This is a genomic window from Runella zeae DSM 19591 (assembly GCF_000423565.1).
Classification (GTDB): Bacteria; Bacteroidota; Bacteroidia; order Cytophagales; family Spirosomataceae; genus Runella; species Runella zeae.
The window spans coordinates 1-57671 of sequence record NZ_AUIF01000038.1 but is presented as its reverse complement, the minus strand read 5'-3'; the positions used below and the strand labels follow the sequence as shown (position 1 = coordinate 57671).

Here is a 57671-nt window from a genome sequence, read left to right as displayed (position 1 = left end):
AACCGAAAAAGAAATCTCACCCTAAAAATGATTAAAAATCTATATCACGGGCTGGGAATTCCTGCAAATGTTTTACTTTCTGTTTAATATTCATTCTGGCAGCCACTGATTGGCTGCCATTTTTTCTACGTAGGCATCAATCTGAGCCTTAAGCTTACTGGATGCTTTAGAAAAATCAGGCATACCATCCGTGAGCTTAGGCAGCATTTGAATTTTTTTCTTTAAGGTCTCACCCTGACGTAATAGTTTTTTTCGGGTCAATGGTTTGAGGGTTGATTTTGGCTGCATAACGTGTATTTTTCTTCTTCAATGTTAGACAAACAAACCGATAGAGCCATTTCGATGCTATCATAACTCCCGTAAATTGTATTAATAGACCTATTTTGATACCATCCAGTGCATTTTCTTTTGTAAGAAAATTTCCTTCTAAATGAACTGTCACTATCGTTACAATACAGCCTATGCCCACAAAAAGGAAAGAATACTTCATCTTTTTCTGACTCCCATACAATAGACGATAGAAGAAATAAAGAGTCACAAAAAGCCATAAGAAAAAGACTTTCTTCAAAAGCCCTTTCGTTACTTTTTAGTTGTTTAACCGCTTAATAGCTTGATAAAGCCACCCCCACCAACGACTTTCTCCATTTTGATGCTTAAATCTGGTGAGGTGAATCCTTTTTTCTGCTAGTTTTAGGGGAGATTCTGATACACCTAAACCGTCGTCCATGTCATCTTCCAACAAAATCACTTCATCATCACAGCAAAATACCATTTGGGGAGCGGCTTTTTTGATGGCTACTTCTGCCGTAGGTCCTGGATTTTTGACTCAAACTACGGTTTTTACCCAACAACTCGCGGCTAACTTTGGATTTGTAATTTTACTTTCTATTCTTCTTGACTTAGGTGCGCAGCTCAATATCTGGCGCATCATTGCGATTACCGAAAAACGCGCCCAAGACATCGCCAACGACCTGCTTTTTGGACTTGGGTATTTCTTATCGTTTCTAATCGTGATTGGGGGATTTGCCTTCAACATCGGCAACGTGGCAGGTGCAGGACTAGGGATTGAGGTGATGAGTGGACTCGGTGTGAAAACAGGCGCTATATTGAGTGCATTACTGGCCGTATTTATTTTTTTGCTACCTCAAGCCGGCCACATCATGGATAGCGTTGCCAAATGGCTTGGGCTATTGATGCTCGGTATGATTGCCTACGTAGTATTGTCGGCTCATCCTCCGGTAAGTGAAGCAATCACAAGAACGCTTTTGCCCCAACAATTTGACCCTATTGCTACTATCACCCTCGTAGGTGGGACGGTGGGCGGATATATCACTTTTGCCGGAGGGCATCGTTTGCTAGAAGCAGGTGTCAAGGGAGCAAATGCGCTACCTCAAGTCAATCGCAGTGCCACTACGGGTATATTGGTAACTTCTATAATCCGCTATTTTTTATTTTTAGCCACTTTGGGAGTCATTGCGATGGGGTTGAGTTTAAGTAAAGAAAATCCGCCCGCCTCCGTATTTGAACTTGCTGCTGGGCCTATTGGGTATCGTCTTTTTGGGGTACTGATGTGGAGTGCCGCCATTACTTCTGTGATTGGTTCGGCTTATACTTCTGTGTCTTTTTTACGTACGTTTCACCCCATTTTAGAAAAAAATCATCGTTATCTAACGGTCATTTTTATTAGCATCTCCACCATTTTATTTATTTGGATTGGGAAGCCTGTCCAAGTATTGGTATTTGTTGGTACCATCAATGGGTTTATTCTCCCCATAGCCCTAGCAGTGATGCTCGTGGCTGTCCGTCAAAAAAGACTGGTCGGTAATTATCAACACCCCTTTTGGCTCCAAGCAGCGGGCTGGCTAGTGGTTTTTATCATGACAGCTATGGCAATACGCAGTTTAATAGCATAGTTTTTAACAAAAGCGTTTTCTTTATATGACTCATATTGGCCTTTTATCTGATACCCATTATTATTTGGACGAAGCTATTTTTGATTACTTCAAAAACTGCGATGAAATCTGGCATGCTGGTGACGTAGGTAATGTAGAGATTTTAGAAAAACTTGCAAAATTCAAGCCTTTACGAGCGGTTTATGGCAATATCGACGCCAAAGAAGTACGTTGGCAAGCACCTGAACACCAGCGATTTGAGCTTGAAGGTTTTCGTATCTGGATGACTCACATCGGCGGAGCACCTCCCAAATACAATCCGCAAGTAAGACCCGAACTCAAAAGCCAAACTCCTGATATATTTGTATGCGGGCATTCGCACATCTTGCGGGTAATGCGCGACCCACAGCTTCAGAATATGCTCTATCTCAACCCTGGTGCAGCCGGCAAAGAAGGTTTTCATAAAATACGCACAGTGCTGAGATTTAGCCTCGATCAGCGCAAAATCTCCAATCTTGAAGTAATTGAACTAGGGAAAAGAGGGGCTTTGTCGTAATTTGTTTATACTCAATGCTAAAAAATGATTCAAGAAATCAAAAAAGAACTGCTTCGCCTCGAACAACAGCACGACATCAAGATTCTGTACGCAGTAGAAAGTGGAAGCCGTGCTTGGGGATTTGCCTCTATCAATAGTGATTGGGATGTGAGATACATTTACATTCATCGCCTCGAATGGTATCTAAAAATAGACTTACCTAAAGATCATCAAGAAGAAATCTTAGCGAATGACATCGATTTGGCAGGTTGGGAATTAAAAAAAGCATTGCGACTTTTTAGAAAATCCAACCCTCCCCTCATGGAGTGGTTAAGAAGCCCGATTGTTTATGCAGAGCCGTTTTCTACTGCTCAAAAGCTCCGTGATTTGGGCAACGAATACTTCAATCCGCGCTCGTGTTTGCATCACTATTTACACATGGCAGAAGGCAACTACCGTGATTATTTGCAGAAAGAGGTCGTTAAAGTAAAAAAATACTTTTATGTGCTGCGACCTATCTTGGCTTGTGATTGGATTAGGCAACACAACACTATGCCTCCGATTGTGTTTCAGCAGTTACTTGATAGCCAATTAACCGATGCAGGTTTGCAAGCCATAATTCAAGCATTATTAGATAGAAAAACCAAGGGAGAAGAATTTAACGAATCCCCTAAAATCCAAGCACTTAATAACTTTTTAGAAGATAAAATTTCTTTTTATAATCATTACCTCAAAACTTCGACCAACATTCATCCGCCTGAGTACTCTAAACTCGACGCTCTTTTTAAACAAACGTTGGAAGAAGCATGGAACAACTAACGACATAACCACTAATACAAGAAGCCCGCTGAGTGAGCGGGCTTCTTGTATTAGTGAAGGATGATAAACGCCTATTCTTTCTCTCCATTCAAATCATCCGTAATCATCTTTCTAATCATCTGATGAGGACGCAATCCGTTGGAACGGCGGGCGTTTCCGTAGTTGATACTACGGTCAGAAGATGATGAAGCTTTTACGGCCAAATTGTGCGTATTGAGCATGGAGTTTCTGAATTGAGTAAACTCTTCTTCGTTCATCATCTCGCGTGCAATTTCCCCTTTGGCATAACCATCATTGAAAGAAGCAATGCGGCTATCCGTTTGGGCCAAACGCGTATCTTCGATAAGTTGATCTAACTCGTCTCGCTTCTTAGTACGGTCTGCTCTTAACTCATCCAGATTGGGCAAAATGGCTATTTCATTCTCCAAAATATCACGCTGTGTGGTATCTTCGGCCAATTCTTTTTCTATACCTTCTATTTGTTTGACGACTTTTTTGCGACGGCGGCTTAATCGCCACAAACGAGGGTCAATCTGTAGCCAACGATACCAGAAATTTTGCAACACGGGCAAAGCCATTCCCAACGATACAGCCCCCGCTAAGGCAAACAAAATACCGCTCAATACAAACGAAGCTAAAGCCCACGGACTATTGACAAGCCCTAAATTCAACTCATCTGAACGCAATAGTTGCTGTTCGATTTTTTGCAACAAAGCTTGCTGTTCCTGAGGAGAGATAGTGCTTGTAGGGTCGAGAGGAGTAGCCCCAAGTTGTAAGTTTTTGACCGACTTGTTAATGGCTTCTTTGAGTTTATCGGTACGATATGCCTCATAACGAAACCACCCCAAAATCCCCAAAGTCACAATGGCAAAACCGGCCAAACCTACTTTAAACCAAGCATAGCGTGTACGCGATTGCTGGGTATGCTGATCTACGTAAGGCTTTTCGATAAGACGATCGTAGGCAGGTTTTAACAAAATCGAAATCATCGCCAAGCCGACCGCAAAAGCCCAAGCTTCGTTTGAATTGCGGATGTTGAGGGCATAAGCCACGATTTCGTGGGAGATAATGAGGTCACCAAATACAAACGCTAAACCCGCCGCAAAAAAGAACAAACCCGCCAAAAGCGAATATTCAGATTGGGTCTGTTTGCGGCGTGAGCGTAGATTGTCAGTTTCGGCATCGATGGCATCTCGTTGCTGAGTAAGTTCGGTGAGTCTTTTGGTGGTTTTAGCTACTTTTTGTACAAACTCTTGTAATCGGTCAAATGCCGTTTTTCGTTTTACCACCGTCTCATCTATCTCACGCTCAATGCGCTGAATTTCATTGCGACGATCGATAATACGTTGCGATAGCCAATTATAGTGAATTTGGCTTGACAAATAGCTCTCGTAGGGATTTCGGTTTTCCGACCCCTCGATACCACTATGATAGCCATGATCATAGTCTTGTTGGTTGGTATGCTGATTTTCTTCTTGCATGTTTTCAATGACTAAATTATGATATTAAAAAGCATCCTTTATTGTCCTTGATTGAGGGACGAATGTATATCTTTCATTTGACGGTCAGTCAAACGTCCACGAAATTGACGGGCAAGATTAAATTCACTTTCAAACATTTTGATAAGAGCATCTCTGCGTGCATTGACCCGTGCTAGCTCTGCTTCAGCGCGATTGAGGTGAGGTAAAATCTGCCATTTTTGTATTCTTACCTCATCAATTTCGGTAGTAAGGCGCGCTATTTCTGTGTCCCAATTTTCTGTTTTGCTTATTTTTTCTTTTTTCAAGCTAGAACCAGTCAACCAAATCCGTAAATCATTGCGCAGTACGGTCATGTTGCTTAAAAGGAGTTTTCCAGCAAACAAAAACAAGAAAAACACAAAAACAAACAAAGCACTAGCCCGCACTAAGTTTTGGTTTTGGAGTGCCTGTACAAACACAAATAAAGCTGCCGCGAAAGGCATTCCAACTTCCTCAAGCCCCCGACGCCACGAAACTGGGCTGTCAGTATCATGAAAGAACGACACCCTGCCAAACAAATTGAACATTCCGGCCAAAAACACCCCAATCGCAATCCATTGACTATTTGGATACAATGGGCGTAGGGTGTCATCAATCAGGAAATAATTGCCGACACACATTGCGACCGAAAAAATCGTACCAACGACCGTACGAAGCAAATAATGTTCCTCTTCTGGCCTACGATTTTCGAGCTGATACGTTTTTTCTTTTAATTCATTAATGCGATTTTCTTTTTGTTCAATAAACAAATTCAATTCCTGAATCTTTTCGCCATGACGCTCTACTTCTCGTTCTAAACCAGCGGTTTGATGCACAAAATAGCTTTTGATAATGGCAACTTTTTCCTCTGGTTTGGACTCCGACAGTCCAAATATCACCCCTTCATCGCGCAAAAGCGTCTCATCTTCAAGCCATGCGGGCCACTCTACAGGTGTGGCAGGTGGCGTAAAAACCCACGATTTGGTTTCGGCGGGAGTTTCGTCTAAATATTCGCTACGCTCAGGAGGCATAGAAGAAATGGGCGAAGGAGTCACGGTAGAATCCATAGGCGTAGCAACAACCGTAGGAGGGGAAAAAGACGCCACAGGTTTTACCTCCGATGCCCTCACGGGCGACTGAGACGGCTCCAAATCAGAAAATGACACCAATTCGGGGTCAGATTTGAAGTTTTCACGACTGAAATAGTTTTTGATACGATCAATGAGGTTCATAGACTATAAATGAGGGGCTGTTAGGTTATCCGCGAAGACGGTTATTTGTTTTTCGTAAACTGCCATAAGATTGGTTACTAAATGATTGGTGACCCAATTATTTTCTTGCAACAACTTCCAAACAATTGCTACTAAAACTGGAAGTTGGTTAAAATTATTGTACATACGATTGAAAATGGGACGAAAGGTGCAATTTAGGATGTAGAATTAAAAAAAACGATTTATAACTTAAAACTATATCAGAAGTGAGGCGTTTTTTCCACAAACACTACCATTTATCAGTCATCTTTCCGTTTTGATACTGAATGTATCCCATTAAAAAGCAAAAACTCCCCATCAAAATGAGGAGTTTTTTTAAATGATTATAAAATTACGATTGCATTTTAAGCTTTTGTCGCAATCTTGAGTTCGTCCAATTGTTTTTGGTCAATCTGCGATGGAGAATCAATCATTACATCCCGTCCTGAGTTGTTTTTAGGGAAAGCAATAAAATCACGAATCGAATCGGCTCCGCCAAATATTGAACACAAACGGTCGAATCCAAAAGCAATACCTGCGTGCGGCGGTGCACCAAACTCAAAAGCTTCCATCAAGAATCCAAACTGTGCCTTGGCTTCTTCGGGACTAAAGCCCAACAGTTCGAACATTTGCATTTGCAAAGGACGCTGGAATATCCGTACCGACCCCCCTCCTACTTCGGTACCATTGATGACCATATCGTAGGCGTTGGCACGTACTTGACCAGGGTTGGTAGTGAGTAGTTCGATGTCTTCGGGTTTGGGGCTTGTGAAGGGGTGGTGCATCGCAAACCAGCGGTTTTCTTCTTCGCCATATTCTAACAACGGAAAATCCAACACCCACAAGACTTTATACTCATCGGGATTACGAAGTCCCAAACGGCTTCCCATTTCGAGACGAAGTTCGTTGAGTTGTTTACGAGTTTTGTTGGCTTCTCCGGCCAAAATCAACATCAAATCCCCCGGCTGCGCGCCAAAGGCTTCGGCCCATTTTTTCAAATCTTCTTCGCTATAAAATTTATCTACGGACGATTTGATGGTACCATCAGCGTTATAACGAGCATATACCAAACCTTTGGCACCGATTTGAGGGCGTTTTACCCATTCTGTCAGCTCATCTATTTGTTTGCGTGTATATTCGGCACAGCCTTTGGCACAGATACCCACCACTAGTTCGGCAGCATCAAATACCCCAAAGTTTTTACCAGATATGAGGTCAATATCACCTTTCAATTCTACAAACTCCATTCCAAAACGCACATCAGGCTTATCAGAGCCGTATTTTTTCATGGCCGTGGCATAAGTCATGCGCGGAACTTCGGGAAGGTCAACATTTTTGACAGTCTTAAACAAATGACGAATCAACCCTTCAAACATTTGCAGGACGTCTTCTTGGGTGACAAACGACATTTCACAGTCGATCTGGGTAAACTCAGGTTGACGGTCGGCGCGAAGGTCTTCATCACGAAAACACTTTACAATCTGAAAATAACGATCAAAACCCGATACCATCAACAATTGTTTGAAAGTTTGGGGTGACTGCGGCAAGGCATAAAACTCCCCCGGATTCATACGGCTAGGCACCACAAAATCGCGCGCTCCTTCGGGCGTTGACTTAATCAACACGGGAGTTTCGACCTCAATAAAATTTTGGGCATCCATATAAATACGCGTCTGCTGCGCTACACGGTGGCGTAGTTCGAGGTTTTTGCGAACCGTATTCCGACGCAAATCCAAATAACGATATTTCATACGGAGGTCGTCGCCGCCGTCGGTTTCGTCTTCTATCAAGAAAGGAGGAAGCTTGGCGGGGTTCAACACCGTTAAGCCCGTCAATTTGATTTCAATATCTCCCGTTGCGATTTTATCATTTTTGGCAATACGCTCCGCTACCACACCCGTAGCTTGTACCACAAACTCCCTTCCTAAGCTTCTGGCTTGGGCGAGGATATCGGCACTGGTTTTTCCTTCTTCTAGCATCAACTGCGTAATTCCGTAGCGGTCGCGCAAGTCAATCCATATCATCCCTCCTTTGTCACGAATCCGCTGTACCCATCCACTGAGGGTTACTTCTTTGTTAACATCTGAAATTCGGAGTTCTCCGCAAGTGTGCGTTCTGAGCATTTTTAAATCGTTTTTTGGATTCTCGTTAGGTTTTAGTAAATCAAGCATCGCTTCAGGAAAGCCCTCTCTCCCTACGCTCCTTTATTTTATTTTGATTCCTCTTTGAAAAGTGCCGCAAAAGTAAGGAATAAATAGCAGTTAGTCATTCTTTTCGCGGCCTTACTTACAGAAAATTCGCTTTGCATACTATCGTTTTGCCTAGTGCGGTTCGGGATGTTCGATACTCAAAGGAGCAATCTCGGCGCTTTGTCTTAGGTTTTTGGCTTGGAGGGCTTTGGTATAAGCATTATATACAAAGGTCAAAATGCTACCGCTATTGAAAGGAAATCCCAAAGTACCATTCTGATACCTTAAGGCATTGACAAACAATACACAGGTGATATTTTGAGGAAACTTCATCCAAATAGTACGCAATCCTCGCCCATTTTGACCAAGATACTCATACCACCAGCCATCATGATAATAATAAGTACCAGCACTAGAGGTAGCCTTATAGCATCCCAGATTTTTGATCAAAAGAGAATCTGCCAAGGCTGGACTCAAAACTGTATTATCGGCCGATGACAAAGCCGACGCATATACACTTCCTGCTTCAGTGGCGGTCAGATACCATCCATAGCCTCCCATAGTAGCGCTAAAATTACCTGGATTCCAGCCCGATTGAGACGCCGTGATGGGGTAATTGTAGGTGTACGTTATCTCTCCTGTTGGAAAAGGAGAAACGTTTTGAACGTTTATTTTCTCAAACAATTCTTTTTGTAAAAAACTTAGATAAAGTTTCTGGGTTTCGGTATCATCGACGTTGTCATTGCCCGTAAATTGATAACCCATTATGCTCGGAATCAATACTCTAAACAGGCCGAAGTTCGCATTTTGGTAGCAATAGCTACCTCTGCTAGCTCCTTTTCCAATCAATTGTTTAAGACCCGAATAGACATTTTCGCTAAAAGCTCCATTTTGACAATTACTCCCCAAACCCCGTATTCCACTTTGGTGCGTCAACAAATCTCCAAAAGTAATTTGGTCAATTCCCGCCCCTTTGGGCCAATTTGCTGGCAAATAAGGGGTTATTTTGTTTGTAGTACGTAGTCCTTTCTGCTGAGCAGCTTTCAAAAAAGCCATTGCCGTCAAGGTTTTGCTCATACTTGCTATATGGAGTTTGGTATCGACCGTAAATGCTTTTTGCCCACCCGCATCATTGACAGTGGACTTCAAACCCCCGCTACCTTGCGCCATGATTTTAGTACCTTCATATATGGTAAAAGCATAGCCAATTCCGCTGTTTTTGAGGGTATCTTCTAGTTGTTTAGCCATCAAGGCGGGCAGCGTTTGTTTTGGTTCTGTCACAGCGTTTTCTTCTCCACATCCCCAAAAAATCATGGCTGCACACAGCCCGCCGATGATTGATTTGATAGCCCATTGATGTTTCTTCATAATCATATCGTTTATTTTAAATGTTTTCATCACTGTACTACTCCACTTTTCTTTGTCAAATCATCAAAAAGGCTCTTTGTTGGAAAGCCTCTCCCACAAAATTTTCACCTCTTCTACCAATTCATCAATAGGCCGCAGTGCATCTAACCAATGAATCGCTAATCCGTCACGTTCCATTTTTCTAAAAAAAGTCATTTGACGCTTTGCAAACTGATGAATAGCCACATTGAGTCGCTCAACCATCGTGCCATAGTCGAGATTACCGAGGAGGTGTTCGGTGATAAATTTGTATTCTAATCCATAGTAAATCAATTTTTCGGCCGGAATGCCTTTATTGAGCAACCCTGCTACCTCTTCTACCATCCCTTCTTCCAAACGTTGGTGCAAACGCTGCGTGATTCTCTCCCGACGTTGTTCTACCGGAATATCTAGCCCTATGATTTGGTAGTTCCATTGTTTTGGGGGCGAGGCAGGCAAAGGATTTGCCTGTAAAAAAGTGGCAATTTCAATTGCACGAATCAAGCGCTTACGCGTGGATGTATCGGCAAAAGGCGCATAAGCCGAAGGCAAAGACGCAAATCTATGTTGCAATTCGTCGTCAGTCAGGGCAAAGAGTTGTTGTCTCAAATGCTCGTCAATAGGTACACTTGTAAATTGATGTTGGTTCAATACCGCATCGATGTACAGGCCCGTTCCGCCACACAAAATAGGAACCTTATGCCGCGCCAGAATGTCGGTAATCGCAGCCTCACAGTCTTGTTGGAAACGATGTACATGATAGGCGTCGCCGGCCTCTACAATATCAATGAGATGATACCGAATCGGCTGCCCTTGTACTTCATACTCAGCCAAGTCTTTGCCGGTACCGATGTTCATATCACGATATACTTGCCTCGAATCAGCACTGATGATTTCGCCGCCCAAAGCATAAGCCACGTGCGTCGCCAAGCGAGTTTTGCCGCAAGCCGTCGGGCCAAGTATCACTAGCAAGTTATTTTCTGTTTTTTTTGACATCCAACAAATACTTCAAATTCCCTGAGTTATATACCTTTATATCATTCTCTTTCTTATCATAATGCCGCTCGAAAGTGAGTGAATCAACCCAAAAGTCTTGGGGAGGCGTAGCATTTTGAAACAAAAACCCAAGACGTTCATAGCTTTCTCCGTTTGACCAATCGCGGTCGGCATACGTCATAATATCGTCAGGATTCATTTCTTTGATAAAAGCTTTCAGCAATTTGTCCACTCCACCCACAACGGTATAATTGAGCAAATTGACAAATCGTATCAATTCAAAAGAACGATAAACTTCATGGTTTCTGGTGATTTTTTTTGCCCCGCTAAACGACGCCACCGCCACCAATAGCTCTTCATCTGTACGAATCTTATCTTGGGCGGCTAGTACTCTATAGTAACGATTCGGTAAAAACAACCCATATTTGAATTTCCCAAAAGTAGGTACTTGTAAGTGATTTGCTTCTAAAAAAGCCGTAAGTGTCGGTTGGTCAATACGCCGAACTTGGGTCAAGCGTGCAGGAATGCGGTGCGTTTTCCCGAGTAAGGCACGCAAACGAGATTTGACAATATCGGTTTTGGTACGCCACACATCTTCCCACACAAAAACGTGCTTCATACCTGAGGGATTGGTTAATATTTCTGTTTGAAAAGGCAAAAAGATATTTTCCAACCAATCAGAAGAAAGCCCGCTTAAAGATACGCTATGGATGAGAAGCGAATGAGAAGCCAACTTCCAAGTCTTTATCATAAGCAGCGAAGCAATCTCTGTAAATCCTTCATTTAGCTCCCATAAAAAATGCTCTAAGTCGCGCTCCCAATCTATCATTGATGTATATTATTAGAAAATATTCTTAAGAACTAGTCTCCCGCACCAAAACAATTAAACCATTTATTATCAACGCATTAAACACAATGCAAGTTTATTAAAATCTCTTCCCTCCTTACCACAAAATCATTTTAACCCAAATCTTCTGTACGATATTTAATAATTTAGGTTAGAAAAAATGATTTTCAACTTTTTATAATAAGTTTAAAAAACTCTCCATTTTTTTACCAAAAATAGTGATGAATCCTGACAAATGGCTCGACAACAAAACAATTGTAATCATGGGTGGAACCACGGGGTTGGGATTGTCGGCGGCCAAAGCTTTTGTAGCGCAAGGCGCTAAAGTAGTGGCAGTAGGTCGAAATGCCGAAAGCTGTCTACAAGCGCAAAGCTCATTGGGCAATGCCGCATACGTATTGGAAGGAGACGCCACCGAAAGCCACACAGCCGACAAAGCCATCCAAATAGCCCTCGAAAAATTTGGGAGCTTTGAGGGGCTTTATCACGTAGCGGGTGGAAGTGGTCGTAAATACGGCGACGGGCCCTTGCACGAATTGAGTTTAGAAGGCTGGAACAAAACTTTTGAGCTTAATCTTAGCTCGCTGATGCTCTCCAATCAAGCAGCAGTCAAGCAGTTTTTAGCCCAAAATACGTCGGGGACGATTCTCAACATGAGCTCGGTTTTGGGATATTCGCCTTCGCCTCGCTATTTTGTGACGCACGCCTACGCCGCCGCCAAATCAGCCATAGTAGGATTTAGCAAATCAATTGCGGCCTATTATGCTTCTCACAATATCCGCATCAACGTGCTTGCTCCCGCTCTCGTCGAAACTCCGATGAGTCAGCGGGCCTCCCAAGACGAAGTCATCATGAAATTTGTAAAAACCAAACAACCGCTCGACGGCGGACGCAACGGACAAGCAAGTGATTTGGACGGCGCAGCAGTGTATTTTATGTCAGATTATTCCAAATTTACCACTGGGCAAGTGCTTTCGATAGATGGTGGTTGGGAGCTTTCAGAAGGTCAGTATGAAATTTAAATTAACCTGTGCTTTAGCACTTAAATGTAAAGTGTCAAACCTATGAAAATCGCAATGGGCATCGACCTAGGAGGAACCAACGTAAAGGGCATCTTGGTCAATGACGAAGGAGAAATCTTAAAACAACACTACATCGCGACACAAGATGACTCCGAAGGCAAATGGCGCGCCAATGTGCTCGAAATGGTCAATTATTTGAGAAACTACTGGCAGCAACCTATCCATGGTATCGGTCTTTCATCGCCTGGTCTTCCCGACGCTCACAATAGATGTATTTCATTTTTACCCAATCGCCTTGCTGGCCTTGAAAATTTTGATTGGGGCGAATATTTTCAGCAAACCACCCACGTTATCAACGATGCTCACTCGGCGCTTATGGCCGAAGCTACTTTTGGCGTCGCCAAAGGCTACCGTCATGTGGTGCTACTTACATTGGGGACAGGCGTCGGTGGTGGGTTATTGATAAACGGTCAACTCTACCAAGGACTTAGCCAAATGGCAGGGCATTTGGGTCATCTATCGCTCCATGCCACCGACGATGAAGTCAGTATTGTGGGCACACCGGGTAGTCTGGAATATGCAATTGGGAACTACTCGGTAGCCAAACGCTCCAAAAATCGTTTTCGATCTACTTGGGAATTGGTAGAAGCCTATCGCCAAGGAGACGCTTGGGCTACGCTAGTATGGCTCACTTCTATCCAAAAACTTGCGGTAGCGCTTTCATCGATCACCAATGCTCTTTCGCCTGAGTTAATTGTATTGGCGGGTGGTATTACCTTGGCCGACGATGCTCTTTTTGGCCCTTTAAAACAATATCTGAACCTTTATGAGTGGCGTCCTGGCGGTAAGCAAACGCCTATCGTTCAAGCTCATTTTGGTGACATGGCTGGGGCAATTGGCGCGGCAGGTTTTGCTCTTACTCGTACGTTATAAATCCTCTTTATTTAATCAAAATAGCTTTCAAAACTACCTATTTCATCACCTCTATTCGTTATTATGAGTGTTATTCAGGAGTATCTCGAAAAATGTAAGTCCATCTTAGAAACCGTCCAAGCCCAAGAATCACAGATAGCCATCGCCGCTAGTTGGTTTGCTCAAAGTATTTTGGCCGGACGCATGGTGCACGTGTTTGGAAGCGGTCATAGCCGTATTATGGTCGAAGAAATGTGGCCTCGATACGGGTCTTTTGCGGGTTTCAATCCTATTGTGGAGCTTTCGTTGACTTTTCATAACCTTGTCGTAGGAGCCAACGGTCAGCGGCAAGCGATGTTTTTGGAAAATGTACCCGGTTTTGCCGATAGAATTTTACGAAACTTCGATCTTTCGGCGCAAGACACCGCCTTGGTAATTTCGTCTTCGGGTACCAACATTGTTCCCGTAGAAATGGCCGAAATTTTTCAGAAAAAAGGCATCAAAGTAGTAGCACTCGTTACCAGTTTGCACTCAGAAGCAAGTACCTCAAAACGAGCCGATGGCAAAAAATTGACCGATTTTGCTGATCTCATTTTGGATACAGGGGCGCCTGTGGGCGATGCAATGGTACACATTCCGGCGCTTGATACACCCGTAGCACCGGGTTCGACGGTAGGCGGTGCTACCGTCATCAATTGCCTTAAAGCCGAAACCGCTCGCTTGCTTACCGAAGCAGGACAGCCACCGAAGGTATTGAGTGCTACCGCCGTGGTAGGTCCCCAACGTGCCGTAGAGCTATTTGAGGGTGCCTACGACGAACACGCTCATCGTATCGCCAAAATGTACCAAAAAGTGGGAATTCCGAGCTATGTAAGTGACTACGCAGAATAGACTTTCTAAGTTTATGAATACAAACAACTCATAGTCAACTCATCAAAAACTTAGAAAGTCTTAAAAGCTATATAAGTGACTACACAAAAGAGACTTTCTAAGTTTATGGATACAAACAACTCATAGTCAGCTCATTAAAAACTTAGAAAGTCTGTATAACTGATTCTTTAAAACAACCCCATATGGATTTACAAATTCGTTTGGCCAATCACTCCGACAGTGATTTTCTTTGGGAAATCATTCAACCCGTCATCCACTCTGGCGACACTTACGTATTTGCGCCTGATTCCTCACAACAGCAGATGCTGAACATCTGGCTTGCGCCCGAAAAATATACCTATATAGCTGAAATAGAAGGAAAAATGGTGGGTACATTTTTCTTAAAAGCCAATCAGCCCGACTTGGGCAATCATGTTGTCAATGCAGGTTATATGGTACATCCAGCGTATCGGGGAAAAGGCATTGCCGAAAAACTGTGTCGATTTTCAATGGAAGAAGCCCAAAGACTTGGTTTCAAAGCGATGCAGTTTAATTGTGTCGTTTCGACCAACGAAGTTGCCGTCCGACTTTGGCAAAAATGCGGTTTCCAAATCGTCGGTGCGCTACCCAAAGCCTTCCGTCATCAGCAGCTAGGGCTGGTAGACGCTTATGTGATGTATCAATGGCTCGGCTAATTTTCTCCTCACAATATACCTATTCATCAATGAAATTTAATTTATTTTTCTTCATCAACCTTGTTTTCGCAACCACTCTTTTCGGCCAAAATATAGACTTCGAAAAGCACTTCAAAGCCTGTAATCAAACTGGGAGCTTTGTGCTTTATGATTACCAAAAAAAGAGTTATGTCTATCATAACAAAGCCGATTTTATGCACCAAACCACCCCTGCTAGTACTTTCAAAATCCCCAATTCTTTGATAGCATTGGAACTAGGTGTGGTAAAAGATGAAAATGAAGTCCTCAAATGGGACGGCAAAAAAAGAAGCATTGACAATTGGAATGCCAACCACGACCTAAAAACTGCTTTTAAAAACTCAACGGTGTGGTTTTATCAAGAAATGGCACGTCGTATTGGAAAAGACAACTATAAAAAATACCTCTCCCAAATCAACTACGGCAACCAAGACATAAGCGCCCGTGTAGATGATTTTTGGCTAGGTCAAAGCATCAAAATAAGCCCTAAACAACAAATCGAACTGCTGGTAAAACTCTACGAAAACAAACTCCCTTTTTCACCCAGCACCCTTCAAAAAGTGAAAGAAATCATGGTTCGTGAAAAAGGAGAAAACTACGTAATCAGGGCTAAAACGGGTTGGGCCAACGAAATCAACCCTCAATGGAACACTGATTTGCGCCATGTAGGCTGGTACGTAGGATACGTAGAAAAAGGCAAAAATGTGTATTTTTTTGCAACGAGGCTCTACAGCGAAGATTCTAACAACAACAAAACTTTTGGACCTTGCCGTATTCAAATCACCCATGATATTTTGAAAGCAATGGGTATTATTTAAAAAAAATCAGAAACCTTCCAAAACACTACTTTGCTATGCAACCTGTCCCTATTAAAACCACCGTTGTGGGTTCGATGCCTTTTCCGGGATGGCTCGAATTTGCGAGCATGAATCTCGACCAATTTGGCCCTGCCGATATTTCCGAAATGATTGATGACGCCGTCGTCGCTGCCATCCACGACCAAGTGAGTGCAGGGCTAGATGTCATCACCGACGGCGAACAAACCCGCCTTGATTTCAATTTATCTTTTTATGGGTTTATCAAAGGGATTGTCAATGATGGTACCGAAACCCGCAAATACGGCCCACCCGCCCACGACCAACGCGGCAAAAACAGCATTGTAGAACCTCTCACCGCCCCCAAAGGGCTGGGTGTGGTCGAAGAATACAAACGTCTGAAACGGCTTGCTCCCGCTGGTCAAATGATTAAAATGTCGATTCCGGGGCCTTATACGCTCTCAGGACGGCTCAATCCTGGCGGGCATTACAAAGACCGTTGGGAAGTAACCGAAGCACTACTTCCCCTTGTTCGGAAAGAAATCGAAGATTTGGTCGCTCTTGGTGTACCTGAGATTTGTGTGGATGAGCCTTCGATGAGTTGCTATGCCTATCGGGAAGATACCAAACGTTTTGTGGATATATTCAATCGCACCGTAGCGCCGGGTGTGGGCAAAACGCGCCTGTCGATGCACCTTTGCTTTGGCAACTACAAAGGTCGGTCGGTAGGCAAAAAGACCATTGCCCCTATGCTTCCTGATTTTTTGGACATGACAGTCGACGAAATTCATTCTGAAATGACCGTCCTCAATTTTACGGATGTGCATTTGTTGGAGCGTTTTGCCGAAAAAGTGGACGTAGCTGTGGGAGTGATTGATGTCAAGAGTTATTATATCGAAACTCCCGAAGATGTAGCCGAGCGCATTCGCAAAATTTTGCCTTATGTACCCGCCGAAAAACTGGCCGTTGCGCCCGACTGTGGTATGAGCCAAACGGCTCGCTGGGCCACCAAACAAAAACTCAAAGCCATGTGCGAGGGAGCTAAGTTGGTGAGAAAGGAATTGTAGAAAATTAGGACATATACCACTTGATAACTTTTTTATCCCTAATTGTTCCCTCATGAAACAGTTCATCACCCCTTTAGCATTGTGTTTAAGTTTTGGACATTACCCATACTCATCTCAATCAGAGCAAATTAGAATGCATAACAAATCTGAGAATAGTATCCTCAACAAAACACAAGACCGCGATTCTTCTTCTTACAACTTATTAAATTTTCGCATTGCCCGACCCAAAGATTTTCCTACGCCGACAGCAGAGGAACACAAAAACGAAACCATTCAAATATTAATGGCTCCTGAATTTGTTAAAATTAGAAACGAGGCAGGTGAAAAAAAATGGCAAGAATTAGACAAGGAAATTAGAGAATTATTGACCCAATATGAAAATAGCAAATATAGTTGGGCTATCATTCAAAGAGCGAGTCATTTTATGCTTTGCGAAGAAGAGCTTCTTAAAATCAATTCTCAGGAAGCTCAAGAAAGTATCAGCTACTACACTACTCAACTCCTCAAAACAGAAAACTGTGATATTGGAATTTATTATCATTGTTTAGCCCGCTTACAGGGATATTGGAGCGTCGACAAATTGGCTGACGCAGGCATGCTTATTCTCCAAAAAGCAGAAGCTCGTTATCTGAAGGATAAAGAAACTATTGAGCAAGAAAATTTACAAATTATCAAAGATAACACCCCCCACAAAGCCAAACTTCTTGAATTAAATGAACGCTTCTGGAAAGGTTTGAGCGCCGAATATGAGCTTTATCATCCTAAATTACGCCGTTTATGCAATGAGTTAAACCGCCAACGCTCTTAATTTCTATATCAAGGTCACGGGATTCAAATCGTGACCTTGATGTGACATTTACTTCTTCCCTGCTCTTTTGAGCAGCTCATCCCTTTTGAGAATGATCATCCTACCGATAGGCTTACCTTCGCGGTACGTAATCACACGCAAAGTGACAGGGCCTTCGGGAATTTCGATAGGATTGGCATAGGTTGGCGAATAACGCCCCGGTACGGAGTCATCTATCGAATAAAAAATATCCAAATAAGGAACCTCTGTTTCGAGAGCTACCGTTAGCTTGCCGTCTTTCAGCTGCGGTTTGATGACAGCATCATAAGCACCACGGGCATAATTTATCCCTGCCAAATCGGCACGTTCCATTTGGGTTTCCATTCGGCGGACAAAATTCTCCCAATTTTTGCTGCCTTTGGGCGACCAATACACCTCCGACAACGCCCAACTCCGTGGGTACAGCATATACTCCGCATGACTCAGGGTATTGACACCCTCGGTCCAGAGGTTGCCTTGGCCGCCCAAAATAAACTTAGTATCTACGCCATCGGGCACGGGTTCAAAATCATAGCAGGTTTTGAGGCGCAGCGTGCTGTATACATAAGGCTCAAGGGTAGCGTCGCTTTGCATATAGTCGAGGTAGCAATACTGCACGGGCGTCATGATGACATTGTGCCCCATGTGAGCCGCTTCGATACCTCCTTTTAGGCTCCGCCAACTCATCACGGTGGCATCTGGAGCAATTCCCCCTTCCAAAATTTCATCCCAACCCAAGAGCTTTTTCCCTTTCGATTTCAAGATTTTGTCAACACGTTTCATGAAATACGCCTGCAACTCCTCCACGTGCTTCATGTTCATTTGTTTCATCAACGCTTGGCAGCCCGCGTCTTTTTCCCAATAGCCTTTATAGCATTCGTCGCCCCCCACGTGGATGTAAGGACTCGGAAATAAAGGCGCGACTTCGGCAAATACTTTGTCCAAAAACTCATACACTTTTTCATCCGAAGGATTGAGGGTATTATCGACCAGCATCTTAAACGTACCATCGCTGTACCATTCCGAAAACTTACTACCAGGATTTACTTTGGTGTTGGGGTCTTTGGTACAAGAAAGCTCAGGATAAGCCGCCAAAGCCGCCATGCTATGGCCGGGCACGTCTATTTCGGGCACGATTGTTACGTTTCTTTCTTGAGCATAGCGCACGAGTTCCCTAATATCGTCTTGGGTATAAAAACCACCCTCCGTAGCTGCTTCTCCGTCTTTGGGGGGAGCCAACTCGCCAAAATCGCCGATACGAGGTACACGCCATGCACCCACAGAGGTAAGTTTGGGCAAAGATTTGATTTCGATACGCCAGCCTTCATCGTCGGTCAAGTGCCAATGCAATACATTAAATTTCATGCGAGCCATGTAGTCGATATGGCGCTTCAGGTCTTCTTTTTTGAAAAAATGACGACTTACATCAAGCATCAATCCACGCCACGCAAAACGCGGATAGTCAAGCACGCGAACGCTCGGAATCGGCCAACGACGCTGTACTACGTTCTGACTTTCGATGTCGGTCGGTAGCAGTTGCAACAAAGATTGCACGCCATAATACAAGCCTGCGGGCTGATTAGCCGCTATTTTTACACTTTTGCCTAACACCTCCAACTCATAGCCTTCACTACCCAAAGTGGCTTTGGGAGTGGCATTTAGGTGCAAAGTGATGGCGTTGGAAAGTGTCGATTTGGAATTGACAACTTTCAACGAAAAACCAGTAGCCACGGCTAGTTTTTGAGCCAATTGATGGGCTATATCTTTGGCGTCCTGTTGTCCATACACAATCGTCGAAGCAGCAGTAAGCAGATATTCGCCGTTGAGTTGGTTCAATTCTACGGGTTGGGGAATAAGGTGAATCGCCTTTTTTTGGGCGTAAGTGGCAAGGCAACACCACAAAATACAAAAAGCCAAGGTGTACTTCATAAAAAGGATTTTAGTTCAAAGTAATGAATGTCCACAAAAATACGCGGAGTTTTTACATTTTTTTAAAATATAAAACTCCGCGTTAAAATAGAAGAATAGAGCGTAAAGAAGTGTATTTTTAGGTACTTTTCCCAACAAAAAAGCCCCAAATCAGCGAAATTTGGGGCTTTTTGTAGGATGTAAGGGACTAAAACAAACACCATACCACATTGATTATCAACTATTTAAAACACTTAATACCCAATATTTTGACTTAAATTTCTTCTTTTGTAGATACACTTAATTAGATATAATGCTGTATATCAATCTATTACAAGATAGGATAGATAAAAAAATATATATAGATTCTATTGTAATGTATGTGATTATTGAAACATTGGGCGTACCCAAAATGGTCAAACAATTGTTGGTTAGATAGTTGGTTGAGTGTTATTGAGTGTCCCTTTGCTTATCTTGAATATACTTTATTAGGTCTTCTCCCCATTCTTGCCAAATAGCAATAGCAGTTTGGCAATATTCTTCTGCTATAGGTACTTTTGTAGAATAAGGTAAGGCGTTTATATAACTTTCATGAGAAAAGGATAAGGATTTAGATTTATCGGGTGATGAATATAGATGCAAAATAGCTATGTTAATTAAAGTTTCGGCAAGAGAAGTTTGAAAAACGTCTGGATTTACCTCCGTTAATACTCTTCGAATAGTTAATGCTTCATTAAACTGCTTTTGAGCAGAATCCAATTGATTGAGTTTTCGATTCACATTGGCTAGATTATTGAGTGTCATTGCCACATCTGGCCTGAATATTTGTGGGTTATCCTCGGCCAAGGCTCGGTAAATGTCTAATGCCTGTTCAAACTCCTTTTCAGCGGTTTCAAACTGATTGAGGGCACTATGCAAATTCGCCAGATTATTCAGGGTGGTGGCCACATTGGGCCTGAATATTTGTGGATTGACTTCGGTCAATGCTCTATAAATTTCTAAAGCCTTCTCATACTGATTTTGAGCAGTATCAAATTGCTCCAAACTTCTATTGAAATTGGCTAGATTATTGAGCGTCATAGCCAAATCGGGCATAAATTTTTTTGGATTGACTTCAGTCAATGTTCTGTAAATTGCTAATGCTTCCTTGTACTGATTTTGAGCAGTATCAAATTGATTCAGTATACTATTTAAACTGGCCAGATTATTAAGCGTCATAGCCAAATTGGGCATGAATGTTTGTGGGTTGCTTTCGGTCAATGCTCTGTAAATTTCTAAAGCTTCCTCATACGGCTTTTGAGCGGTATGAAGTTGATTACGTTTTTTATTCAAATTTGCTAGATTATTCAGTGTCATAGCCATATCTGGCATGAATGTTTGTGGGTTGCTTTCGGTCAATACTCTGTAAATTTCTAAAGCTTCCTCGTACTGCTTTTGAGCGGTATGAATTTGGTTGTATTTTTGATTCAGACTGGCTAGATTGTTAAGCGTCATAGCTACATCGGACATGAGTTTTTGTGGGTTGTCTATAACCAATGCTCTGTAAATTTTTAAAGCTTCCTCGTACTGATTTTGAGCAGTATCAAATTGATTTAGGATACTATTAACATTGGCTAGATTGTTAAGCGTCATAGCCACATCAGACATGAATGTTTGTGGGTTGCTTTCGGTCAATGCTCTGTAAATTTCTAAAGCTCCATAGTACTGATTTTGAGCAGCATCAAATTGATTTAAAATACTATTAACATTGGCTAGATTATTGAGCGTCATTGCCACATCTGGCATGTAGGTTTGGGGATTGACCTCGGCCAAGGCTCGGTAAATGTCTAATGCCTTTGCATAGAAAGAAACTGCATGCTCATGACAATTATGTTCTTGTAAAAAATAGGCAAATGAGAAAAAGGTATCTTGATTTCCATCTATTTCTACCGCCGTTTCAAAATAAGAATAGGCATCATTAAACCAATGTTTATTCGTCTTATCAGTTTGAACTAATTGGGCTTTGGTAATGTATTCCTGAGCCAAAACCTCACGTTTTTGAGCTAATGATTTGCTATCTCTTTCTATTTCTTCCCTATCCTTTTGTAAATCTTTAGGGTCTAATATTGCATTTGCACCTTCCAAATCTCCTTGTTCAAACAATGTTCTTGCCTGTTTCAGTCGAGAACTATCCACATGTTCTGATTTATTAAGTGTCTCAGCCAGTCGTTTTACATTCTCCTCAAAGAGCGTTAATTCCTGCTTTTTTTGGTTTATTTGATTACTTAGGTCTAATTGTTTAATTGATAAATTTTGGACGTGTTCATCTAATGTATCACGAATATCTTCATCATCAGTTCGCTGAATTTGTTGCTCAATGCGACTTTTTTTATTGGTTACTTGCTCAAGTTCATGTTCATTGATATGTATCTGTTCGGTCAGATTTCGATGGGTGGAGAATAAATCATAGCTAGGAACTATGTTATCTTTGCTTTCATGTAGTGCTTGTACATTTTTGTCTATCTTTTCTAGCAATAATAAATCAGTTATTTTAAATAATCGGTTATAAATACCGTATTCTTTTAATAAGCTGATAATTTCATTACCATTCTTTAAGGAAATAAATCCCTCAGTTTTATGAAGTTCATCCAACTGCTTTTTTTTCCATGAAGCCCACCATATATTTTGGTCGATATCTAAGACCAAAGGAACACAAAGAATCCACTTTTCTAGTTCAAATTCTTGGGAGTTTACGGCGGTTTTAAAAGAGTCTCTTATTTGAGATTGTTGCGAAGAGCCAAATTTATCTAAAAAGAACTTGCATTGAATAACTATTATAGGACTAATGCCAATCTCTCCAACATAGATGTCAATTCCTCCATCCCCTTGCCGTACTTTAACTCTTTGCACAGTTGAATCTTTATGAATTTCTCGAAATAATTCTTCACAAGCATCTTCAAAAGCTGCTCTTGCACCCTCTAAACTTCCATACAAAGCTTTAAAGTCACGCCAATCTCTGTCCATTAATCAAAACTATGAGTTGTTAGGAGACTATTTTTATTGTCATAAAAACATACTGAAGGCTAAATTCATAATTCGTGTAACAAAAACCCCTCAAATTTTACGTTTTGAGGGGTTTTTGTCTTTTGGTTACTTTACTAGGCTTCGATTTCTTTACTCTAAACAATTGGCTTAGGTATAAGGAAAAAATCTACCTAAGCTAGATGAAGCATAACTCATTAATTTTTAGCGAGTTAAGATATAATGTAGGACGTAGGGGATTCGAACCCATGACCTCCGCCCTGTCAAGGCGGCGCTCTAAACCAACTGAGCTAACATCCTAGGTCTGCCGTCTGAAAAGTGTTTTTGAGGTCATTTCTCAAACGGGAGCGCAAATATACAAACTTTACGAAGTCCGCAAAGGCGTACGATAAATTTTTTGTGAAGGAATACGGCGCAAAATCAACAATCCAATCACAAAGATTACTGCCAAAAACAAAATACTATTGCGCATCCCGGATAGCTGCGTAATTACCCCAAAAATGGTAGTCCCCAAAAACGTAGAAAACTTATCGCAAACATCATAAAAGCTGAAATAAGAAGCTGTATCGGGGGTATTTTCGGGTAAAAACTTGGCGTAAGTAGAACGAGAAAGCGATTGTACGCCCCCCATTACAAAACCGATTCCGGCAGCCAATCCGTAAAATTGCACCTCGGTATATACAAAATACGCACTGACACATACCCCAATCCAAATCACCAAAATAGCGCATAAAGTGGCGGTATTGCCCCACTTGCCCGATAATAAAGCGGCACAATACGCCCCCACTATTGCTAAGATTTGAAGCAGTAAAATAGTCACAATCAGGGCATTGTCGGGGAGTTTTAGCTCATTGCTACCAAAAAGCGTCCCGATGTACATAACAGTCTGAACACCCATATTGTAAAAGAAAAAAGCAACTAAAAAACGCTTGGTCAAGGGAAGATGATTTAGCTCACCCAGCACCTTTTTGAGTTCGCGAAAACCATTCCAAATCCATCCACCTTCGCGTTTTTTGGTCGAAGGTTTGCCATTGGGTAGATAATAAAAAGGAATTTGGGCAAACCCTACCCACCAAATCGCCACCGTCACAAACGAAATACGGCAAGCAGTGCCTGAGTCGATGTTGCCGTACCATTCGGGTTTGATAAGCATCGTAAGGTTAAAAATCAACAACAATACACTTCCGATGTAACCCATCGTAAAACCACGCGCCGATAGTTTATCAAAACGGTCTTCAGTAGCGATTTCGGGCAAATAGGCGTTGTAAAATACGATACTCCCCGACCATCCAATCAACGAAAGCGTAAAAGCAATCACGCCCAAAACAAGATTTTCGCGGTTGAAAAAGTACAGCAACAAACAAGTAGCCGCCCCGAGATAGACAAAAAACTGCATGAATCTCTTTTTCCGCCCACTAAAGTCAGCAATCGCCCCCAAAATAGGATTGACAATCGCGATAAACAAAAACGCAAAAGAAACAGCAAAAGAAAAGAGAGCCGAATTGTTGACGGTGATTCCCAAAAACTCAACATCGGGTCCGCCTTGTGCATTGACGGCGGTATTGCTAAAGTAAATCGGAAAAATTGCCGATACGATTACCAGTGAATGCACCGAATTGGCCCAGTCGTACATACACCAAGCATTCAGGATTGAGGGTTTGTTCTTTTCCATATATAGAATTTTTGCGAGAATAGCGGAGGGTTAGGTACTTAGTCACGTTGCCTAAATTAGGCTGATTTACGTTTTGTAAAATAATACACGGGTACACCTAGCGCTACAATCAAAAGTCCCATTCCCGTATCAAAACGCGTGTTGGCATCGCTCAACAAAATCAAACAAATGCCCAACGTAACTATAATGTAAAATAAAGGTACAAAGGGATAGCCTACGGCTTTGTAAGGGCGGTCGGCATTAGGCTCACGACGACGTAACACAAAAATACCCGCAATCGTCACCATATAAAAGAGCAATGAGCCGAAGGTACAATAATTCAACAATTGATTATAACTTCCTGACAAACAAAGCAATGAAGCCCATACACACTGTACCCAAAGGGCTTTGGCCGGTACCGCTTTGGTATTGAGCGTAGAGGCTTGCTTCAAAAACAGCCCATCTTGTGCCATAGCATAGTAGAGCCTAGCCCCCGCCAATATCAACCCATTGATACATCCAAAAGTAGAAATCATGATGAGTACCGCCATGATACCCGCCGATGAACCCCCAAAAATCACCGACATAGCTGCCGTAGCTACGCGGTCGGTGGGATATTCGGCAAATTGAATCCCCTGCGCCATCACGTCGGTACCGCTAGCTGTACCTTTCAAAGGCAAAATACAGAGATAGGCGATGTTGGCCAATACGTACAAAACCGTTACGATGAGAGTTCCTAAAAACAAACTTCTCGGAATATTTTTCTTCGGGTCTTTGATTTCGGAAGCGATAAAAGTGACATTGTTCCAAGCATCGGACGAAAACAACGAACCAATCATCGCCACGCCCAAAGCCGTAAGCAATGCCATCCCCGAAATCATTGTCACGGTACCTGTTTCTTTGCTTGTTCGGCTCGCTTCCCAAGCATTGTCTAGGTTTTGTTGCAATACCCCGCTTTGTAGTCCATATCCTATTCCAATCAAAATCAGACCAAACAAAGCGATGAGCTTGGTAGAAGTAAAGATATTTTGAATCAATTTACCCGCATTGACCCCACGGGTATTGACATAAGTAAGCAAGATGATACAGGCAATAGCGTAGAGCGTACCCCAATAAACGTTGACCGGCCCGAGACTCACCAATACGTTGTTGGCATCTTGAAGATTGAGTTTTGGCAAAAATACGGCCGAATATTTGGTAAATGCCACCGCTACTGCGGCGATAGTGCCCGTTTGAATCACCGTAAATACAGTCCAACCATAAACAAAACTGGTGAGTGGCCCAAAAGACCTTTGGATATAGATGTACTGTCCGCCTGCTTTGGGCATCATACCTGCTAGTTCGCCGTAGCTAAGAGCAGCTGCCACCGTGACTACGCCCGTAAGCAGCCATGCCACTAATAGCCAACCCGTCGAACCAAGCATACGGGCCATGTCGGCGCTTACAATAAAAATGCCCGAGCCAATCATCGCTCCCGAAACGAGCATAGTGGCATCGAGCAAACCAAGTGATTGTTTGAATTGCGTAGATGAAGTGTCAGACATAAGTCGAATAAAAAGTTAAGTTAGGTTTAAGAACAAAGATATTAGAATCAATCGAAAAAACTTGGCAAGTTTAAGATACGTCAAAACATTATTCTGCAAAAGCAACAATTTGCTTTATAAGTGCTTCATTGATTTTGTAATAGCTCTCTTGGGTCCAGCCTGCTACGTGAGGTGTCAATATGACCCGCGGCGAATTGCGTAAATAATCAAACGCCTCTTGCTGCGAAGGTGTAAGTTTAGCCAATTTTTCATTTTCTAAAACATCTAAACAAGCTCCTCTTATCTTCCCACTTTCTAGTGCTTCTACCACCGCGGCCAAACTCACGATTTCACCACGGGCGATATTGATCAAGAAAAAGGGCTTGGCTACTTCTTGGATAAATGTCTCATCAAGCATCAGGCGTGTATCTTCTGTCAGCGGGATGTGCAAGCTAATCACGTCTGCTTGAGCTTTGATTTGCTCCAAAGTCGCCTCTTGGGCATATTCATTGCCGTAGTTTTTTAGGTACTTATCGTAGGCCAACACTTTGCAGCCAAACCCACTGAGACGTTTTGCAGTAGCACTTCCATTGAACCCAAACCCGATGATTCCCACGGTTTTACCCATTAGCTCTATCCCACGGTTTCCTTCACGGTCCCAGATGCCCTGACGTACTTCCTTATCGGCTTTCACAATGTTGGTCAACAATCCTAGCAGCATTCCCACCACGTGTTCGGCCACCGCGTCGCTATTACCTTCATTGGCGGCAAAAACTTGAATATTTCGTTTTTGGGTTTCGTCCAAATCAATCAAATCTAAACCTGCCCCCGCCCTCGCCACAAACTTCAAGCGAGTGGCACAGTTGAGTAGTTCTACGTCAACGGGCGTTTTACTTCGGATGATAAGCCCTTCAAAATCAACAATATATTCTAAAATCTGAGCCCTTTTAAACAAAGGCTCATAGCGATACGCCAATCCTGCTTGGTCGAGCATTTCGAAAAGCGAAGGATGTACTTCATCTACGATTAAAATATTCACAATTGTGTCAAGTTATTAAGAGGCACAAAAATAGTACGGTTTATTTGTAAATTGCACCCTCAATTATGAAACGATTTTATTGATTTTGGAGATTGAAAAGGTAATTCCATTTGGAAAGCAAAGCCTCTAATTTATAAAATCGGCTTACATTTTAATTTTTTTATTTATCATGAGTGAACCAGTTCATCATAAACCCATTATAGGAATTACCTTGGGCGATTATAACGGCATCGGGCCAGAAGTAATCCTTAAAGCACTGTACAACAACCAATTGAACCGTATCTGCACCCCTGTCATCTATGGTTCTATGCGTATTTTGAATCGTTATCGTAACCAACTAGAGATGAAAGATTGGAACTTGTTTGGCGCTCCTAAAATCGACCAAATCAATCCTAAGCTTACCAATGTGATCACGTGTTGGCAAGACCCTCAAGAAGAAATACAACCTGGAAAAATTACTCCAGAAGCAGGGAAAGGGGCTTTTGAAAGCCTCAAAAGAGCTCTTGAAGATTTAAAAGCGGGGAGATTAGACGGCTTAGTAACTGCCCCTATCAACAAAAGCAACATTCAAAACGACGAATTTAAGTTTCCGGGTCATACTGAATACCTCGCCGAAGCTTTTGAAGTAAGCGAACCTCTTATGTTTATGGTCAGCGATACGCTACGTGTAGGAGTCGTATCGGGTCATATGTCGCTACGCGAAGTAGCTGATTATATTACAAAAGACAAGATTGTGGTCAAATTGCAAGCCATGCTCAAGTCACTTCGGGAAGACTTTGGTACTCAAAAACCCAAAATAGCTGTGTTGGGATTGAATCCCCACGCTGGCGAAAATGGTTTGTTGGGTAAAGAAGAAGAAGAAATTATTTCGCCTGCTATTCAGGAGCTTAAAAGCAAAGGGCAGCTAATATATGGCCCATTTCCGGCTGACGGCTTCTTTGCGGCACAATCCTATCGCAAATACGATGCCGTATTGGCGATGTACCATGATCAAGGGCTCACACCTTTCAAAACGATTGCCTTCAACGACGGCGTAAATTTCACGGCAGGGCTTCCTATCGTACGTACTTCGCCCGACCACGGCACCGCCTACGATATCGCTGGCAAAAACTTAGCCGACGAAACTTCCATGCGGCAAGCTATTTATACCGCTTGTGATGTGATAAAAAATAGATACGAACAAGCTGAATTGGTTAAAAATGCGCTTAAAAAGAACCCTGTAGTAGAAAAAATGACCGCCCAAGAGGAAAAATAAGATGTTGAAATCAATGACCGGCTTCGGAAAAGCCACTATCGAATCCGCAACACTCTCGGTAACTGCCGAAGTAAAATCTCTCAATTCAAAGTTTTTGGATATTTTTTGCCGGATTCCGCGCAATTACTCCGAGCGTGAAATTGAAATTCGAAACCTTATCACTCAAAATCTCGAACGCGGCAAAGTAGAGTTTACCCTCACGGTCACTCCTTTGGGCGACGGCAGCGCGGGGACTGTCGTAAATCGGGCGCTGGTAAAAGCCTATTTTAAAGACTTACACCAAACTGCCGAAGAGCTTAGTTTTTCGCCCAACCCAACAGATGTATTGCGAATGGCCTTACAAATGCCTAACGCTTACTTGGCCGATGCCCCTACCGAAGAGCAACAGTTGGCCGAAATAGCCCAAATTCACCAAACTGTATTAGAAGCTCTCAAAAAATGTACTGAGTTTAGAATACAAGAAGGCCGCGCGCTGGACAGAGCTTTTAAAGAAGCGATCAAAAAAATCGGGGCACTATTGGCGGAGATTGAAGTTCTTGACCAAAATCGCATTCCTGCTGTACGCGAACGCCTGCGCAAAAATGCAAGGGATTTGTTACAAGACGAATCTTTTGACCAAAATCGTTTCGAACAAGAGTTGGTATATTATGTCGAAAAATTCGATATTTCAGAAGAAAAGGTAAGGCTCAAAAACCACCTTGTTTATTTTCTGGAAACCATAAAAAGCAAAGATAGCAACGGCAAAAAACTTAATTTTATCGCTCAGGAAATTGGACGTGAGATCAACACCATCGGTTCCAAAGCCAACGACGCGCCTATTCAGCACTTGGTGGTTCAGATGAAAGATGAATTGGAAAAAATCAAAGAGCAGACGGCTAATATTATTTAGGTACTGATGCGAAAACAGACTTTCCAAGTTTACAATCCACTTGATTATCAAAATGTTAAAAATAAAGCTTGGAAAGTCTAATTTTGCCTAAATACTTAGCTAATTTGAAAATGTATCGATTTAAACTTGCCAAAGCTTGTATCTCATTTTCAAATTGAGAAATTATTTCATTCCTATCACCGCGAGCATCCGTCCCGTTTTTCCTTTTTCTAAGCGATAAGAAAAATAATCTTCGTTGTGAGTGACCGTCGAATAGGGCGAAACTTCAATTTGGGCTAGAGGAACTCCACAAGATACTAGTTGAGCCGCATTTGCTTTTTTTAAATCTACCAAAAACTTTCCCGAAGACGAATCAAAACGTTTGAAGTCTTTATCGAAATGCACAGCTACTTCCTCTCCTACCTCAAAAGCGCACTCGTCGATACACGTACCCACATAAGCATAGCAATCCGACGGCTGCGTCCCGTAAGTTTGTTGCATCGTTTCTAGGGTTTTGACGACTATCTCCGCCACTGTACCACGCCATCCCGCATGTGCCGCGCCTACGGCCTGTTGTCTGGCATCATATATTAAAATAGGAGTACAATCGGCCACGGTCACTCCCACAAACACCCCAGGTACATTGGTTACTAAAGCATCGTAGCCTTCGGTTCGTTCGGCTTGGGTTACTATCCGTACTTCGTTGCCATGAACTTGGTGTGAAGCGGCAAACTGTTCAGAAAGAATACCTAAACTTTCGAAAAACACGCGGCGATTTTCGTGAACAGCCTCCCTCTCATCTCCCGATGACAGGCCCAAATTGAGAGAGGCATAAGGAAATTGGCTTACGCCCCCATGTCGGGTGCTTTCAGCCGCAATCAATCTCGGAAACGCCCCAAAAATAGAGGGCGCGCGAAAACAAACGCTTTGTTTTAATATCTTCAATTAATTTAAAATTTAAGTCTACAACTATACTCCCCAAACACTTGGATCTTCGCGCCACTTACTGAGGGTGTTAAGTTGACTGCTTTCAATAAAATCTAACTTAAGAGCTTCTGATATTAGGCAATCGTAGTCGCTGAGGCAGACTAATTTTACGTTTTTTTCCGAAAAATTATCGGCTGCCAATTGAAAACCATAGGTAAAAATGGCCGCCATTCCCAACACCTCTGCTCCTGCTTCGCGCAATACATCTACTACCTTAAGTGAACTTCCTCCCGTCGAAATCAAATCTTCCAATACTACTACTTTTTGTCCCTTCAAAATACGCCCTTCAATCTGATTTCCCATTCCATGTTTTTTGGGTTCAGGACGGACATAAGAATAAGGCAAGCGAAGTACGTCAGCCACTAACGCACCTTGCGCAATGCCCGCAGTAGCTACGCCAGCTACAATTTCTGCCCCTGGGAATTCGGATTTGATGGCTTCTGCCAAGGCATTTTTAATGTAAGTTCTGACCTCTGGAAATGACAAAGAGACGCGATTGTCGCAATAAATAGGTGATTTCCACCCCGAACTCCACTGAAAGGGTTGATCTGGACGAAGACGAATGGCTTCAATGTTGAGTAGAGAAGCTGCTATTTGCCGCGATACCACTTCTTTCTGCGTTAAAGCTGTTTGATTTTGCATGAAAATGATTGAATTTTTTACCGGGGCAAAATTACGTAGAAAAACGCATGTACTAACTATTTGCCCTCATTAACAAGTTTTAATATCAAATATCTGAGAAACCCGTAAATTTACGGACGCTGAGGCACACTTTCTGAGCACTTATCCTACTTTAATAATGAATTTACTAGTTTTACTCATCATAGGTATTTTGGTCTATTTTGGGTTTGCCTATTTTGTCTCTGGAAAAAACCTACGAAATAGTTGGCCTTGGTGGGTCATCATTTTGGTGGCCAGTGGCCTACTGCTTACCATTGTTAGAGGGGTTTATTTGTGGCTATCTTAGCCGTTTTTTTCCAGATAGACTTTGGATATTTGTGGTAGTATTGGCAATTATTAGACTCTAGTGTCGTTTAGTAACCACAAACGACAGAAACATTTATTAAACTTCGATTAACATATGGCAAATATTCTTTGGGCAGATGATGAAATAGATTTATTAAAACCTCATATTTTATTTTTAACTAGTAAAGGCTACACTATTACGCCAGTAAATAGCGGTGCTGATGCACTCGAAAAAGTAGAGCAAGAGCGCTTTGATGTTGTTTTTCTTGACGAAAATATGCCTGGTATCTCAGGATTAGAGACCTTAGCTCAAATCAAGCAAAGCCGCCCCAACCTGCCGGTGGTGATGATTACCAAAAGCGAAGAAGAAAAAATTATGGAGGAGGCGATTGGCTCCAAAATCGCCGATTATCTCATCAAACCCCTGAATCCTAATCAGATACTCCTATCGGTCAAAAAAATATTGGATAACAAACGATTGGTAAGCGAAAAAACCAACCTGAGTTATATGCAGGAGTTTCGGCAATTGGCCATGCAATACCAAGATCGAATCGGGCATTCGGAGTGGGTTGAATTGTATAAAAAACTCATTTACTGGGAATTAGAGCTTGAGAGTACCCAAGATAAAAGTATGGAGGAGGTATTTTCGACCCAAAAAGAAGAGGCCAACAACAACTTTTGTAAGTTTATCTTGGATCATTATGAAGATTGGCTCAACGACCCCAACGCCGACAAGCCTATTTTGTCTCATCAATTGATGAAACGCAAGGTGTTTCCACTTATGAAACCCTCCGAACCCCTATTTTTTATTTTGATTGACAACTTCCGCTATGACCAATGGAAAGTTGTAGAACCCATTTTAAATGAGTTTTTTACAATCGAAGAAGAATCCTCTTACTATTCTATTTTACCTACTACAACGGGCTTTGCCCGTAATTCTATCTTTGCGGGTATCATGCCTAGCGAGATAGAACGCCAATATCCCAATTGGTGGGTCAATGACGAAAACACTCCTGAAGGTGAAGAAGGTCTCAACAAACACGAAGAGGATTTGTTGCGAAAACAATTTGAACGAAATCGGATGCAAGTGCGCTTTTCGTACAACAAAATCATCAATCAAAACCAAGGGAAGTCGCTGATTGACAATCTTCCTAATCTTTGGAAAAACCACCTCAACGTAATCGTCTACAACTTTGTAGATATGCTTTCTCACGCCCGCACCGACATGATGATGATCAAAGAGCTAGCGCCTGATGAGGCCGCCTACCGCTCGATTACCCGTTCGTGGTTTTTACACTCGCCTATCATGGATTTGTTGCAAAAAATTGCGGAGAAAAAAGGGCGTATCATCATCACAACCGACCACGGCATGACGCGCGTCAAAAAGCCCGTGAAAATTGTAGGCTACCGCGAAACCAATACCAATCTTCGGTATAAGCAGGGGAAAAACTTAGGTTTTGATGATAACAATCACATTTATGTTTGTCGTCGTCCAGAGCGTTTATTTTTGCCTAAGCTCAATGTATCAACGGCTTATGTATTTACGTTAGGGGATTACTTTTTTGCATATCCCAACAATTTCAACCAATACGTCAATATGTACCGCGATACTTTTCAGCACGGTGGGATTTCGATTGAAGAAATGATTATTCCTTTTGTTTTCTTAAAAGCCAAATAAAAACCACCATTGTTGTAGAGACGTTGCATGCAACGTCTCTACCTCCTCTCCTGCAACGTCTCCACTGCATGCAACGTCTCTACAACACAACATTTGAATGAACGTCCCAACAAAAACGGTGTTTTTTTGATACAATATCAAAACTCTACTCGATAGTTAATCACTGGCACCATTCCTAATTGATATTGTTTCACAATCTGTGCCTGAAAAACATCATAGTAGCTATAAGCTTCGTTTTGGATACCTGCGATATTTTGAATATCAATCGACCATGTACGGGTATAATTAGGCTTGTTTCGCTTCCAGAAAACCCGCACATCTGGTCTGAAATAATCTTTCATTTTAAGCGTATAAAGTTCCCCTATTTTATAAACGGTTTTGCCAGCTTGCCGCGAAGCCGCTACATCAATTGGCGAATCACGATAGCCTCCCAGCCACAATACGCGTAGGTTTACCCCAAAAGTCCGATTGGGACGACGATGAAACTCTTTGCCACCCGCCAAGCTAAAGGTATGATTTCCGTTAAAACGTGTGCTACGCTCTACACCATCTCTACCTTTGTAGGTAGAATTGTACAAAGAACCCGAAATGAGCGTATAAAAATGGTTGCGCAAAAACTGCTGATAAGTCACTTCCATACCGTAGTTGCGCCCAGTCCCCCGATTGACAAGCCATAAATCACTCACGCCTTCGATCAAATTAAGGGCTGAAAAAGTGCCATTGTTCGTAACATCCGAACGTATATCGTCACTTGCAATAGGCACATTGAAAAGGGATTGATAATATAGCTCTGCTTTGATTGTAGCTTGCTTTTGGAGATTGCGTTCGTAGCCCACTACAAAGTGGTGCGCTTTGGTAAAACCCAAGTTTTTGTTGCGCTGTTGGGGCCATCCGCCCGACATGCTCCCTATCGAAAGATATACTTGTGGTAATTGAATTTGGCTATGCAAACCATAAGACACACTTACTGCGGCTTTTTCGGAAGCTGCCCATCTCACCGATGCCCTTGGTTCGAGCGACTGGGTTTGATTATAAGTGTATGCTAAATAATGAAGCCCCGCTTGAAGCTGCAAACGCGGAGCCAAACGCCCTGAAATTGAAACAAATGGCTGAATTAAAAAGCCTTGCGTAGTTCCTTGAGCCTGCTCTTGCCCACTGTTAACCTGTACAGAATCGCGTTGATGAGTGATGTATAGACCTTCTTGCAATTGCCAGTGTGCGTTGAGCTTATGAGCCAAAGAAGTAGAGAAAGAATAGCGCGTTTTTTGGAAAGCATCCACTTGAGTCAATGTTCGCCCAAAATTCTGTTTGTTCAACCTATATCCTTCTCGACGATTTTCTAGGGCCGAAGCTGCCACTACGGTTCGCCAAGTGGTATTAGGTCCCACATTGATGGTGTGGGTAAAACCCAACGCCCCCATGCGATTACGAAATTCTATGTCAAAATTATCTTTCTGATATTTCCATTCGAGGGTATCGCGCGAGGCTTCAAAAACATTGCTGCTCATACCTCCCATCCCAAACACCGTAAAAGTGCCCGCTTTACGCGTAGGAAAGGTAAGATTGAAGGAAATATCCTGAAAACGAATGTCTTCGCCCCCAAATTTCACTCCCATAGCCGCCAACAATCCCGTAAACGAATAACGGTAATTGACCAAATAAGACGATTTGTTTTTGGGGGAAATGGGCCCTTCTGCGGCAAAATCAAGACCTATCAAACCTGCTTGTCCCGTAAATTCATGCTTTTGGTCGTTGCCTCGGCGTAGATGCACATCCATTACTCCCGCAAGTACATTGCCATAAGTGGCCGGAAATGCGCCCGTTAGAAAATCGGCGCGTTCCATCAACTGCGCACTCAAGATATTGGTTCCTCCACCTGTTTGGGTAGGTCTATCGCTAAAAGTCCCAGCATTGCTGAGGTGATTAGGATTGACTATCTCCACTCCCTCCAGTCGCCATTGAGTACCCGTTGGCGAATTTCCCCTGATTACCAATCCATTGGCTTGGTCGTTGGCAGCAGCTACTCCCGGAAAAGAAGTTGCTAGTCGGGCAGGGTCAAAAAACGTACCTGCGTAGCGAAGCGTTTGTTCGATAGTGATTGTTTGAAGGCTATTTTGAGAAACAGGTCGCGCAGTCCGCACCACTGTCTCTGAAAGCTGCTGTGTGGTTTCTTTGAGGGAAATAGTGAGTACTTTTTCTTTACCCGATTCTACCAATACCTCTGGAAGGATAAATGTTTGGTAGCCTACGCTACTGACCTGTATCGAATATCGCCCAATCGCCACCCCATTAAAATAAAACCTGCCACTAGAGTCTGTTACAGTGCCACTCGAAGTGCCTACGATTTGTACACTTACGCCCATGAGGGGTTGATTGTTGTCACTGTCCAACACACGCCCCCTGACCGTCTGCGTAAGAGGGGTCTGACTCCTCAAAAGGGAGTTCACAAAAAATATTAATAAAAAAAACAAAGAACTTGACCTAAATAAGCGGTTCATAATGGAAAAGGATATATATTTCATCAAGATATTTACGTTGTTGCGGATATAGTTAGGCTTGACGTTTGCAGGTTGAGCAAAACACTTTGATTAATTATAAAACATACCTTTTCACAAAAAGGTTAATTTCCCTCCCACTATGAGTATCAAGACCACCGAGGCAAAACTATACTACACCTTATATGATTTTTTTGAAGCAGAGGGCTTTCAATTGCTCATGCAAAAAAAACAATTTCGTAAAAGTACAACAACCGGCTTTACAAACATCATTTTTTCGGTGTCAGAATACGATGACGAAGCTTGGGTAGAGGTACATATAGGCTGCCGCAATAATCAGGTTGAGCAAATGGCTCAGCAGTTTATTCCTTCTCTCCCGATTGATTTTAGAGAAGATGCCAATACGCTTATCATCTCCACAGGAAGATACAACGACGTGAAGTATTTTCGATATAAAATCCAAAATGACGACGACTTGAAAAACACCTGCGATGCTATCATGGATTTTATGAACTTGTCGGGATGGGCATTTTTTAAATCAATCACCAAAGTAGCTGACATTGACCGGATTCTGAATAGTCAGCCTCATAAGCCTTCCAAATACCTCTACAATCAAGAAGACCGCTGTTTCAAAGGCCTGATTGCAGCGAAACTCAGTCATAATCCAAACTTTGACCGCCTTATTGAGATTTACCGAGTGCATTTACAAAAACAAGTCAGGGGTGAAACAGAACTCCATAATTATGAAAGACTAGTTTCCTTTTTGCAGTACTACAACGACAACTAGTTCAGTGGCCTTCCTCCCAAAAACTGACCAACATCAGTTTTTGAGTATGACAATTCTCATGTCATTTTGGTATACAGGGGCGCATTTTTGGGGAAATACCAACACCCCAACTGTATGTCGCAAGCTACACTCTCAACAACCGAAGTAAAATGTTATCACTGTGGTGCCGACTGCGATGATAGTATTATTGTCCACGATGATAAACCCTTTTGCTGCGAAGGATGTAAATTGGTGTACGAATTGCTCCAAGAAAACGAACTATGCAGCTATTATGATTTTACCCAAAATCCTGGAGTATCGCCCGACAAGACTTACTATGCTGGCAAATACGCATATTTAGATATGCCAGAAGTACAGCAGCGCATCATTGAGTTTACGGACGGACGGCAAACGCACGTCAATTGGTACCTACCTCAAATGCACTGTAGCTCGTGCGTCTACCTACTCGAAAACCTTCACCGTCTTCACGAAGGCGTGATTTCGTCTTTGGTCAACTTCCCCGAGAAAAAAGTGCGGGTAGTCATCGATACCCAAAAAATCAAGCTTAGCAAACTTGCCGAACTTCTCACGTACATTGGATACGAACCCTATATAAGCCTCCAAGATGTAGAAGGCAATGCCCAACAAAAAAACAATCGTAGTAGATTGTACAAAATCGGGATTGCGGGCTTTGCCTTTGGCAATGTGATGATGATGAGTTTTCCCGATTATTTTGGCTTAGGAGATACCCAAAGCGATCATCAACTCCAAACCATGTTTAGTTTGTTTAGTGTTGTGTTGGCATTGCCAGTCTTCTTTTATTCGGCCTCCGAATTTTTTGTGTCGGCGTGGAAGTCAATTCGCAAGCAATATCTCAATATCGATGCACCCATTGCCTTGGCTATTTTGGTAACTTTTTTACGTAGTTTATACGAAATTGGTACCCAAACAGGCGTTGGCTACCTCGATTCCATGACGGGCATTGTATTCTTCATGTTGTTGGGGCGTTATTTTCAAGACAAAACTTACTCAGCGATTTCGTTTGACCGAGATTACAAATCTTATTTCCCAGTAGCGGTTACATTATTGAAAAAAGCCACTTCCAAAGACACAGAGGCACCCACTACTTCAAATGAACAAATCTTAGTAACAAACTTACAGCCTGGCGATCAGATTTTGATTCGTAACAAAGAATTGATTCCTGCCGATGTGCGCTTAATCAGCGAACGAGCCATGATTGATTATAGTTTTGTTTCGGGCGAATCGGTACCCGTCGAAAAAACCCGTAATGAAATCATCTACGCAGGCGGACGACAAATGGGAGGAGCTATCGAACTTGAAGTAACCAAAAAAGTATCTCAAAGCTACCTCACTCAGTTATGGAACAATGATTCTTTGAGTCAACAACAGCAATCCCAAAAACGTGACTTGGTAGGCCAAATCAACCGTTATTTTACTTGGACAGTGTTAGGGCTGGGCTTGGCGGCATTGGCATATTGGTATCTTGTAGGAGACCTTCCACGGGGTATCAACGCCATCACTACGATTTTGATTGTGGCTTGTCCTTGTGCCTTATTGCTATCAGATACGTTCACCAATGGCAATATGCTAGGGATGTTTGGTTCAAATAAGTTTTATCTCAAAAATGCCCAAGTCATTGAAAACTTATCCGAAATCGATACGGTGGTTTTTGACAAAACAGGAACACTTACCTTGCCTGACGCGGCTCAAATTGAGTTTGTAGGAAAACCACTTTCAGCCCTTCAAAAAAGTATTGTCAAAACCATGTCTGAGCAATCTTCTCACCCTTTGAGTAGGCTCATTGCCAAATCTCTGGCAGCATCTCCTAAAGAAAAAACACTGACTCATTTCAAAGAAGTAGAAGGGCAAGGACTTCAGGCTCAATTGGGCGATAATTTTATTATCAAAATGGGTTCAGCTCGCTTTATGGGCATCGCTCCCGCCTCCGAAGACCAAGAAACAAGTCATGTGTATTTTAGTTTTGGAGGACAGATTTTGGGATATTTCAATATTTTTAGTCTTTATCGGGACAATCTCTCCGAAACGCTTCAAGCCCTCAAACAACGCCACTATCAAACCTACCTTTTGTCGGGTGACAAACCGACTGATGTAGGTTTTTTGGGTCATCTATTTGGTTCAGAAAAACAACTATACTTCCTTCAAAAACCTGACGACAAACTTCGTTTTATTGAGGATTTACAACAAAAAGGCCGTAAAGTGCTCATGGTAGGCGATGGACTCAACGACGCCGGTGCTCTTCTTAAAAGCAACGTAGGGATTGCCGTTTCTGACAACATCAACAACTTCACTCCGGCTTGTGACGGTATTTTGGAAGGAAGCCAACTTTCGTTTCTTCCCTACTACGTAAAACTAGCCAAAGCGGGGCGACGTATTGTGATTCAGAGCTTTATCATTTCGGTGGTATACAATATTATCGGGTTAAGTTTTGCCCTAACGGGCACTTTATCGCCCGTGATTGCGGCTATTTTGATGCCGGCCAGCTCTATCTCTATTGTGCTTTTTACGACATTAAGCAGCCGCCTAGCTACGCGACTACTCTTGAAAAAAGCTGATTAAAGTCAGTTTTGAGACCTGACATCGCTCATCTTTATTGCAGCCCTGCGCTTTTACTTTTGAGCAAAACCAATCGATTGTTGACGATTTCAATAATCAAAAACCTCCAATCCTATGAGTGCTCTCATTCTCCTTTTATCTCTTAGTCTGCTAGTGGCTGGGGCTTTCTTAGTAGCCTTTATCTGGTCAGTCAAACGCGGGCAGTTCGACGACGATTACACACCTTCTATTAGGATTCTTTTTGAAGACAAAGAAAATAGTTCATCACCTCAATCATAAACCTCCTCAATTTTTGTATGGAACCAATTTCCAAAACGACCTCTACAGTTGACATGGAAGAGTTTCAGTATGACAACACTATCGTACGTAACTTTGCCATTGCCTCCATTGTATTTGGGATAGTGGGTATGCTGGTGGGCGTACTCATTGCTTTCCAGCTCGCTTTTCCGGCGCTTAATTTTGATCTTTCCTATACTACCTTTGGGAGATTGCGCCCCCTTCACACCAATGCCGTCATTTTCGCTTTTGTCGGAAACGGCTTTTTCATGGGGCTGTATTATTCGGCACCTCGGGTACTCAAAACCCCTATGTGGAGTCCCCTTTTGAGTAAAATCAATTTTTGGGGCTGGCAATTGATTATCGTAGGTGCGGCTATTACCTTGCCTTTGGGTATCACTACTGGTAAAGAATACGCCGAATTAGAATGGCCCCTCGACATCGCCATCGCAGTGGTATGGGTAGCAGGTTTGCTCAACTTAGTGATGACCATGATCAATCGCCGCGTTGAGCATGTGTATGCCGCTATTTGGTTTTATCTAGCTTCTTTTGTGACGGTAGCGATGCTGCACGTAGTCAATAGTGTAGAGCTGCCTATTTCTCTCACCAAAAGCTACTCATGGTATGCTGGTGTGCAAGATGCACTTGTCCAATGGTGGTATGGACACAATGCCGTGGCATTCTTCCTTACTACTCCTTATTTGGGTTTGATGTATTATTTCTTACCAAAAGCCGCCAATCGCCCTATTTATTCTTATCGCTTATCGATTGTGCACTTTTGGTCTTTGATATTCCTTTATATATGGGCGGGTCCTCACCACTTGTTGTACACTGCTCTTCCTGACTGGGCGCAGTCGCTGGGGGTTGTATTTTCTGTGATGTTGATTGCCCCTTCTTGGGGTGGGATGATCAACGGTCTCTTTACCCTCCGTGGTGCATGGGACAAAGTTCGGGAAGATGTAGTACTCAAATTTATGGTGGTGGCCGTTACAGCCTATGGTATGGCTACGTTTGAGGGGCCAATGCTTTCGCTCAAAAACGTCAACGCTATCGCTCACTATACCGACTGGATAGTAGCGCACGTACACGTAGGGGCGTTGGGTTGGAATGGATTCATGACTTTTGCGATTATGTACTGGCTATTCCCTCGTTTGTATGGACGGCCACTTTATTCGCTCAAACTCGCCAACTTCCACTTCTGGATTGGTACCCTCGGCATTATCTTCTACGCAGTACCGATGTACTGGGCGGGCTGGACTCAGTCGTCGATGTGGAAAGAATTTACGGAAGAAGGCTTCTTGAAATACCCTAACTTCCTCGAAACCGTAACCCAGTTGATTCCTTTCTATGTATTCCGGGGTATTGGCGGTACGTTGTATTTGTTAGGTTTTGTAGTAGGTTCTTACAACCTTCTTATGACCGCCCTTAGTGGCAAACTCATCAAAGTCGAAAACGCCCGTGCTGCTTCTCTGGCTTCTATTTGGCATCAGCCAGCCAATGAGTTTTGGCACAGCCGTATTTTCGAACGCAAACCTGTCATGCTTACTTTCTTTGCATTGATAGCGGTTATCATCGGCGGAATTATTGAAATGGTACCTACTTTTATGGTAGAGTCCAATGTCCCAACTATCGAAAGTGTCAAACCTTATACTCCTCTTGAACTGCAAGGTCGTGATATTTATGTTCGGGAAGGTTGCTATACTTGCCACTCTCAAATGGTAAGACCTTTCCGTAGCGAAACCGAACGCTACGGCGAATATTCAAAAGCGGGTGAATATGTGTACGACCACCCCTTCCAGTGGGGCTCAAAACGAACCGGCCCAGACTTGCACCGCGTAGGTGCCAAATATCCCGATTCTTGGCACTACAACCACATGGAAGATCCTACGAGTATGTCGCCAGGTTCTATCATGCCGAAGTATCCCTTTTTGTTGGAAAGTACACTTGACTTAAGCACTACCCCGGCCAAAATCAGTGCCATGCGTACGCTAGGTGTGCCTTATAGCGAAGGCTATGAAGACAAGGCGATTGCCGATGCGCAGGCCCAAGCCGACCAGATAGTGACTAGTCTGAAAAAAGATGGTATCAAAACCAAAGCAGACAAGGAAATCATCGCCCTGATAGCTTATCTGCAACGTCTAGGCACCGACATTAAGGCTCAATAATGACAAAAAATAGACTTTCCAAGCGGCAAGCGGACTTAGCTCTAGCTTGGAAAGTCTCCTCTACAAACCCAATATTATACAACCAATGAAATTCAGAAATTATCTCCAAACCATCGAAGGCGTGGGTATTTACCCGCTCATCGGTCTGCTGATTTTCACCGTACTTTGCGTAGGGCTGATTTGGTATGTTATTCGAATGGATAAACAGACCGTCAAAGCCATCAGCCGCTTACCACTTGAAGACGGCACCATTCAAAAAGGTATCTCTACCTTTCTACTTTTCTTCATCACCAGCATTGCTTTTGCCCAAGCAGAGCCCAAAAAAGCCGGAGATCAAGAGTTAATAACTTATTTGATATTGATGCTCTTGGTTTTGGTGATTTTGGCCGTAGTAGTGGTACTAGTGCAAGTGTTGATGTTGCTCCAAAAATTAACCAAAGGCACTTCCACTTCTGCCGAAGCCCCCGAAGATTTACGCGGCGAATCAGCTCCTTTGTTTAGCGACCGTTGGTGGCAGCGTTGGACTGGATTTGGCGTAAAACTTCAAGACGAACAACGCATCCTTATCAAAGGACATGACTATGACGGTATCCACGAACTCGACAATCGTATGCCGCCTTGGTTAGCTTTCTTGTTTCAGGGTACTATTGTCTTCGCCATTTTTTATTTGATTCACTATCACTTTACCAAAACAGGTGATTTACAGTTGACTGAGCTAGAAAAAGAGTCGAAAGTCATTGAAACCAAAAAAGCTGCCTTCTTAGAAAAAGCAGCCGCCAAAATCAACGAAAACTCTGTTACGTTTGCGACCGATGCCAAATCGATTGAAGAAGGGAAGGCTATTTTTGTGGCCAACTGCGCCGCTTGCCATGCCGCCGACGGCGGTGGCTCCGTAGGCCCCAACCTGACCGACGAATATTGGCTACACGGTGGAGGTATCAAAAATGTATTCAAGACCATTAAGTATGGAGTTCCTGAAAAAGGGATGATTGCGTGGGAAAAACAATTGAACCCTCTCAAAATGCAGCAAGTAGCGAGTTATATCATTTCGATAAAAGGCGCCAAAACCGCCGCTCCTAAAGCACCGCAAGGTGAGATTTATGTAGAAACCAAAGCAGCCGCCGATAGTACCGTGGCTTTAGAATCCAAATAAACCAAAGAGGGAGGGTTCTAATCCTCCCTCTTCTTTTTGCAACCCAAATGCTATGCAACCCCTCGATACACATCCCGATTTTGATGAATCCTTCCGCGATAGTTTTGCGGCGGTAGATGATACCACAGGAAAAAGAAACTGGTTTTTTCCTCAAAAACCAACGGGAAAGTGGCACAACCGCCGCGTGTGGTTTACTATTTTTCAATTGACCGTTATGTTTGGCCTTCCTTTCATCAAAGTGAATGGTCAACCTTTGTTTTTGTTTAACGTACTAGAAAGAAAATTTATCGTATTTGGCATCTTCATTGGCCCCCAAGATTATTGGCTTTTTGGCCTTATGATGATTTCCTTCTTCGTTTTTATCGTACTTTTTACGACTGTTTTTGGGAGAGTATGGTGCGGATGGGCCTGTCCCCAAACTGTATTTATGGAGATGGTTTTTCGTAAAATCGAATATTGGATAGAAGGCGATTGGAAAGCACAACGCGCCTTGGAAAAAGCCCCTTGGAATCAAGAAAAAATTATTAAAAGAACTTCTAAAGCGATCCTATTTTTAGCTCTTTCATTCCTCATTGCCAATCTCCTTCTGAGCTATTTTGTGGGGATTGACGAATTATACAAGATTATCGCCGAACCTATCTCTGAGCATCTTACTTTATTTTTAGGCATTTCTGCTTTTACGCTTATTTTCTTTTTCAACTTTGCTTGGCTTCGCGACCAAGCTTGCACGGTTGTTTGTCCTTATGGTCGTTTGCAAGGAGTGTTGCTTGACAAAAACTCAGTGGTGATTGCCTACGATTATAAAAGAGGAGAACCCCGCGAAAAACTTCGCAAAGGTGCCGAACGTACCGCCGGCGATTGTATCAACTGCTTCCAATGTGTGAATGTATGCCCTACGGGTATCGATATTCGGAATGGTACCCAAATGGAATGTGTCAACTGTACAGCTTGTATTGATGCTTGCGACAATATCATGGACAAAGTAGGACTTCCTAAAGGATTGATTCGCTATGATTCTGAAAACAACATCGCAAGCGGAAAAAGCAAACTCATCACTACTCGTACCATTGCTTATGCCGTAGTGCTATCGGCCTTGTGGATAGGACTTGGATACGCTATCTTGACCCGTGACGATACCGAGACTACGTTATTAAGAGCGCCGGGGTCACGTTTTATCGAAAACCCCGACAAAAGTATCAGCAACCTCTATACTTTTAAACTTTTCAATAAAACCAATCACCCTATTGCACCAGAGATGCGAATCATCTCACCCAATGGCACTTTAAAATTTGCGGGGATTCCCAATCTGTATCTTAATGCCGCCGGAATGGTAGAAGGCTCGGTGATTATCACTTTACCAAAATCCGAAATCACCAAACGACGCACAGAGGTAACGCTGGGTATTTTTGCCAATGGCGAAAAATTAGAAGAATTCAAAACCTCGTTTATTGCACCCGAAGAATAAATTCACTCATTTCTCACATTTTACTTTATTATTCATATGAAACTCTCTTGGGGAAAAGGCATTTGGGCATTTTATGGCCTGTTTGTCGCCATGATACTCACTATGGTTGGTATGAGTGTGGTTCAAAAAATCGACCTCGTCACCGATAGTTATTACGAAGAAGAATTACGTTTTCAGGGTAAAATTGATAAAATCAAACAAGCCCAAAAACTCACCACTCCGCTTACTTGGGAAGTGACCGAGCACAGTATTCAGGTCAAATACCCCGAAAATCTTAAAAATATCAGCGGACACATCAATTTTTATTGTCCTTCCGACAATCGGAAAGACTTTAAATTACCCATTCAAATCGATGCACAGTCAAGTCAATCGATTCCTTTAGAAAAGATACCCGACGGGCGTTATCAGATTCAGTTTGATTGGCAAGCCAACGGTACTCAATATTGGAACGAAGGTATTATTAATCTATAAAGACTTTTTGGATAAGTTGTTGTTCCAGATTAGCCCATTTCACCTAAGATGTTTTATCTAGCTTTTTCGTTGGGATTGATGAGTAGCCTGCATTGCATCGGTATGTGTGGCCCTATTGCGCTTGCCTTGCCAGTGCATCATCGTTCTTTTTATGGCAAGACATTAGGTATCTTGAGCTATAATTTGGGTCGGGCTTTTACCTATAGTCTACTTGGTTTTTTACTGGGCAGTCTCGGAACTGCCCTCAATTTTGCGGGTTTGCAGCGATTTCTTTCAGTAGGGTCTGGCTTGGTGATGTTAGGCGCAGTAGCCTACTCTTCTCACTGGCTCGACCAACTTTCTACACCTCTCCCACTTCAAAAAAGCGTCGCTTGGCTCAAAAAGAAACTAGGTGTATTGCTTTCTCGGCGAAGTTTCGGCGCATTGTTTACCTTGGGAGTACTCAATGGCTTTTTACCCTGTGGATTGGTATACATGGCTCTCATTAGCTCATTTGCCGTAGGCAATGCCGCCGAAGGTGCTTTGTTTATGGGATTGTTTGGATTAGGGACGCTACCTGCGATGAGCGCAGTAGGATTTGTAAAAAATATTTTTTCGGTAAGTTTTAGAAACAAAGCCCGCCAACTCATGCCCGCTATTGTAGCGGCCACGGCTCTTTTACTCATTATAAGAGGTTTTCAGTTTTCGGGAGACTCATTTTTTCATAAATCTTCCCCCGAAATTCCGATTTGTCATGGAAAATAACACCAACGATGACCTTTGTCATATTTTACTCCCACAAACAATTTCATTTTTGGTAAATGTAGTTTTTATCGGACATTATCATGAATACCCATCTCTTACAAAAATACAATGTTCCTGGCCCAAGATACACTAGTTATCCCACGGTGCCTTATTGGGACAAAGTCCCGATGACCGAGACTAAATGGCAAGATTTAGTGAAAGATATGTTTGCGGTCAGCAACGACACCGAAGGAATCAGCCTTTATATTCATTTACCTTTTTGTGAAAGCTTATGTACTTACTGTGGATGTAATACCCGCATTACGGTCAATCATAAAGTAGAAAATCCTTATATAGAAGCAGTGCTCAAAGAATGGCAACTTTATCTAGATTTTTTGCCTTCACGACCACTGATTCGAGAAATTCATTTAGGTGGTGGCACTCCCACTTTTTTTAGCCCTGATCATTTACAAAATCTTATCAAAGGATTACTAGCAAAAGCAGATGTACACCCGCAAGCAGCGTTTGGATTTGAAGCCCATCCTGCAAGTACTACCGATGCACACCTAGAAGCTTTGTATGAAGTCGGCTTTCGACGTATCAGCATTGGAGTTCAAGATTTTAACCCTGTCGTTCTTCATCTTATCAACCGCCCCCAAACCTATCAACAAGTAAAACACGTTACCGAAAAAGCCCGTGAGATTGGTTATACTTCCGTCAATTTTGACCTAGTGTATGGCCTTCCTCAGCAGCGCGTATGTACCATGACACAAACTATCGGCGAAGTCATCGCGCTACGTCCCGATAGAATCGCTTTGTATAGCTATGCGCATGTACCGTGGGTCAAACCCGGTCAACGCAAGTTTACGGAAGATGACCTACCCGATGCCTCCAAAAAACTGGCTATTTATGAAACTTGCCGTGGGGTATTAGAAATGGCAGGTTATGCAGATATTGGCATGGACCACTTTGCACTCAAAACCGATGAACTTTACAAAGCATTAGAACAAAAACGCCTGCATCGTAATTTTATGGGCTATACCACAAGCAATACCCGTCTTTTGGTAGGTTTGGGGGTATCGGCTATTGGAGATTGCTGGTGGGGATATGCCCAAAACGAAAAAACGGTAGAAGCTTATTACGAACGCCTCAAGCAAAATCAGTTACCTATTTTTAGAGGACACGTATTGACCCGCGAAGACCTTATCCTACGCCGGCATATTCAACAATTGATGTGTCATTTCGAAACAAGTTGGTACGATACCAAAGATCAATGTAAAGCACTTTATGAAGCTCTCGAAAGACTCGACGAACCCGAAAGAGACGAGCTAGTGAGCATTGAGCCTTTCCACTTGACAGTGACACCTTTAGGTCGTTCGTTTATTCGTAATATCAGCATGGCCTTCGATGCACGACTCTGGGGAGACGTACCGCAAACGACGATTTTTAGTCAAGTCTTCTGAAATACTAGGCTATAAATACAATTTAATAAAGTTTTAATTTTTTTGGAAAAACCGTAATAACCTCCGTATTTGGTATGTTAGAAATATTTATTCAACAAACCCAAGCGATGAGAAGACACGTCGAAATGCTAGATGCGCTTTTCAAAAGTGCAACAGAGGGAATTATTGTCGTGGATTCGTGGGGCGCTATCCAGTTAGTTAACCCAAAAGCACAGGAGTTATTTGGTTATGAAGAAGGGGAATTGATTGATAAAAAAATTGAGACTCTGATTCCGCAACGTTATGCTAACAAGCATGTTTCCCACCGAATGAACTATGCTCAAGCCCCTAAGGCAAGGAGTATGGGCGGCAATTTTGATTTATGGGCTCGAAGAAAAGACAATAGCGAGTTTCCGGTAGAAGTAAGCCTGAGTCCATTTAGTACAAGTGAAGGCGATTATGTTGTGAGTTTTATCATCGACATCACATCCCGCAAAAAACAAGCGGAAGCGCTTATCGAAGCCAATCGTCAAATCCAACATCTTAACGCAGATTTGGAAGAACGAGTGAGGATGCGAACTCGCGAACTCGCGCAAGCTCTTGAAGAAATCGAGCAATCGAAACAGGAAGTAATGCGTGCCCTCGAAAAAGAACGCCAACTCAATGACATGAAGACCAAATTTGTGACCATAGCGTCGCATGAGTTTCGCACGCCATTGGCTACGATTTTGTCATCAGCTTCGTTGATTGGGCGCTATATCCATACCGAAGAAGACGAAAAACGCCAAAAGCACGTACAGCGTATCAAATCGACGGTCAATAACCTGACTGAGATTCTCAATGATTTTCTATCATTGGGCAAGCTTGAAGAAGGTCAAATCCGAAACGTACCTGTCTTGTTTAATGTGGCCGATTTTTGTACCGAACTCGTCGAAGAGCTGCGCCCTGTATGCAAAGAAAATCAGGTAATGAAATACACACATGAAGGCGAAAAGGAAGTATGCATAGATCGTCATCTTTTCAAGAATATCCTTATCAATCTGCTCTCTAATGCTACCAAGTATTCGGGCGAAGGCAAAGATGTGTTGCTCAATACTCAGCTTAAAGAAAAAACCCTGTTGATAGAAGTGATTGACCAAGGAATCGGAATTCCCGAAAAAGATATTCCTTATGTTTTTGACCGTTTTTTCCGAGCCCACAATTCTGGAACTATTCAGGGAACGGGCCTAGGACTTAACATAGTAAAAAAATACATTCAATTGATGGAAGGGACGGTTGATATAGAAAGTCAAATCAACTTAGGAACTACCATTCGAATTCAACTCCCCAATTGCTGTTGATGCTTGTAATGGGGCAAGCATTCCTCTTATGTCGATGAAAACAATCTTACTCATAGAAGATAATCCCGAAATGCGGGATAATACGGCCGAAATTCTAGAATTGGCTCGTTATAACGTAATTACGGCCGAAAATGGCAAACAAGGGATCAAGTTGGCCCAAGAAAATGAGCCTGACCTTATTATCTGTGATATAATGATGCCCGAACTCGACGGCTACGGGGTATTACATTTATTGAGTAGAGAACCCAGTACGGCGAGTATTCCTTTTATTTTTTTGACAGCTAAAGCCGAAAAAACAGATTACCGCAAAGGCATGACCCTGGGTGCGGATGATTATCTGACAAAGCCCTATGATGATGTAGAATTGTTGAGTGCGGTTGAAACGCGACTACGAAAAAATGATTTGCTCAAAACCGAATATTCAAGAACCGAAGAAGGACTTTATGAGTTTTTGGACGAAGTAAAATCCTTTGAATCGCTTAAAAAGCTTTCTGAAAATAAGAAGACCAAAACCTATAAAAAACGAGAGATTATTTACTCAGAAGGGAGCTATCCTAATGCGGTTTATTTCCTTAAAAATGGAAAAATTAAAAACCTAAAATCTAACGAATTTGGGAAAGAATACATCATAGAACTCCATAAACCGGGCGATTTTTTTGGCTATCTGGATTTACTAGAAAATACCACCTATCAAGATTCGGCGGTAGCGCTACAAGATAGCGAGGTAGTGATTATCCCCAAAGATGAATTTAATGCACTGCTTTACAACAACCGCGATGTAGCCACCAAATTCATCAAAATGCTTTCTAATGAAGTTCGCGAACGAGAAGAAAGACTCCTCAAATTGGCCTACAATTCGGTCAGAAAACGCGTGGCCGAATCGCTCATCATGCTTGCCAATCGCTACCAAGAAGACAAATCAAAACCCTTTGCGATTTCAATCACAAGGGAAGATTTGGCGAGTATCGTCGGTACCGCCACCGAAACAGTCATTCGTACTCTTTCTGATTTCAAAGACGAGCACCTCATCGAAATGAAAGGGAGCTTGATTACAGTGCTTGATTATGAAAAATTGGCGAGAATGAGGAACTAGTCCTCATTCTCTAGCCCAATGCTTCTACTTCGAGCATGGCCTGCTCCCACTCTTCGGTGGCTTCGTCAATTTTTTGCTTAATATCTGCATAGAAACGATTCAACTCTGCCAACTTGGCGGGATCGTTGTAAATGTTTGAGTCGGATAGTTTAGCTTCGGCATCCTCTTTTCGTTTTTCCAAATCACTGATTTTCTGCTCGATTTGGGATACTTTATTCTGAAGCTGTTTGAGCGTAGTTCCGTTAGTGTTTTTTGCTGATTGCCCATTGGACTTTGTAGCAGTCATAACGGGAGCGGTCGGAATTTCCACCGGCTTTACGGCCTGCTCTTCAACTCTTTCCTCTTGCCACCATTCGTACTCTTCATAAGTACCGGGGTATACTTTCACTTCTTTGTCTTCGATGTACCAAATTTTGTTGGCAATGGCTTCCACAAAAAAGCGGTCGTGCGAGACTACCACATACGACCCTTCGTACTGACGAAGCGCCTGAATCAGGATATTGACCGATTGCATATCCAAGTGGTTGGTAGGCTCATCAAGCAGCAAGAAGTTAGCCTCTGAAACCAGCACCTTTGCCAGCGCCACCCGCGATTTTTCCCCTCCCGACAACACCTTGATTTTTTTGAATACATCGTCGCCCGTAAATAGAAAACAGCCCAAAATCGTGCGGCATTCGGTTTCGGTTTTGGTCGGATTGGCATATTTGAGTTCTTCCAATATAGTATGCTCTACATTGAGAGATTCGAGCTGGTGCTGGGCATAAAACGTAAAGAGTACATTGTGTCCTAATCTTCTCACGCCATCGACAGGCTCTGTACCTGCAATGATACGCAGAAGGGTAGATTTTCCTTTGCCATTGGCACCAATCAATGCCACTTTGTCCCCGCGTTCCATGGCCACATTGGTATGTCTCAAAATTTCCTTTTCGCCGTATGCTTTTGATACATCCTCTAGCTGAAGCACATGCCGACCGGGCTGAGTCGTAAACTGAAACTTAAAATACACCTTGGCATTGGCATCTACTACCGCTTCTACTCTCTCTAGCTTGTCCAACATTTTGGCACGGCTTTGGGCTTGTTTGGCCTTGGTAGCTTTGGCCTTAAAGCGTTCGATGAAGCGTTCGGTTTGACGAATTTTGGCTTGTTGGTTTTCGTAAGCGCCTTTTTGTATCTCGTCACGCAGGGCTTTTTCTTCTATATAATAAGAATAATTTCCGGCATAATAATTCAGTTTTTGTCCGCTTACTTCTACCGTAGTGTTACAGACATTATCCAAAAATTCGCGGTCGTGCGATACCACTATTACCGCATTTTCATAACTCTGCACGTACTTTTCTACCCACTGAATCGACGGCAAATCTAAGTGGTTGGTAGGTTCATCAAGCATCAAAAGGGCAGGTTTTTGAAGAAGTAGTTTGGCGAGCATCACCCGCATACGCCATCCTCCCGAAAACTGCCGCAACGGTTTTTGCAAGTCAGTGGTCGAAAAGCCCAATCCTTCCAATATTTCTTCGGCCTTTGATTGAATAGAATAGCCATCCAGCGCTTCAAACTCTTCTTGTACCCGCGCCAATTTATCGACGAGTTCGTCGCGATAATTGGTTTCCATTTCGTGCAAAACCTTATCTATTTGACGCTGAAGCTCATTTTGCCGCTCAAAGGCTTGCATCGCTACCGACAAAATCGAATCTTCGGTTTGGTACGATAGTAAATCTTGATTCAAAAAGCCGATAGTGCATCCTCCTGCTTTTGAAATAGTACCAGCATCGGGCTGATAATTCCCCACTATCAAATGCAACAAGGTAGATTTACCCGTTCCGTTTAGCCCAATCAAGCCAATTTTATCTTTGGGCTTGATATGCAACGATGCATTTTCGTACAAGGCTCGGTCGCCTAAGTAATATGATAAGTTAGTTATTGAAATCATGCCGCAAAGTTAGCGGATTTTGTATCTTTGTCCGACAAGTAATCACAGAATGACGTCCATAATCCCACAGAAAAGGGCAAAATCTCCCAAGCCACGACGTTATACGGCACGTGTGTTTAGGAACGAGCCTGAAATTCTACACCATTTTCGCATCCGATGGACCCCTTGGCTGTTCAATACCCCTCTGCATGTCAGGTATCAAGCAGCCGAAGAAGTTTATACTTTTGTCTTGACAAACGCCGATACCCAGTCCGAGGCTTATGGATTTTTTCATTTGTTTGTACAAACTCCTAAAGGCATTAGTCCTTTTAGAGCGTCTTTCGGCTCTTTCGAAATCGCCGAGCATTTGAGTCATGAAGACTTTGACGAATGGCTCCATTTTATTGAGAACTTCAGCAAAACGCTCGGGATTAGGTCTATCACACTCAAATATTACCCCGCGTGTTATAATCCAAACCGTACGGCTTTTATTAAAAGAGGATTGTTACGGAATTCGTTTGGTATACTCCAATCTACTTCCAATCAGCACCTTGCTGTTACGTCCTGTTGTTTTGAGGAAGGATTACATGCTTCCGAAAAAAGACGCCTACGCAAATGTACCAAAGCAGGTTTTCGCTTTGAAGAATGGCAAAAGCCCATTCCTGAGGATGTTTATCAATTTATCCAGCACAATCGTCGGTCACTTGGCTATTCGTTGTCGTTCAGTCTTGAGCAATTCAAAATGTGGCTCCGTGTTTTTCCCGAATATTTCCGTATCTACTGTGTCAAAGACGGCGATACCATCGCCTCGCTTACCATTGCGGTACAAGTGGGAGAACAGGTCTTGTACAATTTTTGTCCTGCCGACAACCTCAGCTATCGTACTTTCAGCCCAGCCGTAATGCTCAACAAAGGGCTTTATGATTACTGTCAAAAACACGATATCAGCCTTTTAGACTTGGGGGTGTCGGTAGATGAGCATGGTCTCGAAAAACCCAGTTTACGCAGATTTAAACAAAATTTAGGAGCAAAAAACTGTGATAAACTCCAATTTCACAAAATCATTGTTTGAAATAGTACCTTGTTGCTTCTATTCGCTATGAATCCTCGCAAAACGCTTGCCTTATTTTTTCTTGCTTTTTCTTTTTTTAATTCCCTCCTTGCCCAGCCCCCTCTTTCACCCGACCAAATCAAGTTTGTAAGACAAGGAGTGCGTAGGTTTGTCTTTGACGAACAGCAATCTATTCCGTTGGCGGCATTGAGCCCTCGCGAAATCATCGGGCTATCGGCCATGTACCCGATTACTCATATGGGCCATGAAAAAGCAGATGTCAAGATTCATGAGGCGCAACTTTCGATTCAATCTAAGACCGATACACGCACGGCCATTTGGTTTGGCGGATTCAATCCATTTGCTACCTATACTATTGATTTGGCCTCTTGCCAAGGCCAAGGCGAATTAGGGTTTATGTTTGCAGATGCGGCTAAAAATGAGCAATTTTTTATCAAAATCAAGTACAACGACCTACAAATCACCGGAATAACCCAAACCCTACTCCAAGGCTCCAAGGTCATAAAAGATAGCACAATCGCCACTAAAAACGCCCTAAAAAGCCGTATTTCTGGAAAAATTATTCTACAAATGCTTGGTAGTGGTCTTACTTTATATGTCCAGAAAGATAGTTTGCCTGTACCTATCGGTCAGTCTGATTTTGGTCGGTATATTGATTTACGCAAAAAACAATACCTCAATTCTTTTCAATCGCATTTATATGTATCACAACAAACGGGACACATCTCTATCAATAAAATAACCTCAACCCTTAGCAGCGGTATGGGACTAGCCGATATTAGGGCCATAACCTACGAAGACGGCGAACCTATGCTTGACCGTGGGCGACTTTGGTACACCATGTCCATTCGGGGCAGGGCTTTGCCACACCATATCCAAGGGGTTTTTAGTATGGATCCTTCCGTGTTTGATGTTCGCTTAGAAGGGGTTATCTTGTTTGACCGCGCCGACGGCCTTCTTCGCAACGAAATCGCTTCTCATATTTTTTTCGACCGACAGCACAAGCTATGGCGGGGTATCACGACAGGTTTTAGTGCTTATGCACATCCAAATGAGAAAAAGCAACTGTTAACTGTTGAGAGTCAAAAAGACCCGCGTTTTGGTTTTTCGGTGATGAGTGCAAGTCCTTTTGGAGTAGTGGGAGACATTGAAGATCCCCATATCTTATTTGACGACATCGCAAAAAAATGGCGCATACTCACCTGTGAGAATATCAACGGCTACAAGGCTATCATGCTGGAGTCGGAAGAGTGGAACAAAGGTTATCGCCGCATTGCAGGCCCCGTCACTTTTAATTCTACGGGTACCTCTATCCAAAAAATAGGGGACAAACGCTACTGTTTTTCGGGTAGCCAAGAGCGCAAAATTTTCATTTACTCTTATCCTGACCTCAAGTCAGTAGGCACTTTAGGAATGGATTTACCTCCTTGGGATGCCAGCTCAGGTACCAGAGTATGGCCCAATGTAGTACAACTCCCCGACGATTATCCCTTCCGATACGTGGCATTGATGATGGACCGATTCAATTATCCTGGGTTAGAAGGCCCCAACTGGACCTACGGTGCCCTGTATTTGTATCATGGTTATGAATAATCAAAGGCAAAAACTGATCTATGTTATTTATTTTACCATCTTACTGAGGTAGATTTATTGGCTCATTATTACCAAACGCCCAATGATTCACCTCCGAAAATGGAAAAGTTTTTAAGAATCCTCTCCATTGCTTCCCTCCTTTTGACAGCTCTCAATGCCATCATAGCAGGACTCCTATTTATGATAGACCCTTCTGGCTCTAAAATGGGAATGACCGTCGATTATTTACAATTTTCACCATTCCGTTCTTTTCTAATCCCCGGCCTAGTTTTGTTTTCTGTAAACGGCATTTTGAGTTTACTGACGGCATTTTCTACCATAAAACACCAAGCAAATGCCCCTGTGCTTATTATCATTCAGGGTATTTTGCTGAGTGGCTGGATACTGATTCAAATCATCATGGTGAGAGATATTAACCCACTTCATATTATTATGTTTACTATAGGGGCTATTCTAGTAAGCTGCGGCACTATGCTTAGAAAAATCGCCAAAGCATAAGTTTGTGGTAGCTCATCTACCTGTCCCCCAAAAAATACTCCTGACATAGGGCTGTCAACCATAAGTATTAAATTTGTCATAAAATACCTGACGTAATCAGCACTTATGGAAAAGGAGACCTTTTATCCCCAAAGCCGCCAAGCATGGCGCGAATGGTTACATGAAAATCATCATTCTAAGTCATCTATTTGGCTGGTTTGTTATAAAAAACACACCAATATTCCCACCATTAGCTGGAGTGAGGCCGTCGACGAGGCGTTATGTTTTGGGTGGATAGACAGCACTCGCGTCTCGGTAGATAACGACGCCTTTATCCAGTTTTTTTGTCCACGAAAACCCCGCAGTGGATGGTCTAAAATAAACAAAGAAAAAATAGCACGGCTCACTGAAGAAGGTTTAATGACCTCAGCGGGATTAAAGAGTATTGAAATTGCAAAGCAAAACGGTTCTTGGGATATGTTGGACGAGATTGAAGCACTCATTATCCCTCAAGATTTGACGGAGGCTTTTGAAAACTATCCTTCCTCGTTAAGTTATTTTTTGGGATTAAGTAAATCCGTCCGAAAGTCCTTATTGCACTGGCTCGTACTCGCCAAACGCCCCGAAACGAGGCAAAAAAGAATCCAGGAAGTAGCATCCTTAGCAAGTCAAAAGCAATTACCTAAACAATTCCGTTAAAGCTTCGGGCTATTGAAAATACACCGCTATTTTTGACAAATGATAAGTACTATTCCCAATAAAATGGGTTTAGGGTTAAATAATATTCAATTTTTTGGGAGAAATAAAAGCTTAATTACTAACATTGCGTTGTTCATCAACTTGAAAAAGTTCTATCATTTGAATCAAAACCCTATGTTTAGAATAGTAGCCGCCTTTTTAGGTTTTGTACTTTTGACCACCACCCTACCCGCCCAACAACCCGTAGAAGTCACCGAGCAAACCCTCAAAATAGGGGGACTCAAAGAAGAGGAGTTTTATTTTGGATTTGCCGCTGGCGACAAAATCGTTCTTAATTTCAAAGAAGTTGACACCAAAGAGTTGAAAGAAATCGAAATTGTAGAATATCCCAACAACCCTCGGTATGCGGATTACAAAGTCACTTTTTTGGAAAATAAAACCATCGAGGTACCCAAGCAAGGAGTTTATATCTTTAGATTTAAAAATACGGCTCTTACTGGCCGAATCTGTAAAATCAAGGTTCAACGCATCCCGGCTAGTGCAGAAACGGCTCGTTTCAATACTTCGGTGACGTGGGAAGACCGAGACGAAACCACCTACAAAACGTATACCAAAGAGGTCATTGCAGGCTATGATACTACATATATTCAAAAGACCAAGAAAGTACTCGTCAAGACTGAGCAGAAAGAAGAGTTGATTTTTGATAAACCACAAAGGGTGCACTCAAACGCCAACCTCAGCAATCACAACAAAACTTCTCTATCATTCAAACTTCCACTCCACCAAATCAGTCCTTACAAAACCACCAAAGTAATCGCTTGGGCTTACTGGGTGGGCGTAGGAAAAGAAGCCAATCTAGCTTGGAAACAAAATGCACAAATCATCAAAAACATAGTAAAAGGTGCGGTGGCTTACTTTACTACACCACTAGGGGCATTGGCAGCGGGTGTGGTCACTGATTTAGCCACCCCCAAAGCTGGAGAAGATGTGTATTATGCCATTGCTAATCAGACCAATAAAGATCTTTTTGTGGCGGGTCAAAAATATACTGTTTATGACCAAGGCAAAGGCGTAGCGGGCTATCGAAAATTCACGGAACCAAGCTTATGCCAAGGGACTTATTATGTACTTCTCTCCAACGACAACCTAGTACAGGCCATAGATGCTACCGTGAAGGTCGTTGCTATTCTCGAAACCAACGTCTACGAAGAACAAACCTACTCGGACATAATCCTCAAGCCTCGTTATGAAACAAAGACATTTTCGGAGCCTGTCATCAAAACCTCACGAGTCCCTGTCACTGGAAAATAGCGGCTTCATTTGAATTAATATGATGTTTGAACAGATTTTCAAAGAACAACTTGCGACCTTAACAAAGGACCTACCCCTCATCGAAAAGCTTTGGAGTGAAATCCAACATCAGTATTCAAAACCTGAACGCCATTATCACAACCTCTCACATCTCAACGCTTTAGTGGCTTCTTTGTCAAACGTCTTTGACAAAATTAATAATTGGCAATCTCTCATGATGGCCGTAGCTTATCATGACATCGTGTATAATGTCCTAAAAAACAATAACGAAGAGCAAAGTGCCAAACTTGCCGCCGAAAGACTTGAGCAGCTAGGCTTGCCCCAAAACAGTATAGCGCATTGTTGTGCTCAAATAATAGCCACCAAAGGCCACATAGAATCAAATAATCAAGATACCAACTATTTCATTGACGCTGATTTGGCTATTTTTGGTAGTACTCCTGAAGCGTACAAACACTATACACATCTGATACGGAAAGAGTATCGATACTATCCAGACTTGATTTACAAGCCAGGTCGACGAAAAGTTTTACAACATTTTGTGGCTATGCCTCGCATATACAAAACCGACTATTTTTATGAACGCTTTGAGTATCAGGCTCGCATCAACCTTCATCACGAACTTAAGAGCTTATCTTAGTAGAAAATAGATATATCCCATAAAGACATGATGAGTCTAAAAAACCAACTAACCAGCATTTTTTGACTTACATCAAAGTTTGAAGAAAATAAGCGTTGCATTTTTGCACCATTATTCATCTTCTTAACAATTCAAATAAATGAAAAAGAAACACTTTAAGTACATCAACACCCTATTTGTGGTAATTCCGATGACGTTGATTATGGCATTTGTAGGTCTTATGCGCAACTATGGATTCGGCGAAGACTGGTTTGTCAAATTTATGAAAGCGTGGAGCGTCATGTTGCCCGTAGCGTATGCGGCAGCATTTCTCATTATTCCCAATGCCCGAAAACTGGCAGAAAAGTTAACCGTAAAAGAGTAATTTAAGAGCCAACTAATTTTGAATGTACGAACAACTCACACATTACCTCAATACCCAAATCAAAGTAAGTGAAGACGAATTAAAAATCATTCTTTCTTTCTTCAAACCATTGAAATTAAAGAAGAATGAGCTTTTGGTTACCCACGGACAAACTAGCCAACGAACCTTCTTCGTTGGCAAAGGTTGTTTACGGATATTTTTCATCAACGAGGAAGGGCAGGATGCCACCCGATATTTTGCTTTTGAAGACCAGTTTGCGACGGCTCTAGCAAGTTTCATCACAGGTGAGCCTTCTGAAGAATTTATGCAAGCAGTCGAGCATTCGGAATTGCTTTATATCACGCACAAGGATTTTTATCATTTGCTCGAAATCATTCCGCAATGGGAAAAATTTTATCGCCATTACCTCGAAAAAGCCTACGTAAACAATACCAAACGTCTCATGTCTTTTCTTACACAAGATGCTACCGAAAAATATCGCCAATTGCTTAACGAAAATCCAATCATCGTAAGGCGTTTGCCGAATAAAATGGTCGCTTCTTATCTCAATATTTCGCAGGAAACGCTGAGCCGTTTAAAATCAAAAGTTTGACTTTCTTTTTTTGATCTACATCAAAGCGTATCACATTGCATGTCAATAATTTTACAAAAAAAAATTGACAGAAATGAGCTACCAAAAAGAATCAACGGTATACAGCGGAACCGTTTTACAAAACAAAAAAATCGCCGCTCACACGTTCCATTTACAAATCCAAAGCAATAGAGTTGTTTTCTTGTTGATTACTAACAAGTTATCTTTTTCTTAAAGTCGATTTTGAAGTTCCAAAGGCCTGCGCATAATTCAATACTTTCATCAAATTTTTCCTTAGATTTTCCTCTATACTTGTTAATTAAAATATGATAACGTTTTATTCCTGCAATTGCATTTTCTACAAAAACTCGCTTTTTACTAATAGACTTGTTGTAGTTTTTTTGCTCTAATGTTAAGCTTGGATAAGGATTTTTTTTGCTTTTTTTGGGCTTTTTAAATGGAATCTTTAAAGACAAAAATTTGTATTCTTTCTGAATACCAAGATAACCTAAATCAACAT

51 protein-coding genes and 1 tRNA gene (1 of these 52 running past the window's edge) are annotated in these 57671 nt (G+C 42.4%); 34 read left to right on the top strand and 18 right to left on the bottom strand.

What is annotated here, in order from left to right; translation table 11 throughout:
* Positions 1–87, top strand: the 3' portion of a protein-coding gene (locus tag G563_RS34520) for a hypothetical protein (protein WP_037326621.1). 114 nt of this gene lie to the left of the window's left edge; 87 of the gene's 201 nt are visible here — the last part of the coding sequence; its start codon lies beyond the left edge, outside the window; the stop codon is at positions 85–87.
* 142 nt (positions 88–229) lie between these two features.
* Here the strand turns inward: G563_RS34520 and G563_RS38020 are convergent, their stop codons facing one another.
* On the bottom strand, positions 230–490 hold the full coding sequence (locus G563_RS38020) for a hypothetical protein (protein WP_157585277.1): 261 nt from the start codon (positions 488–490) through the stop codon (positions 230–232).
* A 235-nt stretch (positions 491–725) separates the two neighbouring features.
* On the opposite strand from G563_RS38020, the gene G563_RS0111860 reads away from it, so the two are divergent.
* From G563_RS0111860 to G563_RS0111850, 3 genes are read left to right on the top strand one after another with little or no spacing between them, the layout of a single operon-like run.
* Positions 726–1913, top strand: a complete 1188-nt coding sequence (locus tag G563_RS0111860) for an NRAMP family divalent metal transporter (protein WP_037326620.1) — start codon at positions 726–728, stop codon at positions 1911–1913.
* Between the two features lie 25 nt (positions 1914–1938).
* Complete coding sequence (locus G563_RS0111855; protein WP_028665500.1) at positions 1939–2448, top strand: metallophosphoesterase family protein; 510 nt, start codon at positions 1939–1941, stop codon at positions 2446–2448.
* 24 nt (positions 2449–2472) lie between these two features.
* Positions 2473–3246 carry a nucleotidyltransferase domain-containing protein gene (locus tag G563_RS0111850; protein ID WP_028665499.1) on the top strand — a complete coding sequence of 258 codons (774 nt, stop codon included), beginning with the start codon at positions 2473–2475 and terminating at the stop codon, positions 3244–3246.
* Between the two features lie 71 nt (positions 3247–3317).
* Here G563_RS0111850 and G563_RS0111845 read toward each other — a convergent pair whose 3' ends face one another.
* The 6 genes from G563_RS0111845 to G563_RS34505 form a co-directional block, all read right to left on the bottom strand.
* Positions 3318–4727, bottom strand: a complete 1410-nt coding sequence (locus tag G563_RS0111845; RefSeq protein WP_028665498.1) for an AAA family ATPase — start codon at positions 4725–4727, stop codon at positions 3318–3320.
* Between the two features lie 38 nt (positions 4728–4765).
* Positions 4766–5977: a hypothetical protein gene (locus tag G563_RS0111840; protein WP_028665497.1), complete on the bottom strand. Its 1212-nt coding sequence runs from the start codon at positions 5975–5977 to the stop codon at positions 4766–4768.
* A 383-nt stretch (positions 5978–6360) separates the two neighbouring features.
* Positions 6361–8118 carry an aspartate--tRNA ligase gene (gene aspS, locus G563_RS0111830; RefSeq protein WP_028665496.1) on the bottom strand — a complete coding sequence of 586 codons (1758 nt, stop codon included), beginning with the start codon at positions 8116–8118 and terminating at the stop codon, positions 6361–6363.
* Positions 8119–8316: 198 nt separating this feature from the next.
* Positions 8317–9552: a serine hydrolase domain-containing protein gene (locus tag G563_RS34515; protein ID WP_229598492.1), complete on the bottom strand. Its 1236-nt coding sequence runs from the start codon at positions 9550–9552 to the stop codon at positions 8317–8319.
* Positions 9553–9615: 63 nt separating this feature from the next.
* Positions 9616–10536, bottom strand: a complete 921-nt coding sequence (gene miaA / locus G563_RS34510; protein WP_310586559.1) for a tRNA (adenosine(37)-N6)-dimethylallyltransferase MiaA — start codon at positions 10534–10536, stop codon at positions 9616–9618.
* Positions 10537–10543: 7 nt separating this feature from the next.
* A complete protein-coding gene (locus tag G563_RS34505) occupies positions 10544–11395 on the bottom strand; it encodes a hypothetical protein (RefSeq protein WP_051210930.1) in 852 nt (283 codons plus the stop codon).
* A 239-nt stretch (positions 11396–11634) separates the two neighbouring features.
* Between G563_RS34505 and G563_RS0111810 the strand changes: the two genes are divergently transcribed.
* The 7 genes from G563_RS0111810 (at position 11635) to G563_RS0111780 (ending at position 17620) form a co-directional block, all read left to right on the top strand.
* The gene (locus tag G563_RS0111810) at positions 11635–12435 is read left to right on the top strand and encodes an SDR family NAD(P)-dependent oxidoreductase (protein WP_037326618.1); all 801 of its coding nucleotides are present in this window, start codon (positions 11635–11637) and stop codon (positions 12433–12435) included.
* 42 nt (positions 12436–12477) lie between these two features.
* Positions 12478–13368: an ROK family protein gene (locus G563_RS0111805; protein ID WP_028665494.1), complete on the top strand. Its 891-nt coding sequence runs from the start codon at positions 12478–12480 to the stop codon at positions 13366–13368.
* 63 nt (positions 13369–13431) lie between these two features.
* Positions 13432–14238 carry a sugar isomerase domain-containing protein gene (locus G563_RS0111800; RefSeq protein WP_028665493.1) on the top strand — a complete coding sequence of 269 codons (807 nt, stop codon included), beginning with the start codon at positions 13432–13434 and terminating at the stop codon, positions 14236–14238.
* Positions 14239–14420: 182 nt separating this feature from the next.
* The gene (locus G563_RS0111795; RefSeq protein ID WP_028665492.1) at positions 14421–14912 is read left to right on the top strand and encodes a GNAT family N-acetyltransferase; all 492 of its coding nucleotides are present in this window, start codon (positions 14421–14423) and stop codon (positions 14910–14912) included.
* Between the two features lie 29 nt (positions 14913–14941).
* On the top strand, positions 14942–15748 hold the full coding sequence (gene blaOXA / locus G563_RS0111790) for a class D beta-lactamase (RefSeq protein ID WP_037326613.1): 807 nt from the start codon (positions 14942–14944) through the stop codon (positions 15746–15748).
* Positions 15749–15783: 35 nt separating this feature from the next.
* Complete coding sequence (locus tag G563_RS0111785) at positions 15784–16812, top strand: methionine synthase (RefSeq protein WP_028665490.1); 1029 nt, start codon at positions 15784–15786, stop codon at positions 16810–16812.
* A gap of 52 nt (positions 16813–16864) precedes the next feature.
* A complete protein-coding gene (locus G563_RS0111780) occupies positions 16865–17620 on the top strand; it encodes a hypothetical protein (protein WP_028665489.1) in 756 nt (251 codons plus the stop codon).
* A 48-nt stretch (positions 17621–17668) separates the two neighbouring features.
* Here G563_RS0111780 and G563_RS0111775 read toward each other — a convergent pair whose 3' ends face one another.
* From G563_RS0111775 to G563_RS0111745, 6 genes are all read right to left on the bottom strand, one after another.
* The gene (locus G563_RS0111775; protein ID WP_028665488.1) at positions 17669–19567 is read right to left on the bottom strand and encodes a beta-N-acetylhexosaminidase; all 1899 of its coding nucleotides are present in this window, start codon (positions 19565–19567) and stop codon (positions 17669–17671) included.
* A 429-nt stretch (positions 19568–19996) separates the two neighbouring features.
* Positions 19997–22549: a tetratricopeptide repeat protein gene (locus G563_RS36945; RefSeq protein WP_051210929.1), complete on the bottom strand. Its 2553-nt coding sequence runs from the start codon at positions 22547–22549 to the stop codon at positions 19997–19999.
* Between the two features lie 243 nt (positions 22550–22792).
* A tRNA-Val gene (locus tag G563_RS0111760) sits at positions 22793–22867 on the bottom strand.
* 64 nt (positions 22868–22931) lie between these two features.
* Positions 22932–24239, bottom strand: a complete 1308-nt coding sequence (locus tag G563_RS0111755) for an MFS transporter (RefSeq protein ID WP_028665487.1) — start codon at positions 24237–24239, stop codon at positions 22932–22934.
* Between the two features lie 56 nt (positions 24240–24295).
* Positions 24296–25762 (bottom strand): APC family permease, encoded by a 1467-nt coding sequence (locus tag G563_RS0111750; RefSeq protein WP_028665486.1) that lies wholly within the window; start codon positions 25760–25762, stop codon positions 24296–24298.
* A gap of 88 nt (positions 25763–25850) precedes the next feature.
* The gene (locus tag G563_RS0111745; protein ID WP_028665485.1) at positions 25851–26780 is read right to left on the bottom strand and encodes a 2-hydroxyacid dehydrogenase; all 930 of its coding nucleotides are present in this window, start codon (positions 26778–26780) and stop codon (positions 25851–25853) included.
* Between the two features lie 169 nt (positions 26781–26949).
* On the opposite strand from G563_RS0111745, the gene pdxA reads away from it, so the two are divergent.
* Both pdxA and G563_RS0111735 read left to right on the top strand, forming a co-directional pair.
* Entirely contained in the window at positions 26950–28035 is a 1086-nt protein-coding gene (gene pdxA, locus G563_RS0111740) for a 4-hydroxythreonine-4-phosphate dehydrogenase PdxA (protein WP_028665484.1), read from the top strand.
* 1 nt (position 28036) lies between these two features.
* A complete protein-coding gene (locus G563_RS0111735) occupies positions 28037–28924 on the top strand; it encodes a YicC/YloC family endoribonuclease (protein ID WP_028665483.1) in 888 nt (295 codons plus the stop codon).
* A gap of 162 nt (positions 28925–29086) precedes the next feature.
* Here G563_RS0111735 and pgeF read toward each other — a convergent pair whose 3' ends face one another.
* Together pgeF and pyrE are read right to left on the bottom strand one after the other, a co-directional pair.
* Entirely contained in the window at positions 29087–29848 is a 762-nt protein-coding gene (gene pgeF, locus G563_RS0111730) for a peptidoglycan editing factor PgeF (protein ID WP_051210928.1), read from the bottom strand.
* 24 nt (positions 29849–29872) lie between these two features.
* The gene (gene pyrE, locus G563_RS0111725) at positions 29873–30532 is read right to left on the bottom strand and encodes an orotate phosphoribosyltransferase (RefSeq protein ID WP_051210927.1); all 660 of its coding nucleotides are present in this window, start codon (positions 30530–30532) and stop codon (positions 29873–29875) included.
* Positions 30533–30689: 157 nt separating this feature from the next.
* Between pyrE and G563_RS38015 the strand changes: the two genes are divergently transcribed.
* The gene (locus G563_RS38015) at positions 30690–30857 is read left to right on the top strand and encodes a hypothetical protein (protein ID WP_157585273.1); all 168 of its coding nucleotides are present in this window, start codon (positions 30690–30692) and stop codon (positions 30855–30857) included.
* 114 nt (positions 30858–30971) lie between these two features.
* Positions 30972–32534, top strand: coding sequence for a T9SS response regulator signal transducer PorX (gene porX, locus G563_RS0111715; RefSeq protein WP_028665480.1), 1563 nt, complete (start codon positions 30972–30974; stop codon positions 32532–32534).
* Positions 32535–32671: 137 nt separating this feature from the next.
* Here porX and G563_RS0111710 read toward each other — a convergent pair whose 3' ends face one another.
* Positions 32672–34981 carry a TonB-dependent receptor gene (locus G563_RS0111710; protein ID WP_229598490.1) on the bottom strand — a complete coding sequence of 770 codons (2310 nt, stop codon included), beginning with the start codon at positions 34979–34981 and terminating at the stop codon, positions 32672–32674.
* 190 nt (positions 34982–35171) lie between these two features.
* Here G563_RS0111710 and G563_RS0111705 point away from each other — a divergent pair, with 190 nt between their 5' ends.
* The 11 genes from G563_RS0111705 to G563_RS0111660 all read left to right on the top strand — a co-directional run bounded on the left by G563_RS0111705 (position 35172) and on the right by G563_RS0111660 (position 48518).
* The gene (locus G563_RS0111705) at positions 35172–35816 is read left to right on the top strand and encodes a hypothetical protein (RefSeq protein ID WP_028665478.1); all 645 of its coding nucleotides are present in this window, start codon (positions 35172–35174) and stop codon (positions 35814–35816) included.
* A 114-nt stretch (positions 35817–35930) separates the two neighbouring features.
* On the top strand, positions 35931–38393 hold the full coding sequence (locus G563_RS0111700; RefSeq protein WP_028665477.1) for a heavy metal translocating P-type ATPase: 2463 nt from the start codon (positions 35931–35933) through the stop codon (positions 38391–38393).
* 111 nt (positions 38394–38504) lie between these two features.
* Positions 38505–38669 (top strand): cbb3-type cytochrome oxidase assembly protein CcoS, encoded by a 165-nt coding sequence (ccoS, locus tag G563_RS37665; protein WP_084650838.1) that lies wholly within the window; start codon positions 38505–38507, stop codon positions 38667–38669.
* A gap of 17 nt (positions 38670–38686) precedes the next feature.
* On the top strand, positions 38687–40831 hold the full coding sequence (gene ccoN / locus G563_RS0111695; RefSeq protein ID WP_028665476.1) for a cytochrome-c oxidase, cbb3-type subunit I: 2145 nt from the start codon (positions 38687–38689) through the stop codon (positions 40829–40831).
* Between the two features lie 85 nt (positions 40832–40916).
* Positions 40917–41984 (top strand): cbb3-type cytochrome c oxidase N-terminal domain-containing protein, encoded by a 1068-nt coding sequence (locus G563_RS0111690; protein ID WP_028665475.1) that lies wholly within the window; start codon positions 40917–40919, stop codon positions 41982–41984.
* Between the two features lie 52 nt (positions 41985–42036).
* Entirely contained in the window at positions 42037–43449 is a 1413-nt protein-coding gene (gene ccoG / locus G563_RS0111685) for a cytochrome c oxidase accessory protein CcoG (protein WP_028665474.1), read from the top strand.
* 36 nt (positions 43450–43485) lie between these two features.
* The gene (locus G563_RS0111680; protein WP_028665473.1) at positions 43486–43920 is read left to right on the top strand and encodes a FixH family protein; all 435 of its coding nucleotides are present in this window, start codon (positions 43486–43488) and stop codon (positions 43918–43920) included.
* Between the two features lie 48 nt (positions 43921–43968).
* Complete coding sequence (locus G563_RS34495) at positions 43969–44664, top strand: sulfite exporter TauE/SafE family protein (RefSeq protein WP_051210925.1); 696 nt, start codon at positions 43969–43971, stop codon at positions 44662–44664.
* Positions 44665–44744: 80 nt separating this feature from the next.
* Entirely contained in the window at positions 44745–46106 is a 1362-nt protein-coding gene (hemN, locus tag G563_RS0111670) for an oxygen-independent coproporphyrinogen III oxidase (RefSeq protein WP_028665472.1), read from the top strand.
* A gap of 74 nt (positions 46107–46180) precedes the next feature.
* The gene (locus G563_RS0111665; RefSeq protein ID WP_028665471.1) at positions 46181–47425 is read left to right on the top strand and encodes a PAS domain-containing sensor histidine kinase; all 1245 of its coding nucleotides are present in this window, start codon (positions 46181–46183) and stop codon (positions 47423–47425) included.
* A 34-nt stretch (positions 47426–47459) separates the two neighbouring features.
* Positions 47460–48518, top strand: a complete 1059-nt coding sequence (locus G563_RS0111660; protein ID WP_028665470.1) for a response regulator — start codon at positions 47460–47462, stop codon at positions 48516–48518.
* Positions 48519–48528: 10 nt separating this feature from the next.
* Here G563_RS0111660 and G563_RS0111655 read toward each other — a convergent pair whose 3' ends face one another.
* Positions 48529–50445: an ABC-F family ATP-binding cassette domain-containing protein gene (locus G563_RS0111655; RefSeq protein ID WP_028665469.1), complete on the bottom strand. Its 1917-nt coding sequence runs from the start codon at positions 50443–50445 to the stop codon at positions 48529–48531.
* A gap of 49 nt (positions 50446–50494) precedes the next feature.
* Here G563_RS0111655 and G563_RS34490 point away from each other — a divergent pair, with 49 nt between their 5' ends.
* The 8 genes from G563_RS34490 to G563_RS0111610 all read left to right on the top strand — a co-directional run bounded on the left by G563_RS34490 (position 50495) and on the right by G563_RS0111610 (position 57172).
* Entirely contained in the window at positions 50495–51496 is a 1002-nt protein-coding gene (locus tag G563_RS34490) for a GNAT family protein (protein ID WP_051210924.1), read from the top strand.
* 27 nt (positions 51497–51523) lie between these two features.
* Complete coding sequence (locus G563_RS0111645) at positions 51524–53089, top strand: hypothetical protein (RefSeq protein WP_028665468.1); 1566 nt, start codon at positions 51524–51526, stop codon at positions 53087–53089.
* A gap of 99 nt (positions 53090–53188) precedes the next feature.
* Positions 53189–53587 (top strand): hypothetical protein, encoded by a 399-nt coding sequence (locus G563_RS36940; RefSeq protein ID WP_157585271.1) that lies wholly within the window; start codon positions 53189–53191, stop codon positions 53585–53587.
* Between the two features lie 105 nt (positions 53588–53692).
* Positions 53693–54265 carry a YdeI/OmpD-associated family protein gene (locus G563_RS0111635; protein WP_028665467.1) on the top strand — a complete coding sequence of 191 codons (573 nt, stop codon included), beginning with the start codon at positions 53693–53695 and terminating at the stop codon, positions 54263–54265.
* Between the two features lie 174 nt (positions 54266–54439).
* The gene (locus G563_RS0111630; RefSeq protein ID WP_157585269.1) at positions 54440–55576 is read left to right on the top strand and encodes a hypothetical protein; all 1137 of its coding nucleotides are present in this window, start codon (positions 54440–54442) and stop codon (positions 55574–55576) included.
* A gap of 19 nt (positions 55577–55595) precedes the next feature.
* Positions 55596–56216 (top strand): HD domain-containing protein, encoded by a 621-nt coding sequence (locus tag G563_RS0111625; RefSeq protein ID WP_028665465.1) that lies wholly within the window; start codon positions 55596–55598, stop codon positions 56214–56216.
* 139 nt (positions 56217–56355) lie between these two features.
* On the top strand, positions 56356–56580 hold the full coding sequence (locus G563_RS0111615; protein ID WP_028665464.1) for a DUF2798 domain-containing protein: 225 nt from the start codon (positions 56356–56358) through the stop codon (positions 56578–56580).
* A gap of 22 nt (positions 56581–56602) precedes the next feature.
* Entirely contained in the window at positions 56603–57172 is a 570-nt protein-coding gene (locus G563_RS0111610; RefSeq protein ID WP_028665463.1) for a Crp/Fnr family transcriptional regulator, read from the top strand.
* 191 nt (positions 57173–57363) lie between these two features.
* Here the strand turns inward: G563_RS0111610 and G563_RS34480 are convergent.
* The coding region (locus G563_RS34480; protein ID WP_037326431.1) for a transposase family protein at positions 57364–57671 on the bottom strand (308 nt) is incomplete at its 5' end.

Bases quoted from the DNA above. Each gene is read 5' to 3' on its own strand.
- G563_RS38020 (WP_157585277.1), bottom strand. From the start codon at position 490: ATGAAGTATTCTTTCCTTTTTGTGGGCATAGGCTGTATTGTAACGATA.
- G563_RS0111860 (WP_037326620.1), top strand. From the start codon at position 726: ATGTCATCTTCCAACAAAATCACTTCATCATCACAGCAAAATACCATT.
- G563_RS0111855 (WP_028665500.1), top strand. From the start codon at position 1,939: ATGACTCATATTGGCCTTTTATCTGATACCCATTATTATTTGGACGAA.
- G563_RS0111850 (WP_028665499.1), top strand. From the start codon at position 2,473: ATGATTCAAGAAATCAAAAAAGAACTGCTTCGCCTCGAACAACAGCAC.
- G563_RS0111845 (WP_028665498.1), bottom strand. From the start codon at position 4,727: ATGCAAGAAGAAAATCAGCATACCAACCAACAAGACTATGATCATGGC.
- G563_RS0111840 (WP_028665497.1), bottom strand. From the start codon at position 5,977: ATGAACCTCATTGATCGTATCAAAAACTATTTCAGTCGTGAAAACTTC.
- aspS (WP_028665496.1), bottom strand. From the start codon at position 8,118: ATGCTCAGAACGCACACTTGCGGAGAACTCCGAATTTCAGATGTTAAC.
- G563_RS34515 (WP_229598492.1), bottom strand. From the start codon at position 9,552: ATGAAGAAACATCAATGGGCTATCAAATCAATCATCGGCGGGCTGTGT.
- G563_RS34505 (WP_051210930.1), bottom strand. From the start codon at position 11,395: ATGATAGATTGGGAGCGCGACTTAGAGCATTTTTTATGGGAGCTAAAT.
- G563_RS0111810 (WP_037326618.1), top strand. From the start codon at position 11,635: ATGAATCCTGACAAATGGCTCGACAACAAAACAATTGTAATCATGGGT.
- G563_RS0111805 (WP_028665494.1), top strand. From the start codon at position 12,478: ATGAAAATCGCAATGGGCATCGACCTAGGAGGAACCAACGTAAAGGGC.
- G563_RS0111800 (WP_028665493.1), top strand. From the start codon at position 13,432: ATGAGTGTTATTCAGGAGTATCTCGAAAAATGTAAGTCCATCTTAGAA.
- G563_RS0111795 (WP_028665492.1), top strand. From the start codon at position 14,421: ATGGATTTACAAATTCGTTTGGCCAATCACTCCGACAGTGATTTTCTT.
- blaOXA (WP_037326613.1), top strand. From the start codon at position 14,942: ATGAAATTTAATTTATTTTTCTTCATCAACCTTGTTTTCGCAACCACT.
- G563_RS0111785 (WP_028665490.1), top strand. From the start codon at position 15,784: ATGCAACCTGTCCCTATTAAAACCACCGTTGTGGGTTCGATGCCTTTT.
- G563_RS0111780 (WP_028665489.1), top strand. From the start codon at position 16,865: ATGAAACAGTTCATCACCCCTTTAGCATTGTGTTTAAGTTTTGGACAT.
- G563_RS0111775 (WP_028665488.1), bottom strand. From the start codon at position 19,567: ATGAAGTACACCTTGGCTTTTTGTATTTTGTGGTGTTGCCTTGCCACT.
- G563_RS36945 (WP_051210929.1), bottom strand. From the start codon at position 22,549: ATGGACAGAGATTGGCGTGACTTTAAAGCTTTGTATGGAAGTTTAGAG.
- G563_RS0111755 (WP_028665487.1), bottom strand. From the start codon at position 24,239: ATGGAAAAGAACAAACCCTCAATCCTGAATGCTTGGTGTATGTACGAC.
- G563_RS0111750 (WP_028665486.1), bottom strand. From the start codon at position 25,762: ATGTCTGACACTTCATCTACGCAATTCAAACAATCACTTGGTTTGCTC.
- pdxA (WP_028665484.1), top strand. From the start codon at position 26,950: ATGAGTGAACCAGTTCATCATAAACCCATTATAGGAATTACCTTGGGC.
- G563_RS0111735 (WP_028665483.1), top strand. From the start codon at position 28,037: ATGTTGAAATCAATGACCGGCTTCGGAAAAGCCACTATCGAATCCGCA.
- pyrE (WP_051210927.1), bottom strand. From the start codon at position 30,532: ATGCAAAATCAAACAGCTTTAACGCAGAAAGAAGTGGTATCGCGGCAA.
- G563_RS38015 (WP_157585273.1), top strand. From the start codon at position 30,690: ATGAATTTACTAGTTTTACTCATCATAGGTATTTTGGTCTATTTTGGG.
- porX (WP_028665480.1), top strand. From the start codon at position 30,972: ATGGCAAATATTCTTTGGGCAGATGATGAAATAGATTTATTAAAACCT.
- G563_RS0111705 (WP_028665478.1), top strand. From the start codon at position 35,172: ATGAGTATCAAGACCACCGAGGCAAAACTATACTACACCTTATATGAT.
- G563_RS0111700 (WP_028665477.1), top strand. From the start codon at position 35,931: ATGTCGCAAGCTACACTCTCAACAACCGAAGTAAAATGTTATCACTGT.
- ccoS (WP_084650838.1), top strand. From the start codon at position 38,505: ATGAGTGCTCTCATTCTCCTTTTATCTCTTAGTCTGCTAGTGGCTGGG.
- ccoN (WP_028665476.1), top strand. From the start codon at position 38,687: ATGGAACCAATTTCCAAAACGACCTCTACAGTTGACATGGAAGAGTTT.
- G563_RS0111690 (WP_028665475.1), top strand. From the start codon at position 40,917: ATGAAATTCAGAAATTATCTCCAAACCATCGAAGGCGTGGGTATTTAC.
- ccoG (WP_028665474.1), top strand. From the start codon at position 42,037: ATGCAACCCCTCGATACACATCCCGATTTTGATGAATCCTTCCGCGAT.
- G563_RS0111680 (WP_028665473.1), top strand. From the start codon at position 43,486: ATGAAACTCTCTTGGGGAAAAGGCATTTGGGCATTTTATGGCCTGTTT.
- G563_RS34495 (WP_051210925.1), top strand. From the start codon at position 43,969: ATGTTTTATCTAGCTTTTTCGTTGGGATTGATGAGTAGCCTGCATTGC.
- hemN (WP_028665472.1), top strand. From the start codon at position 44,745: ATGAATACCCATCTCTTACAAAAATACAATGTTCCTGGCCCAAGATAC.
- G563_RS0111665 (WP_028665471.1), top strand. From the start codon at position 46,181: ATGTTAGAAATATTTATTCAACAAACCCAAGCGATGAGAAGACACGTC.
- G563_RS0111660 (WP_028665470.1), top strand. From the start codon at position 47,460: ATGAAAACAATCTTACTCATAGAAGATAATCCCGAAATGCGGGATAAT.
- G563_RS0111655 (WP_028665469.1), bottom strand. From the start codon at position 50,445: ATGATTTCAATAACTAACTTATCATATTACTTAGGCGACCGAGCCTTG.
- G563_RS34490 (WP_051210924.1), top strand. From the start codon at position 50,495: ATGACGTCCATAATCCCACAGAAAAGGGCAAAATCTCCCAAGCCACGA.
- G563_RS0111645 (WP_028665468.1), top strand. From the start codon at position 51,524: ATGAATCCTCGCAAAACGCTTGCCTTATTTTTTCTTGCTTTTTCTTTT.
- G563_RS36940 (WP_157585271.1), top strand. From the start codon at position 53,189: ATGGAAAAGTTTTTAAGAATCCTCTCCATTGCTTCCCTCCTTTTGACA.
- G563_RS0111635 (WP_028665467.1), top strand. From the start codon at position 53,693: ATGGAAAAGGAGACCTTTTATCCCCAAAGCCGCCAAGCATGGCGCGAA.
- G563_RS0111630 (WP_157585269.1), top strand. From the start codon at position 54,440: ATGTTTAGAATAGTAGCCGCCTTTTTAGGTTTTGTACTTTTGACCACC.
- G563_RS0111625 (WP_028665465.1), top strand. From the start codon at position 55,596: ATGATGTTTGAACAGATTTTCAAAGAACAACTTGCGACCTTAACAAAG.
- G563_RS0111615 (WP_028665464.1), top strand. From the start codon at position 56,356: ATGAAAAAGAAACACTTTAAGTACATCAACACCCTATTTGTGGTAATT.
- G563_RS0111610 (WP_028665463.1), top strand. From the start codon at position 56,603: ATGTACGAACAACTCACACATTACCTCAATACCCAAATCAAAGTAAGT.